The sequence below is a fragment of the Kitasatospora sp. NPDC127035 genome (assembly GCF_042726075.1).
Classification (GTDB): Bacteria; Actinomycetota; Actinomycetes; order Streptomycetales; family Streptomycetaceae; genus Kitasatospora.
This window is the reverse complement of sequence record NZ_JBHXDN010000043.1, coordinates 1-49,433: the sequence shown is the minus strand read 5'-3', so window position 1 is coordinate 49,433 and position 49,433 is coordinate 1. Positions and strand designations below refer to the sequence as shown.

36 protein-coding genes are annotated in these 49,433 nt (G+C 73.7%); 21 read left to right on the top strand and 15 right to left on the bottom strand.

The features are described 5' to 3' along the window. Positions 1–1,129 (bottom strand): DUF2510 domain-containing protein (locus ACFWIC_RS26605; RefSeq protein ID WP_380520174.1); only part of this gene is annotated, 1,129 nt, incomplete at its 3' end. 229 nt (positions 1,130–1,358) lie between these two features. After that, complete coding sequence (locus tag ACFWIC_RS26600; RefSeq protein WP_380520173.1) at positions 1,359–1,859, bottom strand: GNAT family N-acetyltransferase; 501 nt, start codon at positions 1,857–1,859, stop codon at positions 1,359–1,361. 198 nt (positions 1,860–2,057) lie between these two features. Between ACFWIC_RS26600 and ACFWIC_RS26595 the strand changes: the two genes are divergently transcribed. The 3 genes from ACFWIC_RS26595 to ACFWIC_RS26585 all read left to right on the top strand — a co-directional run bounded on the left by ACFWIC_RS26595 (position 2,058) and on the right by ACFWIC_RS26585 (position 6,254). Continuing rightward, positions 2,058–2,963, top strand: a complete 906-nt coding sequence (locus tag ACFWIC_RS26595; protein ID WP_380353463.1) for a TIGR01777 family oxidoreductase — start codon at positions 2,058–2,060, stop codon at positions 2,961–2,963. 610 nt (positions 2,964–3,573) lie between these two features. Then, on the top strand, positions 3,574–4,905 hold the full coding sequence (locus ACFWIC_RS26590) for an NAD(P)/FAD-dependent oxidoreductase (protein WP_380353466.1): 1,332 nt from the start codon (positions 3,574–3,576) through the stop codon (positions 4,903–4,905). Positions 4,906–5,021: 116 nt separating this feature from the next. Further along, the gene (locus tag ACFWIC_RS26585) at positions 5,022–6,254 is read left to right on the top strand and encodes a cation:proton antiporter (protein ID WP_329949902.1); all 1,233 of its coding nucleotides are present in this window, start codon (positions 5,022–5,024) and stop codon (positions 6,252–6,254) included. Positions 6,255–6,305: 51 nt separating this feature from the next. Here ACFWIC_RS26585 and ACFWIC_RS26580 read toward each other — a convergent pair whose 3' ends face one another. Continuing rightward, positions 6,306–8,258 carry a regulator gene (locus ACFWIC_RS26580; protein WP_380353469.1) on the bottom strand — a complete coding sequence of 651 codons (1,953 nt, stop codon included), beginning with the start codon at positions 8,256–8,258 and terminating at the stop codon, positions 6,306–6,308. Between the two features lie 309 nt (positions 8,259–8,567). Between ACFWIC_RS26580 and ACFWIC_RS26575 the strand changes: the two genes are divergently transcribed. The 7 genes from ACFWIC_RS26575 (at position 8,568) to ACFWIC_RS26545 (ending at position 16,564) form a co-directional block, all read left to right on the top strand. Continuing rightward, positions 8,568–9,329 (top strand): 3-hydroxybutyrate dehydrogenase, encoded by a 762-nt coding sequence (locus ACFWIC_RS26575; protein WP_380353471.1) that lies wholly within the window; start codon positions 8,568–8,570, stop codon positions 9,327–9,329. 323 nt (positions 9,330–9,652) lie between these two features. Next, complete coding sequence (locus ACFWIC_RS26570; protein WP_380353473.1) at positions 9,653–11,053, top strand: MFS transporter; 1,401 nt, start codon at positions 9,653–9,655, stop codon at positions 11,051–11,053. A 190-nt stretch (positions 11,054–11,243) separates the two neighbouring features. Beyond that, entirely contained in the window at positions 11,244–13,223 is a 1,980-nt protein-coding gene (locus tag ACFWIC_RS26565; RefSeq protein ID WP_380520179.1) for a helix-turn-helix domain-containing protein, read from the top strand. A gap of 178 nt (positions 13,224–13,401) precedes the next feature. After that, on the top strand, positions 13,402–14,172 hold the full coding sequence (gene lipB / locus ACFWIC_RS26560) for a lipoyl(octanoyl) transferase LipB (RefSeq protein WP_380353498.1): 771 nt from the start codon (positions 13,402–13,404) through the stop codon (positions 14,170–14,172). Between the two features lie 196 nt (positions 14,173–14,368). Next, positions 14,369–15,331, top strand: coding sequence for a lipoyl synthase (locus ACFWIC_RS26555; RefSeq protein ID WP_329881708.1), 963 nt, complete (start codon positions 14,369–14,371; stop codon positions 15,329–15,331). 239 nt (positions 15,332–15,570) lie between these two features. Further along, the gene (locus tag ACFWIC_RS26550) at positions 15,571–15,756 is read left to right on the top strand and encodes a hypothetical protein (RefSeq protein ID WP_329949907.1); all 186 of its coding nucleotides are present in this window, start codon (positions 15,571–15,573) and stop codon (positions 15,754–15,756) included. A gap of 118 nt (positions 15,757–15,874) precedes the next feature. Beyond that, positions 15,875–16,564: a DUF4191 domain-containing protein gene (locus ACFWIC_RS26545; protein ID WP_329881711.1), complete on the top strand. Its 690-nt coding sequence runs from the start codon at positions 15,875–15,877 to the stop codon at positions 16,562–16,564. Between the two features lie 100 nt (positions 16,565–16,664). Here the strand turns inward: ACFWIC_RS26545 and ACFWIC_RS26540 are convergent, their stop codons facing one another. Further along, positions 16,665–17,132 (bottom strand): RDD family protein, encoded by a 468-nt coding sequence (locus tag ACFWIC_RS26540; RefSeq protein ID WP_329881713.1) that lies wholly within the window; start codon positions 17,130–17,132, stop codon positions 16,665–16,667. A gap of 321 nt (positions 17,133–17,453) precedes the next feature. On the opposite strand from ACFWIC_RS26540, the gene glnA reads away from it, so the two are divergent. Both glnA and ACFWIC_RS26530 read left to right on the top strand, forming a co-directional pair. After that, positions 17,454–18,866: a type I glutamate--ammonia ligase gene (gene glnA / locus ACFWIC_RS26535; RefSeq protein ID WP_329881714.1), complete on the top strand. Its 1,413-nt coding sequence runs from the start codon at positions 17,454–17,456 to the stop codon at positions 18,864–18,866. A 167-nt stretch (positions 18,867–19,033) separates the two neighbouring features. Further along, entirely contained in the window at positions 19,034–19,288 is a 255-nt protein-coding gene (locus ACFWIC_RS26530) for a DUF1049 domain-containing protein (protein WP_329949908.1), read from the top strand. Between the two features lie 780 nt (positions 19,289–20,068). Here ACFWIC_RS26530 and ACFWIC_RS26525 read toward each other — a convergent pair. Next, a complete protein-coding gene (locus ACFWIC_RS26525) occupies positions 20,069–21,286 on the bottom strand; it encodes a cytochrome P450 (RefSeq protein WP_380520172.1) in 1,218 nt (405 codons plus the stop codon). Positions 21,287–21,534: 248 nt separating this feature from the next. On the opposite strand from ACFWIC_RS26525, the gene ACFWIC_RS26520 reads away from it, so the two are divergent. Beyond that, positions 21,535–21,891 carry an arsenate reductase family protein gene (locus tag ACFWIC_RS26520; protein ID WP_329949910.1) on the top strand — a complete coding sequence of 119 codons (357 nt, stop codon included), beginning with the start codon at positions 21,535–21,537 and terminating at the stop codon, positions 21,889–21,891. Positions 21,892–21,963: 72 nt separating this feature from the next. On the opposite strand, the gene ACFWIC_RS26515 is transcribed toward ACFWIC_RS26520, so the two are convergent. Then, positions 21,964–22,434 (bottom strand): pyridoxamine 5'-phosphate oxidase family protein, encoded by a 471-nt coding sequence (locus ACFWIC_RS26515; protein WP_329881720.1) that lies wholly within the window; start codon positions 22,432–22,434, stop codon positions 21,964–21,966. 138 nt (positions 22,435–22,572) lie between these two features. Here ACFWIC_RS26515 and ACFWIC_RS26510 point away from each other — a divergent pair, with 138 nt between their 5' ends. The 3 genes from ACFWIC_RS26510 to ACFWIC_RS26500 all read left to right on the top strand — a co-directional run bounded on the left by ACFWIC_RS26510 (position 22,573) and on the right by ACFWIC_RS26500 (position 24,644). Continuing rightward, complete coding sequence (locus ACFWIC_RS26510) at positions 22,573–23,133, top strand: DUF1697 domain-containing protein (RefSeq protein ID WP_329881721.1); 561 nt, start codon at positions 22,573–22,575, stop codon at positions 23,131–23,133. A gap of 224 nt (positions 23,134–23,357) precedes the next feature. Beyond that, complete coding sequence (locus tag ACFWIC_RS26505) at positions 23,358–23,903, top strand: DUF1707 and FHA domain-containing protein (RefSeq protein ID WP_329949911.1); 546 nt, start codon at positions 23,358–23,360, stop codon at positions 23,901–23,903. A 138-nt stretch (positions 23,904–24,041) separates the two neighbouring features. Further along, on the top strand, positions 24,042–24,644 hold the full coding sequence (locus tag ACFWIC_RS26500) for a DUF6891 domain-containing protein (protein WP_329881723.1): 603 nt from the start codon (positions 24,042–24,044) through the stop codon (positions 24,642–24,644). 91 nt (positions 24,645–24,735) lie between these two features. Here the strand turns inward: ACFWIC_RS26500 and ACFWIC_RS26495 are convergent, their stop codons facing one another. From ACFWIC_RS26495 to ACFWIC_RS26485, 3 genes are all read right to left on the bottom strand, one after another. Then, entirely contained in the window at positions 24,736–25,227 is a 492-nt protein-coding gene (locus tag ACFWIC_RS26495) for a hypothetical protein (protein WP_380520171.1), read from the bottom strand. A gap of 283 nt (positions 25,228–25,510) precedes the next feature. Then, positions 25,511–26,266: a hemerythrin domain-containing protein gene (locus ACFWIC_RS26490; RefSeq protein ID WP_329949913.1), complete on the bottom strand. Its 756-nt coding sequence runs from the start codon at positions 26,264–26,266 to the stop codon at positions 25,511–25,513. 492 nt (positions 26,267–26,758) lie between these two features. Beyond that, entirely contained in the window at positions 26,759–27,928 is a 1,170-nt protein-coding gene (locus tag ACFWIC_RS26485) for an alpha/beta hydrolase (RefSeq protein WP_380520170.1), read from the bottom strand. A 550-nt stretch (positions 27,929–28,478) separates the two neighbouring features. Here ACFWIC_RS26485 and ACFWIC_RS26480 point away from each other — a divergent pair. Next, on the top strand, positions 28,479–29,243 hold the full coding sequence (locus ACFWIC_RS26480) for an SDR family oxidoreductase (protein ID WP_329881727.1): 765 nt from the start codon (positions 28,479–28,481) through the stop codon (positions 29,241–29,243). Positions 29,244–29,425: 182 nt separating this feature from the next. Here ACFWIC_RS26480 and ACFWIC_RS26475 read toward each other — a convergent pair whose 3' ends face one another. Further along, on the bottom strand, positions 29,426–31,165 hold the full coding sequence (locus ACFWIC_RS26475) for a carbohydrate-binding module family 20 domain-containing protein (RefSeq protein ID WP_380520169.1): 1,740 nt from the start codon (positions 31,163–31,165) through the stop codon (positions 29,426–29,428). A gap of 328 nt (positions 31,166–31,493) precedes the next feature. Between ACFWIC_RS26475 and ACFWIC_RS26470 the strand changes: the two genes are divergently transcribed. Beyond that, positions 31,494–32,015 carry a SigE family RNA polymerase sigma factor gene (locus ACFWIC_RS26470; protein WP_329881729.1) on the top strand — a complete coding sequence of 174 codons (522 nt, stop codon included), beginning with the start codon at positions 31,494–31,496 and terminating at the stop codon, positions 32,013–32,015. Between the two features lie 98 nt (positions 32,016–32,113). After that, complete coding sequence (locus tag ACFWIC_RS26465) at positions 32,114–32,956, top strand: hypothetical protein (protein ID WP_380520168.1); 843 nt, start codon at positions 32,114–32,116, stop codon at positions 32,954–32,956. Positions 32,957–33,043: 87 nt separating this feature from the next. Here the strand turns inward: ACFWIC_RS26465 and ACFWIC_RS26460 are convergent, their stop codons facing one another. The 4 genes from ACFWIC_RS26460 to pulA form a co-directional block, all read right to left on the bottom strand. Then, positions 33,044–33,382, bottom strand: coding sequence for a P-II family nitrogen regulator (locus ACFWIC_RS26460; protein ID WP_327676485.1), 339 nt, complete (start codon positions 33,380–33,382; stop codon positions 33,044–33,046). Then, a complete protein-coding gene (locus ACFWIC_RS26455) occupies positions 33,379–34,818 on the bottom strand; it encodes an ammonium transporter (protein WP_329881731.1) in 1,440 nt (479 codons plus the stop codon). Before ACFWIC_RS26455 ends, ACFWIC_RS26460 begins: the two co-directional genes overlap by 4 nt. Before the next feature lie 291 nt (positions 34,819–35,109). Next, positions 35,110–37,446: a M4 family metallopeptidase gene (locus tag ACFWIC_RS26450; RefSeq protein WP_329878790.1), complete on the bottom strand. Its 2,337-nt coding sequence runs from the start codon at positions 37,444–37,446 to the stop codon at positions 35,110–35,112. 546 nt (positions 37,447–37,992) lie between these two features. Further along, entirely contained in the window at positions 37,993–43,497 is a 5,505-nt protein-coding gene (gene pulA, locus ACFWIC_RS26445) for a pullulanase-type alpha-1,6-glucosidase (protein WP_380520167.1), read from the bottom strand. Between the two features lie 319 nt (positions 43,498–43,816). Here pulA and ACFWIC_RS26440 point away from each other — a divergent pair, with 319 nt between their 5' ends. After that, positions 43,817–44,728, top strand: a complete 912-nt coding sequence (locus ACFWIC_RS26440) for a phosphatase PAP2 family protein (RefSeq protein ID WP_380363346.1) — start codon at positions 43,817–43,819, stop codon at positions 44,726–44,728. A gap of 103 nt (positions 44,729–44,831) precedes the next feature. Here the strand turns inward: ACFWIC_RS26440 and ACFWIC_RS26435 are convergent, their stop codons facing one another. Then, a complete protein-coding gene (locus ACFWIC_RS26435) occupies positions 44,832–47,861 on the bottom strand; it encodes a bifunctional [glutamine synthetase] adenylyltransferase/[glutamine synthetase]-adenylyl-L-tyrosine phosphorylase (protein ID WP_380363348.1) in 3,030 nt (1,009 codons plus the stop codon). Between the two features lie 429 nt (positions 47,862–48,290). Here ACFWIC_RS26435 and ACFWIC_RS26430 point away from each other — a divergent pair. Next, positions 48,291–49,433, top strand: a 1,143-nt coding sequence (locus ACFWIC_RS26430) for an acyltransferase family protein (RefSeq protein WP_380520166.1), incomplete at its 3' end; no start/stop codon positions are given.

Genomic DNA, 49,433 nt, shown 5'->3' with positions numbered 1-49,433 from the left:
CTCTACTTCCCCCCCCCCCAGTTATTGCCAAACGGGTCCCCCAAGTTTGGGTTGGGTTCCGGGTATTCCCCCCCGGGGGGGGGGGTCTGGTGTGGCCCCCCCCCCCCGCGCCGGTGTCCTGCTTGATGCCCTTGAGGATCTGGTCCAGCACGGTGGGGTCGGGCGCGCCCGCGGCGTCGTCGACCCCGCCCTCGAAGGCCACGTAGCCCCCTCCCTTGGCCGGCACCGCCACCATCAGGACGTAGCCCTTGCTGCCGTCCGCCGTGACGATGTGCCAGCGCACCGCGTAGCCGGAGATGCCCGCGACCGTCGTGCTGGACGAACCGGCGTCGGTGTGCGACGAGATGTTGCTGAAGATCGCCGCGGCGTAGGTGGGCATCGCGGCCTCGGCCGCCGCCCGGGCCGAGGCGCCCGAGACGGTGTCCTTCTCCACCGAGAACTGACCGCGGATGCAGGATCCCCCGCCGGGGCAGGTGTACCGGCCGCTGCCGAGGAAGACCGTCGAGTGCGCGCCGTCCGTCGTCGCGTCCCAGCCTTCGAAGACCGGCACCGTGATGGCGTGCTGAGGGTCGGCCACGGTGTCCTTGACCGCCGGCGCCGGGCGCGCGGTCGTCGTGGGCGTGGTTCCCCGGGTCGGGGTCGGGGTCGGGGTCGGGGTGCGGGTGGCCGTGGGGCTCGGGGTGTCCGTGACGGTCACGGTCGCCACCGGAGTGGTCGGACCGGCCGTCGGGGTGCCGCCGCCGCTGTTGAGCGCGATGGCGGCCACCACACCGACCACGGCCAGCACCCCGACCACGATGGCCACGGCCGTGCCGGTCTTCATCCGGTTCGACTGGGGCTGGGGAGTGTAGGCGGCCTGCGGATAGCCGTAGGAGGGCGGGTTCTGCGTCGGGTAGCCGTACCCGGGCTGCCCCTGCTGCGCCGCACCGTAACCGTAGGAGGGGGGCGCGGAGGCCTGCGCCGGGTTCTGCCAGGAGACCTGTGTCGGGGCGTCGGCAATCTGACCGCCGCCCGCCTGGACGGGCCGCACCTCGCTGGTCCAGGCGTTGCCGTCCCACCAGCGCTCATGACCGGCCGTGCCGTCCGCACCCGGTACCGGGTACCACCCCGGAGGCGTCGAGTTGCTCACGGCCGTACCGTACCCGTCCGGGTGACGGTCCAGACAGGCCGGGTCTGTCACGACTCTGCACCACCCGCGTCCGGATCTGACGACTCGCCGGTAACGCGCCTGGTGGGGCGGCGGAAGCGGGTTCGGGGGCGGGGCGGCCCTGGGCGGGCGGCCCCGCCGCCGGGCCGTTCCGCCCCGCGGAGGGCCGGGGTCGGGCCGAGAGGTCGGGGCCGGGCGCGGGGGCGCGGGGTCAGGCCGTGAGGGTGCGGGCCATGAGGATGTCGTCGACGTACCGGCCGTCGATCAGGAACTCCTCGGCCATCGTGCCCTCGACGACGAAGCCGCAGCGCTCGTAGAGGCTGCGCGCCGGAGCGTTGTGGCCGAGCACGCGCAGGGTGAGCCGGCGGGCGCCCTGCTCGCGGGCCGCGGCGCAGGCGGCCTCGACCAGCGCGACGCCGACGCCGCGGCCCCGGGCCCCGGCGTCGACCGCGAGGCCCTGGATCTGGCGCACGTGCGCGTTGCTGGCCAGCGGAGTGGGCGGGACGACCCGGACGTAGCCGACGAGGCGGTCACCGAGCACGGCGAGCAGGAACTGGTCCGGGCTGTGGCGCTCGTCGAACACGTCCGCACCCTCGTCGGGCCGTGGAGCGACGTCGGCCAGCCAGGTCCACGCCGCACGGTTGAGGGCGGAGAGCTCCTTCTCGTCCTCGGCCTGAGCGGGACGGATGATCAGATCGTCGGCTTCGCGCATGCGCGTCATGCTAATCAGCGGGTTCCCGGGCGTACACGGAATTTCCGGGTGGGGTGCCTCGACGTCCGGGCGCGACGTCCGGACGTGACGTCCGGGCGCGACGTCCGGGCGCGACGTCCGGACGGGCCGCGCCCCGGCCGGCGACGCTCCGGCCAGCAGCGCCCGGGTCTGCGAGGTCCCGGCTGCGAGGATGTCCGCATGAGAATCGCGGTCACAGGATCCACGGGACTGATCGGCTCGGCACTCGTCGACTCGCTGCTGACGGACGGCCACGAGGTGGTACGGCTGGTCAGGCACCGCTCGAAAACCGGCCCTCGACCGGACGGCACCACCGCCATCGGCTGGAACCCGCTGCTGGGTCAGGTCGACCGGGCCGGGCTCGCCGGGGTGGAGGCCGTCGTGCACCTGGCCGGCGCCGGGGTCGGCGACCGGCGCTGGACCGACGCCTACAAGCGGGAGATCCGGGAGAGCAGGGTGCTCGGCACCGAGACGCTGGCCGCCGCGGTGGCCGGGCTCGCCGAGCCGCCGCGGGTCCTCCTCAGCGCGTCGGCGGTCGGCTTCTACGGACAGACCGGGGACCGGGTGATCGACGAGGAGTCGCCCGCCGGGGACGACTTCCTGGCCGAGGTCTGTGTCGAGTGGGAGGCCGCCGCCGGAGCGGCCGAGCGGGCCGGGGTCCGGGTGGTGCACCCGCGGACCGGGCTGGTGCTCTCGGCGGACGGCGGCGCGGGCGGGCGGCTCTTCCCGCTGTTCCGGCTCGGCCTCGGCGGGCGGCTCGGCGACGGCCGGCAGTACTGGAGCTTCATCTCCCTGGCCGACGAGGTCGCGGCGCTGCGGTTCCTGATCGACCGGGAGGACCTGAGCGGGGCGTTCAACCTCACCGCTCCGGAGCCGGTGACCAATGCCGAGCTGACGGCGGCGCTCGGCCGGGAGCTGCACCGGCCGACGCCGTTCCCGGTGCCCAAGGCACTCCTGGACGCCGTGCTGGGCGAGCTGGCGGTCGAAGTGGTCGGCAGCCACCGGGTGGTGCCGCGGAGGCTGCTGGACGCGGGCTTCCGGTTCCGGCACCCCGACGTGGATTCGGCGGTGCGGGCGGCCCTCTGACCCGACGGCGCGGCGGGAACGGGGCGGTGGGAACGGGGCGGTGGGAACGGGGCGGGGCGTACGGCGCCGGGAGCGGGGGCTGCGGGCGACGGGCCGCCGGGCAGGGCCGCCGGGGGCGGGCGGCGGGCCGGGGGCGGCGGCCGGGGGGCAGGCGGGCGGCGGGCCGGGGGGCGGCGGGCCGGGGGGCGGCGGCCGGGCGCAGCGGGCCGACCGGGGTCGGCGGACGCGACGGGTTCGACGACCGCCGCGGCGCCGACGCGCGGTCCTCCCACCACCGCGTAGGCGCCGTACGACGTCCGCCCTGGCCATGGGCATATGCCCGACGCAGTCCGGGCGGGGCTCCGTGAGGGGGCGCACGGGAGCACGCTGCGGGCGCGTTGCGCGCCCCTGGTGACCGTGCGCGCCCGCCGGGCCGGAATCCCACCCGGATCGAATCACAGTCCGTGACCGAGCCCCCACCGGATGCTGTCACTCCTCTTCCCGGCTTCGGATCGGGCCCGATGCGCCTGTCTGACCCCCACACTGACTGGGCATCACATCGTCGGACCGTGTCCCAGCACCCCGCTACCTGCGCCGGCCCGAAACCCCGGGACCAGGGAGGGAGCCACCCGTGCCCACGTATGACTTCATTCGCCGCACCCGCCGGCAGTCCGATCCGGACGTCGTTGTGGTCGGAGCCGGACTCGCGGGCCTGGCCGCCGCCCGCGTCCTCACCGGCCACGGCCTGACCGTCCAGGTCCTCGAGGCCTCGGACCGGATCGGCGGCCGAGCAGCCACCCACGAGCTGGACGGATTCCGGCTCGACCACGGAAGCCACCTGCTGAACACCGCCTTCCCCGAGCCGCGTCGTGTGCTCGACCTCGACCGCCTCGAACTGCGCCCGCTCGCCCCCGGCGTCCTCGTGCACAGCGCCGGGCGCCGGTACCGGGTCGGGGACCCACAACTGACCACCGCCCGGCAGGCCGCCGCCCGGGCTCCACTGGGCAGTCCGCTGGACAAGGCGCGGCTCGGCAGCTGGCTCAACCGGCTGGCGGCGACCCCCGCCGCCCGCCTCAAGGCCCGACCCGAGACCACTGCCGCCCGGGCTCTCGCCGACCGCGGGCTCGCCCCGCGGACCGTCGACGGCCTCCTGCGACCGCTGCTCGGCGCCCTGCTCAGCGACCCGGCCCTCGGCACCAGCAGCCGGGTCGCCGACCTGGTGCTCCGCTGCTACGCGCGCGGCCGGCTCTGTCTGCCCGCCGGCGGGATCGCGGCCGTGCCGACCCAACTGGCCGCCGTCCTCCCCGCCGGCACCGTACGCACCGGCGTACGGGTCACCTCGATAGCGGCCGACGGCGTGGAGACCGTCGGGCACGGGCGGATCAACGCCCAGGCCGTGGTCGTCGCCACCGACCCCCGGTCCGCCACCGGCCTGCTGCCGGGCCTGCGGCTGCCCGGCTTCCACCCCGTCACCACCTTCTACCACGCGGCCGACCGGAGCCCGCTCGGCGAGGCGGTCCTCCTCCTGGACGGGGACCGCCCGAACGGTCAGCAGTCGCTGGTCTCGCACTCGCTGGTGCTCAGCGAGCTGCACCCGTCGTACGCGCCGGCCGGGCAGGCGCTGATCGCCACGACCGTGCTCGGCCGCCGCAGCTTCGACGCCGGCGGGCCGGCCGCGCTGGAACCCGCGGTCCGCGGACGGTTGGCGGAGCTGTACGGGACACCGGTGGCGGGCTGGCAGTTCCTGAGCGTGCGGCACCTCCCGGACGCCGTACCGGCCATGCCCCCGCCGCACAACACCCGGCGGCCGGTCCGGCTGCTGGCCGGGCTGTACGTCTGCGGCGACCACCGCGACACCAGCAGCGTGCAGGGCGCGCTGGTGTCCGGGCGCCGGGCCGCCGAGGCCGTGGTCCGTGACCTCGGGCTGCCGCTGGCCGTGCGGGAGGCGGAGGCGGCGGCCTGACGGGCCCGTTGCCGTCACCGGCACGCGGCCGGGCTGCCGGAGAGGGGCCCGGCCGCGTGCCAGTATGCCGATATGACCGCTGATCGGATGGTTCCTCCCCCTCCACCGGACGCCCGGTGAGCGCCGGGCCTGAGGTCCAACCGCTCGCGCTGATCCTGGTCCCGGCCGCCGCGGTGGCCGCGCCGCTGCTCGCCGACCGGCTGCTGCGGTGGATCGCCGTCCCCACCGTGGTGTTCGAGATCGTGCTCGGCGTCCTGATCGGCCCGGACGTCCTGGGCTGGGTGCGCACCGACGACTTCGTCGACGCGCTCTCCCAGCTCGGTCTGGCCATGCTGATGTTCCTGGCCGGGTACGAGATCGACTTCGCCAAGCTGCGCGGCGGCCCGCTCCGGCAGGCGGGCACCGCGTGGCTGGTCACCCTGGTGGCCGCGCTCGGCGTCGGGGCGCTCGTCAACCCCGACCCACTGGACGGCGCCTTCACCGGGCTGGCTCTGACCACCACGGCACTGGGCACCATCCTGCCGATCCTGCGCGACTCCGGGGAGCTGCCCACCCCGTTCGGCTCGCTGGTGATGGCCACCGGCGCGGTCGGCGAGTTCGGGCCGATCATCGCCATCGCCGTCCTGCTCAGCGGCAACACCCCGGCCAGGACCGCCGTCATCCTGGCCGCCTTCGCGGTGATCACCGCCGTCGCGATCGGCTACGCCCGGCGCGCCCGGCCGGTCCGGATGACCCGGCTGATCCGGCGCACGCTGCGCACCTCCGGCCAGTTCGCCGTCCGTACCGTGATCCTCGCGCTCGCGACCATGGTCGCGGCCGCGCTCTGGCTGGACCTCGACATGCTGCTCGGCGCGTTCACCGCCGGCATCGTCTCCCGGCTGCTGCTGTCCGACGTCCCGGAGGCCGAGGGCGAGGTGATCGAGGCCAAGCTGGAGGGCATCGGCTTCGGCTTCCTCGTCCCGGTGTTCTTCGTCGTGAGCGGGATGAACTTCGACCTCTCGGCGCTGCTGGACGATCCGGGCACGCTGCTGCTCGTCCCGCTCTTCCTGGCCCTGCTGCTGGCCGTGCGCGGGCTGCCCGCGGCGCTGATCGCCCCGGTCGGGCTCGGACGGCGCGACCGGGTGGCGCTCGGGCTGTACGGCGCGACGGCGCTGCCACTGGTCGTGGTCATCACCACCATTGAGGTCGACTCTGGGCACCTGCCGTCCTCCACGGCCGCCGCACTGGTCGGCGCGGGGATGCTCTCGGTGCTGTGCTTCCCGCTCACCGCCCAGCGACTTCGCGGGGACGTCCGCCCGCCGGCCGCCGGCGAGGGCGACCGGCCACGGGTGAACGCCGAGAGCTGGTGAACACCGAGAACCGGTAGGCGCTCCGCCGCCCGGGGCTCGGGCGTATGCCGATCAGATCACCCCCGCCTGGCGCACGGTCTCCTCGAACGCCCGGGCCACCGGGCTGCCCCGGTACGGGGTGAGCCGGCGGTGGAAGTCCCGCACGTACTCCAGCGAGCGGGCCGAGCGCATCTCCCCCGCCGCCCGCAGCGCGTCGGTGGCCATGCCGCAGGCCTCGTCGAGGTCGCCCATCCCGAGCCGGGCGGTGGCCAGCACCAGCCGGCAGAAGATCCGGCTCCGGGCGTAGGCGGGCGAACGCAGCCGCAGCGACTTCTCGGCGTGCTGGGCGGCCGTCCGCCACTGCTGGAGGTCCCGGTAGCAGTGGGCGAACTCGTCGGAGAGCTGGGCCTCGTCGAAGAACCGGGCCCAGGAGGGCAGTTCGTCGCCCGCCCGGGCCGCGGCCAGCGACCGCTCGGCGCGGACCAGCGCGGTGGTGCAGGAGCGGACGTCGCCGAGCAGGCCGTGCCCACGCGCCTCGGCGGCGTGCAGCAGCGCCTGCACCGTGGGCGGCACGGCTCCGCCGACGCCCTGCTGGGCGACCCTGGCCAGCTGGACGGCCTCCCGGCCGTGGCCGAGGTGCACGGCCTGCTGGCTCATCGTCACCAGGACGTACCCGCCGAGCGCGCGGTCGCCGGCGGCCTGGGAGAGCCGCAGGGCCTGGACGAAGTAGCGCTGGGCGAGGCCGTGCGCGGCGATGTCGAAGGACGTCCACCCGGCCAGTCGGGTGAGGTCCGCGACGGCACCGAACAGCGCGCGGCCGATCTGCTCGCCGTAGCGGCCCCGCAGCATCGGCTCGGCCTCGCTCTCCAGGTAGCGCACCAGCGCCTGGCGGGCGTGGCCGCCGCCGTAGGCGTGGTCCAGCGCGCGGAAGAGGTCGCCGACGGCGCGGATGGCCGCGATGTCCCCCCGGCCGACCCGCAGCGCCGGGCGGGGCTCGCGGGCCGGGTCGTGGTACGGCGGCTCGACGGCGATGGGCGGACGCCGGCTCTGGGTCGGCACCCGGCCGAGCGCGGTCGTGCCGGCGGCCGCCCCGGAGGCGGGCCCCGCAGTCGCCCCGGCGGGCGTGCCCGCGGCGGCCGGAGCCGCTCCGGTGGCCGATCCGGCCGGGGTCGCAGCCCGGCCGAGGCCCGTTCCGGGCGTGCCGGAGGTGCCCGGGGCGGAGCCGCGGGCCGGAGGCGCGGCGGAGCCGCCGGGCGCACCCGGGCCGGGTGGTCCGGCGGACGGCGCGCCACTGCCAGGATCGGGCCTGGCCAGGGTGGAGCCGTCCCGCGCGACCCGCTCGTCGGTCCGGCCGATCAGCCAGTCCCGGCTCGGCACGACCAGCCCGGCCGGGGTGAAGGCGATCCGGCGCAGCTCCGACTGCGGGCCGTTGTCCTTGCGCCACATGCTCGCCACGATGTCCACCGCCTCCTGCGGCGTCTCGGCGAACTCCAGGCCCGCGTAGACCGGGGCGCAGGCGTCCAGGCCGAGGTCCTGGGCGGTGAGGCGGCGGCCGAGCCGGCGGGTGAACACCTCGGCGATCAGTGCCGGGGTGGCGCCGCGCGGCTGCTGGCCGCGGAGCCAGCGGGTGACCGAGGTCTTGTCGTACCGCAGGTCCAGGCCGTGCTCCAGGCCGAGCTGGTCGACCCGGCGGGCCAGCCCGGCGTGCGAGAAGCCCGCCTCCTCGATCAGGGCGGCCAGTTGGAGGTTCTGCGTGGCCGACCCGGAGTGGCCGCCCGACTGACCTCCCGTCCGGCCCGCCGGACGGCCGCCCGCGGGGTCGACCTGGGCCGGCCGGGGCGGCTCGTCGGCGGTGGCGAGCGCGGTCGGGTGCCGGTCGGGCGTGGCCTGGACGGGAAGCCGCAGCTCGTCGGCGGTCGGGGTGTCGGGGGCGTCCGGAAGGGCCCGGCCGACCGGACCTCGGTGCTGGTCGAGCGGGTCGAGCGGTCCGTACGCCGGGCTGTCGGTTACAGGCCTTTGGGGCATAGTCAGTCAACACCTCTCGGACGCCGCACCGGCTCCACCAGCGGTTCGGCTGCCTGTGGCGACGCCCCCTGTCGGGAATCGGCGTGAATGTAGCGAGCATTCGGGCGCTATGGGTGGTTCTGACCGAGCAATCCTCCGAACGGGTGAAGCATCCGCGCCCATTGTGGGGAAGACGCCCAGCGATCGGTTTGGCTTTCACGACTCCTCCCGCCGATGGACCGTCATGACGGTGATCACCACAGTTCACCCTGATGCTGTAGGGGTTCGCCACATAGGAGGGAAGCCGCCGGATTCCTACCGTTCTGGGCCATGGACACCACTTCAGACCGCCCGCTCGACGGCCGCACCGCCCTGGTCACCGGGGCCGCCTCGGGCATCGGCCGCGCCTGCGCCGAAGCCCTCGCCGCGGCCGGCGCCCGGGTCTACGTCGTCGACGTCGCCGCCGAGCCCGCCCGCCGGCTCGCCGAGCGGATCGGCGGCGTCGCCCACGTCGCCGACCTCTCCGACCCGGAGGCGGTGGAGGCGCTGCCGGCCGACGCCGACATCGTGGTCAACAACGCGGGCCTCCAACACGTCGCACCCTTGCACGAGTTCCCGGTCGACCGGTTCCTGCTGATCCAGCGGGTGATGGTCGAGGCGCCGTTCCGGATCCTGCGCCGGACCCTCCCGCACATGTACGCGCGGGAGTGGGGGCGGGTGGTCAACGTCTCCTCCGTCCACGGCCTGCGGGCCAGCGCCTTCAAGTCCGCCTACGTGACCGCCAAGCACGCGCTGGAGGGGCTGAGCAAGACGGTGGCGCTGGAGGGCGCGCCGTACGGCGTCACCAGCAACTGCGTCAACCCGGGCTACGTCCGGACCCCCCTGGTGGAGCGTCAGATCGCCGACCAGGCACTCGCCCACGGCATCCCCGAGGACGAGGTGGTGGAACGGATCATGCTCGACCGCACCGCCGTCAAGCGCCTGATCGAACCCGACGAGGTCGCCCGGCTGGTCCTCTGGCTCTGCTCCCCGCACGCCTCCTACGTCACCGGCGCCAGCCTCCCGATCGACGGCGGCTGGACCGCCCGTTGACCGCGCGGCGAAGACCGGAGAGCAGAAGCGGGCCGGGGCCGAGGACCGTCGGCTGCTCGGCGTCCGCAGCGGCAAGTGCCCGGAGATCCCCGGTCGGAGCACCGCGCAGGTGCCGTGGTCGCAACCACTCGCCGGCGGCCCCGCCGGCTCGTCGGGGCATCGCGACTACCGCGTCAACCGCGCGGTCGGGCGTCCCACCCTCCGGGGCCTATGGCCCCCTCGCCCATATCGCCGCCCATTGATGTATCGGCCTCCACCATAGGATCCGGGCAAGGGAGTTCCTACCTTGTGGCAACACCGTCCCCCAGCCGGAAGTGGTGACCATGAGCAGCGCCGACGCCCCGAAGGACACGAGAGGTTCACTGCCACGAGTCGTGGCCGCCAGCCTCATAGGAACGACGATCGAGTGGTACGACTACTTCCTGTACGGAACGGCGGCGGCGCTGGTGTTCGGGAAGCTGTTCTTCCCGAACAGCGATCCGCTGACCGGCACGCTGCTCTCCTTCCTCACCTACGCCATCGGGTTCGCGGCCCGGCCGCTCGGGGCCCTGGTGTTCGGGCACTTCGGGGACCGGGTGGGGCGGAAGAAGCTGCTCGTGGTGAGCCTGCTGCTGATGGGCGGGTCGACCACCCTGATCGGCTGTCTGCCGACGTACGACTCGATCGGGGCGACGGCGCCGGTCCTGCTCACCGTGCTGCGGCTGGTGCAGGGGTTCGCGCTCGGCGGCGAGTGGGGCGGCGCGGTGCTGCTGGTGTCGGAGCACGGCGACGCCCGGCGGCGCGGGTTCTGGGCGTCCTGGCCGCAGAGCGGCGCACCGGCCGGGAACCTACTGGCGGCCGGCGTCCTGTCGCTGCTGACCACCGTGCAGTCGGAGGAGGCCTTCCTCTCCTGGGGCTGGCGGGTGCCGTTCCTGCTGTCGGCGGTGCTGGTCGGCGTCGGGCTGTGGATCCGGCTGGCGGTGGACGAGTCGCCGCTGTTCAAGCAGGCCCTGGCCCGGGCCGAGGCGCGCGAGACGGCCCTGGGGAAGCCCGAACAGACGCCGCTGGTGGCGGTGTTGCGACACCACTGGCGGGAGGTGCTGGTGGCGATGGGCGCCCGGATGGCGGAGAACATCTCGTACTACGTCATGACCACGTTCGTCCTCGCCTACGCCGTCAACCACGTCCACCTGCCGAAGCAGACCGCGCTCAACGCCGTGCTGATCGCCTCGGCGATCCAGTTCGCCCTGATCCCGGTCTTCGGGGCGCTCTCCGACCGGGTCGGGCGCAAACCGGTGTACCTGGTCGGCGCGGTGGGCGTCGGCGCCTGGGCGTTCGTCTTCTTCGGACTGGTCGACACCAGATCCTTCAGCTCGCTCCTGCTGGCGGTGACCGTCGGACTGGTCTTCCACAGCGCGATGTACGCGCCCCAGGCCGCCTTCTTCTCCGAGCTGTTCGCCACCCGGATGCGCTACTCGGGCGCCTCGATCGGCGCCCAGTTCGCCTCGGTCGCGGCGGGCGCGCCCGCCCCGCTGATCGCCACCGCGCTGCTGAAGGACCACGGGAGCTCCACCCCGATCTCGGTGTACGTGGCGATCGCCGCCGTGATCACCGTGCTGGCCGTGCTCTGCGGACGGGAGACGCGGGGGCACGACCTGGCGGAGGCGGAGGAGGAGACGTCGGGGGACGCGGCGGCGGAGGCCGGACAGGGGACGGCGACGGCGGCGAAGCCGGCAACCGCCTGACACCACGGGCGGCCTGACGGTACGTACGGCGGCCTGCGCTCACGACGGGCGAGCGCAGGCCGCCCGCGGGCACCCGGGCTGACCAGCTACGATCGCGCTTCCCTCCCCAGGGCTTGAGACCCACTGCCGATTGGCGGCCGCACCCGTGAACGACCGCGCCATCAACGACCGCGCCATCAACGACCGCGCCATCAATGACCTCGCCACGAACGACCTCGCCGCGAACGACCTTCAGCCCGGCTCGGCGCCGGCGCTCCGGAAGCTCCTCGACCTGCTCGCCTCCGGCGCCGCCACCGAGGACTTCACCGACGTGCTCGCCGAAGCCCGCCGCCGGGGTGCGCCGGCCGCCGTCCTGGACGAGATCGACGAGGCCACCTGGCAGGCGCTGCGCGTGCACCGGACGCTGCATCAGCACCGTCGCCGCGAGGCCGAGCTGACCGCCCTCTTCGACACCGCCGGGGACCTCGCCGCCTCCCGGGACCTCGACACCGTGCTGCAGGCCATCGTCCGCCGGGCCCGCATGCTGCTCGGCACCGACACCGCCTACCTGACCCTCCCGGACGAGGCCGCCGGCGACACCTACATGCGGGTCACCGACGGCTCGGTGTCCGTCCTCTTCCAGACCCTGCGGCTCAGCCTCGGCGACGGACTCGGCGGGCTGGTCGCACAGACCGCCCGCCCGTACGCCTCCCCCGACTACCGCGCCGACGACCGGTTCCACCACACCGGCACCATCGACGCGGGCGTCCTGGACGAGGGCCTGGTGGCGATCATCGGAGTGCCGCTGCTGCTCGGCGGCCGGGTCATCGGCGTCCTGTTCGCCGCCGACCGCTCGCCGCGCACCTTCTCCCCCGACGAGGTCGCGCTGCTCTGCACCCTGGCCGCACACGCCGCGATCGCCCTGGACACCGCCAAGTCGCTGGCCGACACCCGGGCCGCGCTCGCCGAGCTGAACACCGCCAACGCGCTGATCCGCGCCCACTCCGACGCCGTCCAGCGCGCCGAGCAGGGCCACGACCGGCTGACCGACCTGGTCCTGCGCGGTGCCGAGGTGCCGGACGTGGCGGCCGCCGTGGCCGCCCTCCTCGGCGGCGGGATAACGGTCCTGGACGCCGAGGGCGAGCCGCTGGCCGGACGGTCCGGGCCCGGAGCCGGGCTCGCCGAAGCCGCCGCCGCGTCCCGCGCCGAGGGCCGCTCGGTCCCGCACGGCGACGCCTGGGTCTGCGCGGTACTGGCCGGCCAGGAGCAGCTCGGCACCCTGGTGCTGCGCGGTCGCCCGGACCTCGACGACGCCGACCGGCGGCTGTTCGAGCGGGCCGGTGTGGTGACCGCGCTGCTCCTGCTGCTGCGCCGTTCGGTCGCCGAGACGGAGAACCGGGTCCGCGGCGAACTGCTGACGGACCTGCTCACCGCCCCCGAGCGGGACCCGGCCGGGCTGACCGCGCGCGGCCGGCGGCTCGGCGTGGACCTCGGCCGACCGCACCTGGTCCTGGTCGCCGAACCGGCCGAACCGGCCGGTGGAACCACGGCGGCGGGCGCGGCCTCCACCGCCGCCGGCGACCGCTCCCGGCTGGCCGGCGCGGCCGGACGGTACCTGTTCGGCTCCAGGGGGATCAGCGCGGAGCACGGCGAGGCGGTGGTGCTGCTCGTCCCCGACGGCGCCGACGAGGGCGGGGACGCCGCCCTGCGGGCGGCCGAGCAGGCCGCCGAGCGGCTCGCCCGGCTGGCCGGGTTCCCGGTCACCGTGGGCGCCGGCCGCCCCGCCGCCGGACCGGTGGCGCTCGCCGCCGCCCACGCCGAGGGCCTGCGCTGCGTGCGGGCACTGCGGGTCCTGGGCCGGGCCGGGGACGGCGCCTCGGCCCGGGCGCTCGGCTTCCTCGGCGTCCTGCTCGGCGACGGCCACGACGTGGACGGCTTCGTCCGGGCGACGCTCGGCCCGCTGCTGGACTACGACGGCCGGCGCGGCACCGAGCTGGTCCGCACCCTGCGCGCCTACTTCGACTGCGGCGGCAGCCTCACCCGGGCCAAGGACGAGCTGCACGTCCACGTGAACACGGTGGTGCAGAGGCTGGACCGGGTCGAAGTGCTGCTCGGACGGGACTGGAACCACCCCGAGCGCTCGCTGGAGCTCCAGCTGGCCCTCCGGCTGCAGCTGCTCTCGGACACCTGAGCGGCCACGACGGCGGCGACCGGGTCGCGGGCCGGGCGCGGGACGGGGGCGAGCACGGGGGGCGAGCACGGCCGCAGGCACCTGGACGGCCCCTCGGCGGGCGGGCGTACAGTGGCCAGGTTGGTCTCGAACGCCTGGCAAGGAGCAGTTGGTGAGCGAGAACGTACGTTTCGTGCGGATGGGCATAGGCGAGGGCTCCGTGCCCTACCAGGAGGCCTGGGAGGAGCAGCAGCGGCTGCACGCCCTGCGGGTCGCGGACGAGATCCCGGACACGGTGCTGCTGCTGGAGCACCCGCCGGTGTACACCATGGGCAAGCGCACCAACCCCGCCGACCTGCCGCTGGACGGCACCCCGGTGGTCGAGGTCAACCGGGGCGGCGAGATCACCTGGCACGGCCCGGGCCAGCTGGTCGGCTACCCGATCGTGAAGCTGCCCGATCCGATCGACGTGATCGCGTACGTGCGCCGGCTGGAGGAGGCCCTGATCCGCGCCTGCGGCGCGTTCGGCGTGGAGACCACCCGGATCGAGGGCCGCAGCGGCGTCTGGGTGCTGGGCGACAGCATCCCGGACGCGGTGGTGGACCCGTCGCAGGTGGTGGACATCGGCAAACTCACGCTGCGGATGGGCCTGCCGCTGGGCATCGACCCGCGCCTCGCCGGCCCCGAGTACGCGCCCTCCAACGCCGGGCAGCGCGGCGACGACCGCAAGCTCGCCGCGATCGGCGTCCGGGTCGCGCGCGGGGTGACCATGCACGGCTTCGCGCTCAACTGCGACCCGGACATGACCTGGTTCGACAAGATCGTGCCGTGCGGCATCCGGGACGCCGGCGTCGCCTCGCTGGCCGGTGAGCTGGGACGGGACCTCCCGGTCGCCGAAGCGTTGCCGCTGGTCGAGAAGCACCTGGCCGAGGTGCTCGCGGAACTCCCGGAGCCGGCACTCCGCCACTGAGCTCCGGCCGCCGCCCGCCGGGCCCGGCCCCGAACGACCGCGCCCGGAGCCGCCACCCCGAAGTCCCGGGCGGCTTCCGGGGAATCTACCCGCCGGTACCGCTGTTGCCCTGCGATTGCAGGGCCGCTGCCCCGACGAAGGCCGTACAAGCACAGGCGTACCCTGGGGGTACCCCGTCTAGTTCTAGGAGTCGCACGTGTCCGCTGTCGCACCCGACGGCAGGAAGCTTCTCCGCCTGGAGGTCCGCAACAGCGAGACCCCCATCGAGCGGAAGCCCGAGTGGATCAAGACCCGCGCGAAGATGGGCCCGGAGTACAACGCCCTCCAGTCGCTGGTGAAGAAGGAGGGGCTGCACACCGTCTGCCAGGAGGCCGGCTGCCCCAACATCTTCGAGTGCTGGGAGGACCGCGAGGCGACCTTCCTCATCGGCGGTGACCAGTGCACCCGCCGCTGCGACTTCTGTCAGATCGACACCGGCAAGCCCGCCGACTTCGACCGCGACGAGCCGCGCCGTGTCGCCGAGTCCATCGTCACCATGGACCTCAACTACGCCACCATCACCGGCGTGGCCCGCGACGACCTGCCGGACGGCGGCTCCTGGCTGTACGCCGAGACCGTCCGCCAGGTGCACGCGATGACGGCGGGCCGCGAGAGCGGCCGCACCGGCGTCGAGCTGCTGATCCCCGACTTCAACGCGGTGCCCGAGCAGCTCGCCGAGGTCTTCTCGTCCCGCCCCGAGGTGCTGGCGCACAACGTCGAGACGGTGCCGCGGATCTTCAAGCGGATCCGCCCGGCGTTCCGCTACGAGCGCTCCCTGGACGTCATCACGCAGGCCCGGGCCGCCGGCCTGGTCACCAAGTCCAACCTGATCCTGGGCATGGGCGAGACCCGCGAGGAGGTCAGCCAGGCGCTGGCCGACCTGGTCGGGGCCGGTTGCGAGCTGATCACCATCACCCAGTACCTGCGCCCCTCGCTGCGCCACCACCCGGTGGAGCGCTGGGTCAAGCCGCACGAGTTCGTCGAGCTGCAGCAGGAGGCCGAGGAGCTCGGCTTCGCCGGGGTCATGTCCGGCCCGCTGGTGCGCTCGTCGTACCGCGCCGGGCGGCTGTACCGGCAGGCGCTGGAGCACCGCGCGCAGCACGAGCAGGCGGCGGTCTGAGCCGCGCTCCGGTGCGGGCCGACGGTTTTACGCCATCGGAGGGGCGGAGCTTCGGCTCCGCCCCTTTCGCTTCACCGGGCTTTGACTGCCTGGTCACGGACTGGTAACACGGGGTGGGGACGATGGGTCCGCCGCGGTCGTTCGATTTTTCTCGGCCACGAGACGTGGTGGCCGCGCGGACGCGGGGACGAACGGGTCCTCGCAGGAAAACTTCCGAGCCACGAGAGGAGCTGTTCGGCATGCGGGTCGGTATCCGGTCGGTGGGCACCGCGCTGCGGCTGGCCGAGAGCGTGCTGCTGGCGGGCGGCCAGCGCCAGGCCCGGCGGAATGCCTGGTCAGCGGTCTGCGAGAACCGCCAGTACGCGGCGGACAGGGAGCGGGACTCGCTCGTCGCGACCGCCCGGGCGAAAGCCGCGGGCCGCTGACGGAGCCCCTGCGGGACGCCGTCGAAGGCGCCGGTACGAGCACGCACGGGTCACGGTTCGGGGCGAACGGGTACCCGGGCTTGGATATCCCGTACCCACGCCACGTACCATGAGCGTTATGGCGAGGGAAACATCCGAGAACCCCGGGCGACTGAAGCAGATCCGCCTGGCGTACACCATGACCAAGAAGGTCGACACCAAGATCGGCCTGATCATCGCCGGCGTCGGCCTGCTGACCTTCGGCGTGTTCCTCGCCATCGGCTTCGCGATCGACCACCCTGTCTACCTGGGCATCCTGGGCTTCATCGTGGCGTTCCTCGCCATGGCGATCGTCTTCGGACGCCGGGCCGAGCGCGCAGCGTTCGGACAGATGGAGGGGCAGCCGGGAGCGGTCGCGGCGGTACTGAACAACATCCGACGGGGCTGGAGCGCGAACTCCACCCCGGTCGCGGTCACCCGCAACCAGGACGCGGTCTACCGCGCCGTGGGCCGGGCCGGTATCGCGCTGATCGGCGAGGGCAACCCGAACCGGGTCCGCCAGCTGCTGGCGTCGGAGAAGAAGAAGATGGCGCGGATCGTCGGTGACGTTCCGGTGCACGACATCGTGGTGGGCACCGGCGAGGGCGAGATTCCGCTCAAGAAGCTGCAGATCCACCTGATGCGCCTGCCCCGTGCCATCACCGCCGCCCAGGTCACCGAGACCAACGACCGCCTGCGGGCGCTGGGCGACCTGCTCTCCAAGGCGCCGATCCCCAAGGGCCCGATGCCCAAGGGCGCCCGGATGCCCAAGGGTGGCCAGGCCCGCTGACCCCCTCCCCTTTCGACACGGAACGGCCCCGCCGCGGAGTTACCGCGGCGGGGCCGTTCCGTGTTTCCGGTCGGTGATCAGGGGGTCGCGGTCCGGGCGGTCAGATCCGGACCTCGACCGTGCCGACCGCCTTGTCGTGCAGACCCCGGGTGTCGCGGTCCCACACCAGGGCCGGCACCACCAGGCAGAGCAGCAGCGTGCGCAGCAGCACCTGCGGGATGGTGGCGCGGCTGCCGTCCAGGCGGACCACCCGCAGGCCGAACAGCCGCTTGCCGACGGTCGTCCCCGTCGTGGCGATCAGCAGGACGGTGACGGTGAAGAACAGCGGGGTGGTCCACAGGTTCGCCGAGGCCGGGGATCCCTTGGAGACCAGCCCGAAGGCGACCAGCGCGACCAGCCAGCCGTCGACGAACAGCGCGCCCATCCGGCGGCCGGGGCCGCCGACCGAGCCGGGGCCCTCCTGGGGCAGCCCGAGGCGCTCACCGCGGTAGCCGAAGTCGGCGCCCATCTTCTCGGCGGCCGCTTTCGGGCCGTCGATCCACGATCCCAACGCTTCTCTGGTGTCCACCGATCCACACTAACCGGGCATACACCCGGCACCGCCACCGGCTCCCCCGAGGAGTCCCGGAGAACTCCCGGGGTAGTCCCGAGGTAGCCCCGGGGTAGCCCACCGAAGAGTGAACCGCGCCACTCGGGCTTTCCGTCACCCTCTCCAAGTGGTCCAGACCACTTGGAGGGCCCCACCTGGGAGGGCGAGGCGTTTTGTCCAGACCCGTACGTCTTTGCCGCCCGCCCGACAACGGCGGTTAACATTCAGGAAACGACTGGGTCACCGGTCGGAAACGGGCCATTCCTAGGGTGAGCCCCATTCGCACGCCGAGGAGGACGAATGTTCAACAACGCCACCGAAGTGAAGCAGTTCATTCAGGACAACGACGTCAAGTTCGTCGATGTCCGGTTCTGCGACCTGCCGGGCGTCATGCAGCACTTCTCCGTACCTGCGGCGACCTTCGACCCGTCCGAGATCCTGATGTTCGACGGCTCGTCGATCCGTGGCTTCCAGGCCATCCACGAGTCGGACATGGCCCTGGTCCCCGACCTCGCCACGGCCAGGCTCGACCCGTTCCGCCAGGTGAAGCACCTCAACATCAACTTCTTCATCCAGGACCCGGTGACCGGCGAGGCCTACAGCCGCGACCCGCGCAACGTCGCCAAGAAGGCCGAGGCCTACCTCGCCTCCTCCGGCATCGCCGACACCGCCTTCTTCGGGCCCGAGGCCGAGTTCTACGTCTTCGACTCGGTGCGGTTCGACACCAGCGCCAACGCCTCCTACTACCACATCGACTCGGAGGCGGGCGCCTGGAACACCGGCTCCGCCGAGGGCGACGCGCGCGGCTACAAGGTCAAGTACAAGGGCGGCTACTTCCCCGTCCCGCCCGTCGACCACTTCGCCGACCTGCGCGCCGAGATGTCCCTGGAGCTGGCCAAGGCCGGCCTGGAGGTCGAGCGCCAGCACCACGAGGTCGGCACGGCCGGCCAGGCGGAGATCAACTACAAGTACAACACCCTGCTGCACGCCGCCGACGACCTGATGCTGTTCAAGTACATCATCAAGAACGTCGCCTGGCGCAACGGCAAGACGGCCACCTTCATGCCGAAGCCGATCTTCGGCGACAACGGCTCGGGCATGCACGTCCACCAGTCGCTGTGGACCGAGGGCTCCCCGCTCTTCTACGACGAGCAGGGCTACGCCGGGCTCTCCGACACCGCCCGCTACTACATCGGCGGTCTGCTCAAGCACGCCCCGTCGCTGCTGGCCTTCACCAACCCCTCGGTGAACTCCTACCACCGCCTGGTGCCCGGCTTCGAGGCCCCGGTCAACCTGGTCTACTCGCAGCGCAACCGCTCGGCCGCGATCCGCATCCCGATCACCGGCTCCAACGCCAAGGCCAAGCGCATCGAGTTCCGCGCGCCCGACCCGGCCTCCAATCCGTACCTGGCCTTCGCCGCCATGCTGATGGCCGGCCTGGACGGCATCAAGAACAAGATCGAGCCGCTGGAGCCGGTCGACAAGGACCTCTACGAGCTGGCCCCCGAGGAGCACGCCAACGTCCCCCAGGTGCCGGCCTCCCTCCCGGCCGTCCTGGAGGCCCTGGAGGCCGACCACGAGTACCTGCTCGCGGGCAACGTCTTCACGCCCGACCTGATCGAGACCTGGATCGACTTCAAGCGCACCCAGGAGATCGCCCCCATCGCCCTCCGGCCCCACCCGCACGAGTTCGAGCTCTACTACGACCTGTAGACCGCGGACACCGCGACGCGTGTCCCGGCTGCGGCCGGGGGCGCGGGCGGGTCGGACACGCAGGCGCCCCCGGGCCCCGTCGCTCTCACCGGAGTGCGACGGGGCCCGGCGCCGTGCTGCGGGCGACTGGGCGGGTGGGGCGGCGGGAGCCGCGCGATACTGGGGGCATGGCGAAGAACACTCCGCCGCCGCACGCTCCGCCGACCGTCACGGTCAAGGGCCGGGCCCTGCGGCTGCGTACGATCGGGATCGCCGTCCTCGCGGTCCTCGCTGTCTGGTTCATCGCGGCCAACACGGAGTCGGTCTCGATCACCATGTGGATCGTCGACGTCACGATGCCCCTGTGGGTGGTCCTGACGGTGACCCTGGTGGTCGGCCTGATCATCGGCTTCTTCCTCGCCCGGCGCCGCCCGAAGGGCTAGCGGCCTACCGCCGCGGTGTGCGGGAGGGGGCCGCCGGGCGCATCCGGGCCCTCGGACGCCGGCCGCGGCGGAGGTGCAGGAGACGGCCAGGTCGAGCGAACCGTTGCGGGCGGGCACCGGGCCGAGGATGAGGTTCTGGGCGACGTCGGCGACGGCCTGCGCGTCGGCCAGGTCGCGTTCGGCCAGGCGGCGCTGCTCCCCGGCGTCCCTCCGGTGCGCCTCGGCCAGGCGGTGGGCGCCGGAGGCGCAGGCGCCCGCGGCCGTCGCGGCGACCACCGCGCCGTAGGCCACGAAGGCGCGCTCCGAGGTCGGGATGCCGTTGACGGCCGCTGCCCCCAGGCAGGCGAGGAGCGCGGTGGTTCCGACGAGGAGGACCCGCCGGGGCGCGGAGCCCACGGCGGCGAGGGCCGGTGGCGCCGCCAGCAGGGCGAGCAGGATCGTGGCGCCGACCAGGACGTCGAGCGCCGTCACGACGGCGATCAGCGCGTACGGCAGGAGGGCGTCCGTGGGTACGCGGGGGCGCACGGGGCGGGCGCCCATCGGGTGTTCCCTTCGGGCGGGTGCTCGGGGAGCCGAACCCCGCCCAGCCCGACGGGGTGGCTGACGGGCACCCCCCGGATCCCTCTCCTCAGGGACAAAAGATAGGTAAAGCGACAGACGAACGGGGGGAAACCGGAACAAATGTGATCGATCCGCCAAACAGTCCTCGTGGCCGAAGGCAGGACCAGGGCGGGGCGGGGGTGGGGGCGGGGACGAACGCCGAGGGGCTGCTCCTGTGCGTCAGCGGACCGTGACGGGGAGCGTGTCGAAGCCCCGCAGGACGAGGCGGTCACGGCGGGTCGGCACGCCGCCGGGGGCCAGCCTCGGGAAGCGGTCAAGGAGGGCGGGCACGGCGACGTCCGCCTCCAGGCGGGCGAGCTGACTGCCGAGGCAGAAGTGCGGCCCGCCGCCGAAGCTGAGCGGCTGGCTGTCCGTCCGGGTCGGGTCGAAGCGCTCGGGGCGCAGGTAGCGGGTCGGGTCGTGGTTGGCCGCGCCCAGCATGACGAACACCACCGTGCCGGGCGGCGCGGGCAGGTCGGCCACCGTCAGCCCGTCGGCGGCGGCGACCCGGGTGGTGAGCTGGACCGGCGAGTCGAAGCGCAGCACCTCGTCCGTGAAGAGCCCCGGGGGCAGCGCACCGGTGCGCAGCCCGTCCGCGGCCTCCGGGTGGTGGAAGAGCTGGGCGAGGCCGTTGCCGAGCAGGTTGGTGGTGGTCTCGAATCCGGCCACCAAGAGCAGGACGAGGTTGCTCAGCAGCTCCTGGCCGGAGATCCGGTCCGGGGAGTCGGCGGCGATCCGGGCCAGGTCGCTGACCAGGTCGCCGGTCGGGCGGGCCAGTCGTTCGGCGACCAACTCGGTGAAGTAGGAGGACAGTTCCTCGGCGGCGGTGTCGGCGGAGTCGAGTTCGGCGAGGTCCTCGACCAGCTCCAGGGCGATGGTGAGGTCCGACGCCAGGGTGCGGAAGCGGTATCGGTCCGCGGCCGGGACGCCGAGCAGTTCACAGATCACCTCGACCGGCAGTCGGAAGGCGAAGGCCTCCATGAAGTCGACCGGAGAGCCGTCGGCACCCCGCTCGGCCATCTCGCCGAGCAGCCGCCCCACCGCCGTCGCGATCGTCGGGCGGAGCGCCGCCACCCGGCGGGCGTTGAAGGCCGAGGCGATCAGCGAACGGACCCGGGCGTGGTCGGGGGCGTTCCGCTGCAGGATCGACCGGCTGAGCAGGGCGATCGACGCGTGCGAGAACAGCTCGGATTCGGCCCCCGCCAGGGTCGCGGCGTCCTCCAGGGCGAAGGCGGGGTTGCGCAGCACCTGGTTGGCGGCGGTATGGCCGAGCGCCATGATCCCGCCCGGGCCGGCCGTGGCCGCGGCGCCCAGTTCATGGGCCCGCGCGTACAGCGGGTAGGGGTCGATCCTCCCCTCCGTGGTCATGAGCTGCTCGATGATCGCTGCGCCGTCCATCCGGTGCTCCCCTCCAGAGACCCGACTCCCTCGGGGGACCAACCATCGACAGGGGGGCGGTAGTTCCCGGTCGGCGGGAGTGCGGGAGGCAGGGGGAGGGGAGCACGGGAGGGCGTGCGTCGGGAGGTCGCTCGACGCCCCCGGGGCGTGCCGGCGGGCCCGTCGGGCCGACGCACGGCACGGGCGCGGGGCGCGGGGGCACGGCACGGGCGGGCGTCCGGGGTGCGGATCGTCGGTAGGCTGACGGGATGGAGATCTGGATCAACCCGCGCTGCGGGAAGTGCCGTGCCGCGCTCGGCGTCCTGGAGGGCGCGGGCGTCAAGTACACCGTGCGGCGCTATCTGGAGGATCCGCCGAGCGCCGCCGAGCTGGAGCAGGTCCTGGAGCGGCTCACGTTGGAACCGTGGGACATCACCCGGATCGAGGAGCCGGTGGCCAAGGAGCTCGGCATGAAGCAGTGGAGCCGGGAGCCCGACGACCGGGCCCGGTGGATCGCGGCCATGGCGGAGCACCCGATCCTGATCCAGCGCCCGATCATCACCGCGGACGACGGGCACGCACTCGTCGCGCGGACTCCCGAGGCGGTCAGGTCCGTCCTGCCGTAGGCCCGTCACGGGTGCGCCGCCGGGGTGCCGGGAAGTCCCGCCCCCGGGGCGCCGGGCCGGTGGGCACGGCCCTCAGCGGCGCTCGACGGTCCTCACCGGCTCGCCCGGCCGCCAGGAGCTGATCCGTACCGCGTCGTCCTCGACGGTGGTGTGCACGACCTGTTCCAGCTCCAGCCGGAAGGCGTGGTACGGGCCGGAGGGCGGCTCGGGGAGGTCGGCCTCGTAAGCGGCGACCTCGGCGGCGTCGGTCAACTCGACGGCCCGGCCGGAGACCTTGGAGTCACCGCCCGCGAGCGTCTCGTCGCTCGGGTTGCTGTGCAGGGCGAAGCGGGCGTCGCGGCGGAGGTCCGCGGCCTTGACCGCTCCGCCCATCGACCCGAGCATCAGGTCCGCGCCGATGAAGTCCACCTCGGTGCCGCTGACCCGGGGGGAACCGTCCTTGCGGAGCGTCGCCAGGACGTGGTGCTTGTTGGCCTCGAACCGGGCCCGCACGGCGGGGGCGAGGTCCGGCGCCTCGTGCTCGAAGTCCTGCCAGGTAGCCATGGCGCCAGTCTGGCACCCGGTACCGACGGCCGCCCGGGCGGGCGGCGCGTACGCACGCGCCGCCCGCAGGAGGCCCGGGGCATGCGCCGGAGGACCGCGCGCGGGCCGGGTGTCGGTGGCCGGTGCCAGACTGGCCGGGTGACCACCACGACCACGTACATCGCCTTTCTGCGGGCCGTCAACGTCGGCGGCCGGACGGTGCGGATGGAACGGCTGCGCGCCCTCTTCGCCGAACTCGGCCTGGAGCGCGTCGGCTCGTACATCCAGAGCGGCAACGTCTTCTTCGCCGCCGACGCCCTCGGCCCGGCGGACCGCGCCGCCCTCACCGACCGGATCGAACAGCACCTGGCCGACTCGCTCGGCTATCCCGTGCCGGTGCTGCTGCGGACCGTCGACGAGGTCGAGGCCGTGCTCGCCGCCGAGCCCTTCGCCGGCGTCGAGGTGACCCCTGACGTCCGGCTGACGGTGAACTTCCTCTCCGAGCCGCTGCCCACGGACTTCCCGGTCCCGTACACCTCGCCGAAGGGCGACTACGAGGTGATCGGGGCCGACGCCGGCACCGCCTACGTGGTGGTGCACCTGAAGGACGGCAAGTGGGTGACCAGCGGTTCCCTCTTCGGCAAGTCCTACCGGGGCGCGGCGACTTCGCGCTTCCTGCACACCACCGTCAAGATCCTGGCAGCCGCCAGGAAGACCTGATCCGGCCACCGGCGGCCTCCGCGCCCCACCGCGCGCCCGCCTCCCCGCCGCACTGCCCGGCCACCCGCTCGTACGGATCGCCGGGCCGGGCCCGACGGACGGAGCCACGCCGGATCGAGCGGCGTACCGGACGGCGTACCGGGCGGGGGCGCCGCGCACGGTCGACCGGTCGGCTGCGCACGGGAGCCTGGACAGGCGGGCGGAGACGAGCCGACAATCAGGCCATGACGTCTCCAGAGATCCGGACACACGTGGTCCGGCCGTCCGAGGCCGAGCGGGAGCAGGCTCTCGACGTGCTGAGGGACGGCGCCGGCAGCGGCCGGCTGTCGCACGACACCTTCCTCGGACGGCTGGACCTCGTCCTCCACGCGAGCAGCCGGTCCGAGCTGAACGCCGCGATGGCGGACCTGCCGGCCGGGAACCCGGTCGGACGGTTCGTGCTGCGGGCGGTCGGCCGGGTGTCGGCGTTCGGGGTGCGGCTGCGCGGGGCCTGGCGCGTCGAACGACTGCCGGGCCTGAGCCTCCCGCACGCCGGCGCACGGAAGTTGACGATAGGCCGGATCCCCGGGTCGGGGCTGCGGCTGAACGACGCCTCGGTCTCCCGGCACCACGCCGAGCTGCGGCGCGAGGGCGAGGACTGGGTGCTGTACGACCTCGGGTCGACCAACGGCACGCACGTGAACGGGTACCGGATCGCCGGCGGGGTGCGGGTCCGACCGGGCGACCAGGTACGGTTCGGCAACCTGGAGTTCCGGCTCGCGGCGGGCTGAGCGGACGCGTCGTCAGGGGGCGGACCGGGGAGGCGGCAGCACCGGTCCGCCGGCTTGTCGGCGGACCGGTCCGTGGCCCTGCTCCGCGGGCCCCGGACGGCCGGACGGATTGTCAGCGGTAGGTGCTTGGATACGGGCATGGACCAGGACACCGCGCACACCACTCTTGCCGCCGACGCGCTGCGGGACGCCGAGGAACGGGCCCGCGAGCTGATCCGGTGCGGCTTCCAGGAGCCGGACGAGATAGTCGAGTCCCTGGTCGAGGACCTCGACGACCAGGGACTGACGGCGGAGGAGGCGGAGCGGATCGTCGCTCCGCTGTGGCGGGCACGTCTGGAGGAACAGGCGTCCTGGCCGGAGACGACCGACGTCGACCGGCTGGAGGCCGCCTTCGACACCCTGGAGGAGCAGGGCATCGTCGCCGCGATGGACTTCACCTGCTGTGCGAGCTGCGGATACGCGGAGATCGGCGGCGAGGCCGACGAGGACTCGCGCGGCTTCGTCTTCTTCCACCAGCAGGACACCGAACGGGTCGCCACCGGCGGTTCGTTGATGCTGCGGTACGGCGGTTTCCAGGTGGACGGCGAGTCGACGGAGGCGGCCGTCCGGCGGACGGTCCGGGTCGGGCGCGAGGTGGTCTCGGCGCTCAAGGAGGTGGGGCTGCCGGTGAAGTGGGACGGCTCGCCGGAGGTGGCGATCACGGTCACGCCGATGGTCTGGCTCAACCGCCTGCCGGAGTAACCGCGTTCGGGGACCACGGCAACAGTGCCCGCAGCGGCTACCCCCTTGGCTCTCCCCGGCGGTCGCGAGGCGGCGGCGGAGGCGCCGACGGTCAGCGGACGACGTGGAGTTCGGCTGTGTGCCCACGTGCGTCGGCATGGCGGAGGGTGATCTTCGCCGTACCGACGGCGGTCTCGGTGTCCTCGGTGAGGGTCCTGGTCTCCTCGCCGAGCCTGACCTCGGCCGTGGTGTCGGTGATCCGGCCGACGGTCAGCCGGACGGTCCGGTCGCCGCCGAACACCTCGACGGTGTGGGTGGAGTCGGCGTTGTCGGTGCGGACGACGACGTCGCAACTGTCGTCGCTGAGGCAGAGCGAGGCGCCGCCCTTGCAGGCGGTGAGCCCGGCGCCGAGCAGCAGCACGGCGCCTGCGGCGAGGGCGGCCGAGCGGGCGACCGGGCCAAGGCGGCGGGCCGCCCCGGGAGCGGGCCGGTGCCCTGCGCGGCGGTCGGGGCGGTCGGGGTGGTCGTGACGGTCGGATCGGTCGAAGTCACGGTCGTCGTGGCGGTGGCGGTCGCGGTGCGAAGCGGTCGGCGCACTGGTCATGGCATCGACGGTAGGGGCGTCTCCCGCGCCGGCCATCGCCCCTCGGCGGTACCCGCTCCCTGGTCGGCCCCGGACCGCGCGGGCGGTCGCACCCCGGAGACGGATGGGTCGAAACCCCTAGGGGTCGAACGGAGTTGGAGGTCCGAAGAGGATCTCCACCGAGGCCCTCCCCCCGGCCCGTTCTGCACCGAACCGTGCCCCGACGCGATCGGCATGTGCCACTGACATGTGTCGGCGTCCCGTGCCACGCGCGTAGAACGAGGCCACGAAAAAGGCCCGCGGGTCAGTCCCCGGCGACGTCCCAGGACTCGGGCGTCCCCCACAGCGGCGCCGTGCAGCGCTGGTAGGTCGCCTGCCAGTGCGGCCAGTGCCGGGCCACCGCGTCGTCGCAGTCCGCCACCAACCGCTCGACCGTCGCCGGTTCGACGCCGTCCAGCAGCCAGGCGAGCGCGTCGGCGGTGCCCGGCCCGCCCGCGACGTGCAGCACGTCCAGCAGCTCGGACAGGCTGCCGACCCGGGAGTTCTCCGTGAAGACCCGCTCCATCCGGGGCAGCAGCTGCCGCTCCTCGATCCTCAGATGGGTCTCCAGCCGCGCCGCCAGGTCCTCGATCGCGTAGGCCACCGGCCAGACCGAGCCGGCGTCCCGGCTGGCGATCCGGACCAGGGTGGTGACCCGGGTGAAGGAGTGGTCGAGGTTGTGGTGGTCGGCCTCCAGCCAGTTGAGCAGCAGCCGCAGCTCGGGCGCGAACCGGCTGACGATCGGCCAGATCCGGGTGTCCTGCTGCTCGTGGTGGCAGGTCAGCATGGTGGTGACGAAGTTCCAGTGCCGCAACAGTGCGGCACCCTTCTCGTCCTCGCCGGGCTGGATCAGCCGGAGCGCGTTGGGCAGCCGGGCGAGGTCCCGGCGGAGCGCGGCGTGCACCAGCTTCAGCCCGGCGAAGCGGACGGCCTGCGGTTCCTCGTCGGCGGTGCGCTCACGCGACGAGCCCCCCTGGGCAGGGACGGACGGAGACGCTACGGGCAACAGGTGGCTGGGCATGGCACTCTCTTCACGGCTTGGCTGGGCTGGGCTCGACCTGGGCACAGCTGGCGGGCCGGCTGTCCCACCACAGTGGGCAGAGCACATCAGGACGGAATCAATGTCCGATTGACGTGCAGGTCAGGGGCCCGGCGCAGGGTTCCCCCCGGACTCTCGGGAGGCGCGAGATCCCTCCGGCCCCACTCCGTGCAGGGGGTGAGGTTCGTCCGGCGCACCGGGGAGCGGAGGAGGGACGGCGAGGACGGATGCCACCGGAAGGCGCACAGCCACGCCCGGACGACGCCCGCCGGCCCGGCGGGCGGGCGGGCGGAAGGCGGGCGGGCGGAAGGGGGGCGGGCGGAAGGGGGGCGACGCACGGCGGTAGGCCGGCGGGCCGGCGGGAGCTGACGAGGAGCGCGGGTTCGTCCGGGCGGTCGACGAGGGCCGGCGGGGCTCCGCGTACCGCTGAGCCCCGCGCCGGGTGCCCGGCACGGGGCTCGGCACGAGCACGGCTCAGTCGGCCTGCGGTCCTGCGAGGTTCTTGCTGAGCCACTGCAGGGTGTCCGGGATCATCTTCTTGAAGTCGCTGGTCAGGTGCTTGCCGCCGGGCTGCTCGTAGTACTCGACGGTGAGCGGCGGCGCGGCCTTGGCGGCCCACGCCTTGACCAGCTTCATCTCGTACGCGTTGGCGCCGCCGGCGGTGGCGAGGATCCGCACGTCGGCCTTGCCCTGGGTGACCAGCAGTTCGGGGCTGTTGGCCTGCCGCTCGGCGTCGTGTCCCTTCCAGAGCGGCGAGTCCGGGACGAAGTAGCCGTCGATCGGGACGGCGGCCTTGAACTTGTCCGGGTGCTGGAGGGCGAGCTTCGCACTGCAGAACGCGCCGGTGGAGGCGCCCATCAGGCCCCAGCCGTCGCGGCCCTTCACGGTGCGGAAGTTGGCCCGGACGAAGTCGGGGATGTCCTCGGCCATCCAGGTGCCCATCTTCGGCTGGCCCGGGATGTCCGCGCACTCCAGGGCCTTGGCCTCGTTGGAGTCGAGGTTCTGCACCGGCATCACCATGATGAAGGGGTGCGCCTTGCCCTGCTTGGAGAGGTCCGCGCCGTACTCCTGGATCGGCAGCTGGTTGTCGGTCCAGGTGTTGTAGCCGGCGCTCTGGCCGCCCGCGTAGAGGGTGAGCACCGGGAAGCCGGTCCGGGCGTACTTCGGGTCGTTGTACTCCGGCGGCAGCCAGACCCAGACCTTGCCGGAGACACCGGACTTGGGGCCGTTCAGCGTGGTCATGACGATCTGGCCGGCGGCGGTGTCCCGGGCCTTGGTGAAGGCGGCGGCCGGACCCGTGGGCATCAACACCTTGCCGGTGGCGCTCTGGGGCGGCGCAACCGGCGCGGCGGAGGTCGAGGTGGAACCGGCCGTCGGGGAGCCGGGGGCGGAGGACGACGCGGTGCCCGACGGCGAGGTACCCGAGGACGCGGTGCCCGAGGGCGAGGTACCCGAGGAGGAGGTGCCCGAGGAGGAGGGCGTCGAGGGCGAGGCGCCGCCGGCGCCCGTCGCGGCGCCGCCGCCCTTCACCGCGTCGCCCTTGGCGCTGCCGTCCGTACTGCCACAGGCCGCCAGGACGGCGGCCAGGGTGAAGGCGGTGGCGCCGGTCAGCACGGCGCGGAAACGGGTGGACTGCGGCTGCACGGTGAGAACTCTCCGACCGGTGTCGCGCCCGCTCCGGGGGAGCAAGGGCGGTGGCCCCGGGTGGGGCCGGACAGGCCCGGGGCGCGGCTACCTGCGAGACCCCCGGGAGGCGGCGCGCCGCCCTGCGGGGTGGCGTGCCGTCCTGCGATCTTATGACGTGGACCGGGGTGGGCCGGTTGCGCGCGGACCAGCGCAGACCCAATGTTTGTTCCCGATCGGGTAAAGGCTGCCAAGCCTCCCTGCCGACCGGCGGGGGCGGATCCCCGCCGGTCGGCGGGGTCGGTGAGGAGGCGGCCCTGACGGCGTCGCGGGTGCGGAGCCGCCCGCCCGGCCGAGCGCACGGCCGGGCGCGCGCTCGGCCGGCGGGGCGCGCTCGGACGGCGGGGCGCACAACCCGCCGCCCGGCAGGACGGGGCGAGCCTTGGATCCTCGTACCAGTGACGCGGCCCCCGGGATCGGGAACGATCGAGCCACCCGGCCGCCGGCCGAGACCCGTCACCCGCACCCCGTGTCCACCCCCACCCGCCCCGCCCCGCCAGAGGAGCCCGCCGTGTCCCAGCCGATCGACCACCGCACCGCCGTCGTCACCGGAGCCGGCAGCGGCGTGGGCCGCGCCGTAGCGGCGGAGCTCGCGGCCGGTGGCTGGCGGCTCGTCCTCGCCGGGCGCCGGGGCGATCCGCTCCACGAGACGGCCCGGCTGTGCGGCACCGGCGCGGCCGGCACGGCCGTGGTGCCGACCGACGTCACCGACCCGGCGGCCGTGGACGCGCTCTTCGCCGCGGCCGTCGCCCGCTTCGGCCGGGTCGACCTGCTGTTCAACAACGCGGGCACGTTCGGCCCCCCTGCCCCGGTGGACGAGCTGGACGTCGCCGAGTGGCGGGCCGTGGTCGACCTCAACCTGACCGGGGCCTTCCTCTGCGCGCGCGCCGCGTTCCGGCAGATGCGCGCCCAGGACCCGCAGGGCGGCCGGATCATCAACAACGGCTCGATCTCCGCACACGTGCCGCGGCCGAACTCGGTCGCGTACACCGCGACCAAGCACGCCGTGACGGGTCTGACCAAGTCACTGTCGCTGGACGGCCGCCCGTACCGGATCGCCTGCGGGCAGATCGACATCGGCAACGCCGCCACGGAGATGACCGCGGCGATGACCCGGGGGGTGCGGCAGGCGGACGGGCGGATCGCGGTGGAACCGACCATGGACGTCACCGATGTCGCCCGCACCGTGCGGCACATGGCGGAGCTGCCGCTGGAGGCCAATGTGCAGTTCGCGACGGTGATGGCGACCGCCATGCCGTACATCGGCCGGGGCTAGCTCCCAGGGCGCCGGAGCCACGAGGACCGCCACCGCACCGAAGGCACCGGAACCACCGGAGCCACCGGAGCCACCGGAGCCACCGAGAGGGCTTCCGCCGAAGGGGCTTCGTGCAGAGGACGGCCGGCGCCCGCAGTGAAGCGGGGGCCGGCCGTCCGTCGGGGCACGGGCGGGGCTGTGGTTCAGCCTCGCCAGGTGTCGTTCAGGCTCACCCGGCCCGAGGCCGGCACGGTGGCGGTCCGGTTGGCGCCGGACTCCCAGGTGACGTTCCCGGCGGCGTCCTTGCGGACGTACTTGTAGGCGAAGGCCGTTCCGGCGGCCATCGCGACGTCCGCCTTCCACACCGGGTAGGCGGCCGAGGAGAGCGGCAGCGCGCGGCCGGCGTCCCAGCCGCCGAGGGCCGCGTTGTCGCCGACCACGAAGACGTTCTGGCCCCACGCGGTGGTCGCGTTGACCGCGAAGGAGGCCCCGCCGGTCACCACCGTGCCGCTCCCGGGCGCACCGACGTGGAGCGCGACCGCGTCCCCCGCCCCGACGGTGGCGGTGAACCGCCCGTCCGGGCCGACCGTGTAGGACGGACCGGTGCAGCCGCCGGCCGCCGCGTCGCCGTGCTGGACGTCGCAGTAGCTGCCGGCCGGCAGGGAGGTCTGGAAGGTCCGGGTGATCGCCCCGCCCTCCCGGTTGACCGCCACGAATCCCTTGCCGCCGCGCCCGAAGGCGATCGCGTTGTTGCCGTTGGACCACCAGTCGGTCAGCCCGGTGCCGGCCACCGCGTTGCGGAAGCCGACCATGTTGGCCACCTGGCGCCAGGCGTGCGTGCAGTTCCAGCCGTCCTGGTAGCAGGCGTTGACGGTGCCGCCGTTGGGCGGGCCGTCGTCGTGACCGGTGAAGGCGTAGCCGGAGTAGACGTTGGGCGCGCCGTACGGGTGGGCCAGCAGGAAGACGTTGGCCAGGGTGTACGCCGAGCCGTCCTTGTAGGTGAGCGTGGAGCCGTTCCGCTCGGTGTCCCAGTTGTCGACGAAGGTCCGGGCCCTGTCGGTCGGGAGCAGGCCGGAACCCCAGCCGGACAGGTCGGCGAGCCGTCCTCCCTGGAACGCGCTCTTCAGCCAGGTGCCGGAGCGGAACTCGTCGACGTCGCCGGTACCGGTGTACTCGGAGGGCTGGACCGGTTCGCCCGCGCCGTAGATGACCTCCTGCACCCAGTACGCCTGCCGGTTCGCCGTTCTGGCCTTGATCGCTGCGAGGTCTGCGGCGGCGATGTGCTTGGCCGCGTCGATCCGGTAGCCGTCGACGCCCAGCGAGGCCAGGTCGTCGAGGTAGCGCGCGACGGTCTGCTGGACGTGGGCGCTGCCGGTGTCGAGGTCGGAGAGGTTGACCAGCTCACAGTTCTGCACGTTGGAGCGGTCGTTGTAGTTGCTGATCGCGGTGCGGCAGGAGTGGAAGTCCTGGTCCTGGTAGAAGCCGGGGTAGGCGTACTTGCCGTACGCGGTGCCGCCGGTGCCGGTCCCGGCGCCGGCCGACATGTGGTTGATCACCGCGTCGGCGATCACCTTGACGCCGGCGGCGTGGCAGGTGTCGATCATGTTCTTGAAGGCGGTCCGGTCGCCGAGTCGCCCGGCTATCCGGTAGCTGACCGGCTGGTAGGAGGTCCACCACTGGCCGCCCTGGATGTGTTCCTGGGGCGGCGAGACCTCGACGAAGCCGTAGCCCTTCGGGCCGAGGGTGTCGGTGCAGGCCTTGGCGACCGAGTCGAAGCGCCATTCGAAGAGCGTCGCGGTGACGTCCCTGCCGTTGCCGGGCGGGGCCGCCTGCGCGGCGGGGGCGGCGGCGAGGGCCGCGGTGAGCGAGAGCGCGAGGGCCGCCGAGGCGGCGAGTGCGCCGGCCGTCCGGGCGGGCCGGCGGGCGGGGGCGGTGGTGACCACGTTGTCTCCTGGGGTGGCTGGGGTGGGGGCAGCCCGGGTACTGCGTGCGAAAGCTTGCTGAAACTTTCAGGAAACTTGCAGCGCTGAACCTAGAGTCGACACCGAGGCCCGTCAAGGGCCTGGAAGGAACGTTTCGGCAGCCCGAAAAAACTCGTGTGCGACTTTCCCGGTCCCCGCAGCGTGGATAAGAACGGTGGCCGAGAACGATCGGTCCCGGAGGCACCGGCGCGAGCGCGCGTCCGGGCAGCACACGGCACGAGCAGCACACGCACGGGCAGCACCGGCCCGGGCAACACACGGCACGAGCAGCACACGCACGGGGGACGGCATGGACAGGGCGGGCGACTTCGAGGAGTTCGCGGCCAATCGGGCCGGACGGCTCTTCCAGGTCGCCTACCTGATGTGCGGCGACTGGCACCAGGCCCAGGACCTCGTCCAGACCACCCTCGCCAAGCTCTACTCGGTCTGGGGCCGGCTCCGCCGGGGCGACGACGAACCGTCGATCGACGCCTACGCCCGCAAGGTGCTGCTCCGCTGTTACCTCTCCCACCGACGGCTGCGCCGCTCCGGCGAGATCGCCGTCGCCGAGCTCCCCGACACCCCGGTCCGCCCCGACGACCACCCCGCCAACGGCTCCGAGCTGCGGCTCACCCTGGTCGCGGCCCTGCGCACGCTGCCGCCCCGCAACCGCGCCGTGGTCGTCCTGCGCTACCTGGAGGACCACCCCATCGAGGCCGTCGCCGAGATGCTCGGCACCACCCCGGCCGCCGTCAAGGGGCTCTCCACCCGCTCGCTCGCCCGGCTGCGCGAGATCCTTGCGGACGACCGCGAACTACTGTTCCGGCCCTGACGGCCACCCCGACCCGGCCGGCCCCGCCTCGCCGGCCCCGCCCCGGACGCCCCGCCCCGGACGCCCCGCCCCGACCCACCGCCACCAGGAGCCCCGCCATGGCCCCCGACCCGGACCTCGAACACGACCTGGGCAGGCTGCTCGCCGACAGCGTCCAGGACCTGCACCCGCCGGTCGCCGTGATGATCGCCGAGGCCACCCGGCACGGCCGCGTGCTGCGCCGTCGCCGACGGCTGGGCACGGCCGCCTCGGCCGGCGCCGCGCTCGCGCTGGCCGTCACCGTCGCCTTGACGGGTCTGCCCGGGCCGGCCGGCGTCGGCACCGGCCCGGCCGCCCCGACCTCCGCCCCGAACGGCACGGCCGCGACGGCTTCGGCGACCGCGCCAACCGCCGACGCCGGCCCGGAGCTCCTGCGGGCGCGTCAGCGCACCGCGCTGCAGTCCGCGCTGGCCGGCCTGCTCGGCCCAGGCACCCGGCTGGACCCTGAGCCCGGCGCCGACCAGCTCACCCTCGACCCGGCGGCCGACGCCGTGCTCTGGACCAGGTACGACGACGGTCGGGGCGCGGCCACCGTCTCCGTCGAGGTGCACGGCCCGGCCTCGCAGGCCGCCGCCCCCACCTGCGAGCTCCGCACCGACGGGGAGCGGGAGGCCGGTTACCGCTGCTCGACGGTCCCCGGGCCCGGCCGGGACCCGCAGGTCGTCGAGGTCCTGGAGACGGCCGCCACCGGCTGGGTCACGTACCGGATCTGGACGCCCCTGCCGGACGGCACCCGGGTCGCGGTCGCCGTCCACAACGGCACCCTGCACGACCCCGACGACCCGATCCTCCACGCCCGGCGGACCAGGGACGCCCCGCCGCACGACCTGACGTGGTGGCAGGAGGCCGCCGCCGACGGCGCCTGGCGGCAGATCCCGGGGCTCGACGGACGGAGCCGGTGACGCGGGCACACCGGCACGCGCCGGAGCACGCGCGCCGAGGCGGGACCCTCCGGTCGGGGCCCTGGCCCCGACCGGACGGGCGCGGGCCTACACCGCGTCCGGTCCGCGCTCCCCCGTGCGGACCCGGACGATGGTCTCCACCGGCACCGCCCAGACCTTGCCGTCGCCGATCTTGCCGGTCCGGGCGGCCCGGACGATCTCCTCGATCACCAGGTCGGCGTCCTCGTCCTCGACGACGACCTCGATCCGGACCTTCGGCACCAGGTCGATCCGGTACTCCGCGCCCCGGTACACCTCGGTGTGACCGTGCTGACGCCCGTACCCGCTGGCCTCGCTGACGGTCAGTCCGTGCACGCCGACGGCCTGCAGCGCGCTCTTGACGTCGTCCAGCTTGAACGGCTTGACGATCGCGGTGATCAGCTTCATGCGGAGGGCGCCTTGTCGGACGGGTGCGCGAGCACGGTGGCGGCGGTGCGGTCGGGGCCGTGGGCGGCCGAGAACACGGCGGCCCCCTGCCCCAGCACGCCGTGGCCCAGGACGCCGTGATCGTACGCGGTCTCGGCGTGCACGGCGAGGTCCAGGCCGGTGAGTTCCTGCTCCTCGTCGGCGCGGAAGCCCATCACCCGGCCGATCACCCGGCCGATCCCGTAGGTGGCGGCGAAGGAGTAGGCGGCGACGGCCAGGATCGCCACCGCCTGCTTGCCCAGCTGCCCGAAGCCGCCGCCGTGCAGGAGCCCGGCCGGGCCGCCGGTCATCGTGGCCGTGGCGAACAGGCCGATCAGCGCGGTGCCGATCACCCCGGCCACGAAGTGCACGCCCACCACGTCCAGCGAGTCGTCGAAACCGAAGCGGAACTTCCAGCTCACCGCGTACGAGCAGACCGTTCCCGCCGCCAGCCCGATCAGGAGGGCGCCGGGCAGGTCGACGCTGCCGCAGGACGGCGTGATGGCGACCAGGCCGGCCACCGCGCCGGAGGCCGCGCCCAGGGTGGTGGCGTGGCCGTCCCGCCGCTTCTCCACCATCAGCCAGCCGAGGAGCCCGGTGCAGCCGGCCGCCTGGGTGTTGAGCAGGGCGGAGGCCGCCAGCCCGTTGGCGCCCAGCGCCGAGCCCGCGTTGAAACCGAACCAGCCGAACCAGAGCAGGCCGGCGCCGAGCAGGACCAGCGGCAGGTTGTGCGGGCGCATCGCCTCCTTCCGGAAGCCGATCCGCGGGCCGAGCAGCAGCGCCAGGGCCAGGCCGCTCGCCCCGCAGTTGACCTCGACGACAGTGCCGCCGGCGAAGTCCAGCGCGCCGAGCTTCGACAGGATCCAGCCACCGGGCGCGAACACCCAGTGGGCGACGGGGACGTAGACCAGCAGCGTCCAGACGGCGGTGAAGGCCACCCACGAGCCGAACTTGGCACGGTCCGCGATGGCACCGCTGATCAGCGCGGCGGTGATGATCGCGAAGGTCAGCTGGAAGGTGGCGAACAGCACGGTGGGGACGCGGCCGGTGACCGAGGACGGGGTGATCCCGGCCATCCCCAGGTGGTCCAGGCCGCCGATCAGGCCCCAGCCGCCGGCGTCCGGGCCGAAGGCGAGCGAGTAGCCGGCCAGCAGCCAGACCACGGTGACGACGGCGATCGAGACGAAGCTCATCATGATCATGTTGAGCACGCTCTTGGTGCGGACCATACCGCCGTAGAACAGCGCCAGGCCGGGCGTCATCAGCAGGACGAGGGCGGTGCTGGCGAGCAGCCAGGCGGTGTCGCCGGTGTCGATGACGGGCGGCGCTCCGGCGGCCGGCGCGTCGGCCAGACGAGCGGCCAGGTGGCCGACCGGATGATCGGCCGGGTGGTCGGCCGGGAAGGCGGCCAGGGGCATGGGGTACCTCCGGGGGTCCTGCGACGTGGTCCTGCGGCGGGGTCCTGTGACAGCATCTTCCGCCGCCGTCCTGCGGCGGAGCGCGTGCCGGAAGTGTGGCGAGGCCGGATTTCCGGTCGCGGACGGCCGCGTTTCACGCGTGTTTCGTGTTGCCCGCCGGTTGCTCCGGCGTGACCGGCGGGTTTCCGGGAACTCACGGCGCCGCCCGGGTACGCCACAGGGCCCGGCGGCCGAAAGCCGCCGGGCCCTGCCCCTGTCTTACCTGGCCTTGCCGGGTCTACCGGCGCCGGGTCAGCTCGTGGCGATCGCGGTGTCGTCGATCACGAAGCTGGTCTGCAGCGAGGCGTCCTCGGTGCCGGTGAACTTGATCGTCACCGACTGGCCCGCGTAGGCCGAGAGGTCGAAGGTGCGCAGCTGGTAGCCGGAGGCCGCGTCCACGTTGGAGTAGGTCTTCAGCGCGGTGCCGTTGACGGTCACGGCCAGCTTGTCGTAGACGGTCGAGCCGGACTCACCGGTGTCGACGTGCAGGTAGAAGCTCAGCGTGGCCCTGCAGCCGGCCGGGATGGACACCGTCTGGGAGAGGGTGTCGGTGTGGGTGGAGCCGTAGCCGTTCAGCCACGCCTTCCAGGTGCCGCCGTGCGGGGCCTGCGAGGCCGACTTGTCGACGACACCGCTGGAGGCGGTCCACGGCGCGGCGGTGCCGGTCTCGAAGCCCGCGTTGCCGAGCAGCTGCGCCGGGGTGCAGGTGGTGCTGGTGTCGGTGACCGTCCAGGTGAAGGTGGCGGTGCCGGTCTTGTTCGCGGCGTCCTTCGCGGTCACGGTGACGTTGGAGGTGCCGACGGCGGTCGGGGTGCCGGTGATCACGCCGGTGGAGCCGTTGATCGACAGACCGGCCGGCAGACCGGTGGCGGTGTAGGTGAGCGGGGCGGTGCCGCCGGTGGCCTTGACGGCCAGGTTGACGGCGGTGCCGACCTTGGTGCTCTGGTTGCCGGGGCTGGTGACGGTGACGCCGCCCGGGTTCGGGGGCACGGTGCCCACGTTGACGCCGGCCCAGGCGGTGCCGACGGCGATCCACTCGGGGCTGTTCTCGCCGTACAGGTCCTTGGCGGCCTTGAGGGTCGCGTCACGGGCGGCGGAGTAGTTGGTGGTGGAGGTCATGTACGAGGTCAGCGCCTTGTACCAGACCTGCAGCGCCTTGTCCCGGCCTATGCCGGTGACGGTGACGTTGTTGGCGGTCGGGCTGTTGTAGCTGACGCCGTTGATGACCTTGGCGCCGCTGCCCTCGGCCAGCAGGTAGAAGAAGTGGTTGGCGACACCGGACGAGTAGTGGACGTCCAGGTTGCCGACGCCCGAGTACCAGGAGTCGGCCGAGCGGCCGTCCTTGGAGGGCTTGTCCATGTAGCGCAGCGGCGTGCCGTTGCCGTTGATGTCGATCAGCTCGCCGACCAGGTAGTCCGGGTTGTCGGCGGGCAGGTTGGCGTAGAACTCGACGGCGTTGCCGAAGATGTCGGAGGTGGCCTCGTTGAGGCCGCCGGACTCGCCGGAGTAGTTGAGGTTGGCGGTGGCGGAGGTGACGCCGTGGCTCATCTCGTGGCCGGCGACGTCGAGTTCGGTCAGCGGGTGGGTGTTGTTGTCACCGTCGCCGTAGGTCATGCAGAAGCAGTCGTCGTCCCAGAAGGCGTTGACGTAGCCGCTGTCGTAGTGGACCCGGCTGAAGGCGCCGACGCCGTCGTTGCGGATGCCGCTGCGACCGAAGGTGTTCTTGTAGAAGTCCCACGTCGCGGCGGCGCCGTACTGGGCGTCGACGGCGGCGGACTCCTTGTTGCTGGCCTGCCCGTTGCCCCAGGTGTCGCTCGACTTGGTGAACAGCGTGCCGTTGCCGGTCGTGCCGTTGTTCATGTTGGTCGTGTACTGGCCGCCGCGGGTGCCGTCCTTGAGCTGGTACGTGGACCCGCTCTGGGTGGTGGTCAGCGGCACGTTGCCGACGAAGACGCCCTGGCCGGTGCCGGTCTTGATGGCCTCGTTCTTGCCGAGCACGGCGCCGGTGGTGGCGTCGGTGACGACGCGCAGGCGACTCGGGGTGCCGTCCGACTCCTTGCCGGTGACGACGGTCTCCCAGGCGAGCTTGGCGGCGCCGTCGGCGGCCCAGACCACCAGGCGCGGGGCGGCGTCGAGGGAGGAGCCCGCCTCGGCGGCGAGCGCGGCCTCCTGGGCCTTCGGGGCGGCGAGCTTCGGCGAGGTGTTCACGCCGGAGAGCACGGCGTCGCTGGCCTTGGTCACGCCCTGGGTGGCGCCGGTGGCGTCCTGGTGGACGATCAGGTCGCCGCCGAGCACCGGGAGACCGGCGTAGGTGCGCTCGTAGCGCAGGTGGCGGGCGCCGTTGGCGTCCTGGACGACGTCCTTGGTGACCAGCTTCTCCTCGCCGGTGAGGCCGAGGGTCTGGGCGAGGCCGGCGGTCTGCTGGTTCGCGGAGGCGATCAGCTGGGCCCGGCTCGCCTGCTGCGCGGCGACGATCGCCGGTGCGTCAGGGGTGACCGCCTGCGCGATGACCGGGATGCCGGTCACCAGCAGCGCGGTGGAGGCGGCCATGACAACCGCTGCCTTCCGGGCGTGGGCGTAACGGGACATGCGGACTCCTTTTCCGACCGCCGCGGGGTTCGCGGACGGTGGAGAGAACCTGGTCGCGGGGTCGCGACTCAGTGGGGGCCCCCGCCGCCGGGTGCGCGGCGCGGGTGCGGTTGCGGAGCTGACGTACTGGCAGGGGGGATGCGCTGTACCTGACCTGGGACAGCTGCACCGGGGGGTGGGGCCCCCTCGTCTGCAGCCGGAGGAATCGTGGCAGCAAACGAGCCGTGAATGACAGATGCATGCCATGGATTGGCCGATTAGCTACCGACCCGTACATCTGTCGGACCGCCACCCGTGTTACGGCCGCGGGAACTACCGGAGATCGTTTTCATCACCGCCGGAAAGGTTCGATCACCCCCCGCGGGCACTGACCAGCGCATCCGGTCCGGAGCCGGGTCCGGATGCCGGACGACAGCGCCCGACAGGCACGGCACATCACCTTTCCGGCCGTGCCATGGTCGGTTTTCGGCCAACTCCATTCCCTGAATGGAACCGGGCCCCGCACCGCCGTTCAGCGGTGCGGGGCCCGGTCCCGTCGCCGGGTCGTCAGCCCTGCACGAACACCGCCACCGTCCGGCCCGGCACCGTGAACGTGCCGGTGGCGGAGGCGAATCCGGCCTGCTTCACCACCGGGTCGGAGCCGCCGGCCTGGACCGGGTGGAGCGCCTGGGCCGTGCCCGCCAGGGCGCCGACCGTCTGGCTCTGCGCCGTGGGCGTCGCGTTGAACACCACCGTGACGCCCTTCTCCGCGCCCGCCGCCCCGGCCCCGTCCAGGTGCAGGGTGATCACCCCGGGGGTCTCGCCGGGCGTGCCGGAGAGCGGGTACGAGAGCCGCTGCTGGACGGCGGCCAGGGTGGGCAGCGAGAACAGCGGCGAGGAGCGCTTGATCCGCAGGAACTCCTGGTACTGCGCGCTCGTCGCCCGGATGTCCGCGGCGCCCACGACCAGCCGAGGGTCGGCCAGCAGGGCCTTGGCGGCCGGCCACATCTCCCGGTTGTCCGCCGCCGGCGGCAGGCCCCGGCCCCAGCCGTTGCCCCGCTCCGGGTCCCACTGGACGGCGTTGAACCAGTCGCCGGAGTCGTAGGAGTTGGCGTCCAGCGACTTGGAGCGCAACAGGTCGCTGCCGGCCTGGGCGAAGCCGGAGCCCTGGGTGAGCGCGGTCAGCGAGAGCGCCAGCGCCTGCATCCGGGCCCGGTCGGCGGGCGCGGTGGCGGGCGGCAGCTTGTACGCCAGCGCGTCGAACAGGTCGGCGTTGTCGTGCGCGTCCACGTACCCGACCGCCTCGCCCGGCCTGGCCGCGTAGCCGGTCGGGGCGCCGTTGTAGTCGACCTCCCGGCCGGTGACGGCCCGTCCGGAGCTGTCGGTGAAGGCGTAGCCGGCCAGGTTGCCGGTCAGCCCGACCTTCAACTGGTCCATCTGCTTCAGCAGCCGGGCCCTCTGCTGCTCGGGCGTGCCGTTGGCGGGCGAGCCGTTCGGGTCGGTGAACAGGCCCGAGGCGAAGCCCTGCTGCGGGGCGGAGGAGAGCTGGAAGTTGCCGCCGCGGGCCGCGTCGCGGAGCCGGTCGTCGAAGGTGGCGATGCCGGTTCCCGCCATGGCGAGCTGGGTAGCCTGCTCGAAGCGGGCGTTGTCCGCGACGACGCCGAAGTTCCAGCCCTCGCCGTAGAGGAGGACGTTCCTGCCGTCGACACCGTCCGACTCCGGAGTCATCCGGCGCAGCGCGGCCTGCACGTCCAGCATGGTGGACTTCGGGTCGAGGCCCATCAGGTCGAAGCGGAAGCCGTCCACCTTGTACTCGCGGGCCCAGGTGGTCACCGAGTCGACCACCAGGCGGTTCATCATGGCGTGCTCGGGCGCGGTGTCGGCGCAGCAGCTGTCCGTGGTCACCTTCCCGTCGGCGTCCAGCCGTTGGTAGTAGCCGGGGACGACCTTGTCCAGCACCGAGTGCTCGGCCTGGCCGCCGGCCGCGGTGTGGTTGTAGACGACGTCGAGGACCACGCGGAGCCCGGCCGCGTGGATCGCCTGCACCATCCGCCGGAACTGCACGGTGCGCGCGGTCCCCTCGGGGTCGGTGGCGTACGAGCCCTCCGGCACCGTGTAGTGCAGCGGGTCGTAGCCCCAGTTGTAGGCGTCCTCGGCGGCGACGGCGGCCACGCACTCCTGCTGCCTGTCGCTGTCGGCCGCCAGGGCGGCGAGGTCGCAGGCGGGCAGCTTCTGCTCGGCCCGGTTCTCCCGGACGGTGGCGATGTCGAAGGTCGGCAGCAGGTGGACGGTGGTCACCCCGGCCAGGGCCAGCTCGCGCAGGTGCTTCATGCCCGCCGATTCGGACTCGGCGAAGGCCAGGTAGGTGCCGCGCTCGGCGGCCGGGACGGTGGCGTCCGCCACCGAGAAGTCCCGGACGTGCAGCTCCTGGATCTGCTGCCGGGCGAGCGGGACGGCCGCCGGGACGGCGTGGTCCTCCCAGCCCGGGGGCTTGAGCGCCGCGGCGGAGAGGTCCGCGACCAGACTCCGCCGCGAATCGGTGGAGAGCGCGACCGAGTACGGGTCGGTGACGGTGTTGACCACCATCTGCCGGGCGCCCGGCGCCCAGACCCTGACCTGGTAGAGGTAGTACCTGCCGTCCAACTCGGCCTTGTCGCGGACGATCTCCCAGACGCCGGTCTCGTCGTCCAGCTTCAGCGGGAGGGTCTTCGGAGTGCCACCGGCCGGGGAGTCGAAGACCTGGACGGACACCTCCTGTGCGGTCGGTGCCCAGAGGGACAGCGCGACCTTGCCGCGGTAGTAGGCCGGGCCGAGGTCGACCTTGCCGGTGCGCCGGGCGTACAGGTCGTCGAGGACGCCGGGGATCTGCACGCCGGTGGCGGCCAGCACGGCGCCGCTGGGCAGGTGTTCGGTGAAGAGCAGCTGGCCGCGCAGGGCGGCGGCCACCCGGGTGGCGTCGCGCGGGTCGACCGTGAACGCCCGGTAGCCGGCGAGGTGCGGGAACGCGGTCCGCTGCGCGGCGGTGAGCCCGCCCGAAACCGGTTCCAACCGGATCCACTGCCCCGCCGCGGTCAGCGCGCCCTTCTCGGTGCGGATGCCGCCGGCGGGGTCGTAGACCAGCTGGGCGCTGGTGCCGGCGGCGAGGGCGGCGTCGGTGGCGCCGTAGCCCGCCGGGACCACGACCGTCCTCGCGTCGATCCACTGGGCCTTGGCCGAGCCGAGGTCCAGCTGCGAGGAGGCGGCGGCGGTCTGCGGCAGCAGGTAGCCCTCGCGGCCTCCGAGGATCCAGACCTCGCGGCCGGTGCCGGTGAGGTCGAGGGACTGGTCGTTCGGCAGGTCCTTGTCGTTGCCCCGGTGGAGGATGTAGCTCAGGCTGGTCGCGCCGGGGGCGAGCGGCACCTCGAAGACGGCTCCGAAGGAGTCGCGGCGCACCGGCATCAGCGGGTTGCCCCAGTCGGTGGGGGTGGCGGCGCCCGTCCAGTCGTGCAGGCCCCAGCCGTCGTAGTCGCCGTCGGCCCGGTTGTAGTGGATCACCGCCGTGCCGGCCGGCGGGGTGCTCACCGGCCCGGGGTCGGCGGTCCGGACGGTCGGGTCGCCCTCCTTGAGCCAGATCTCGCCGGTCGCGCCGACGTCGATCCGGCGGTCGGCGTCGACGTCCTTGACGCCGTCCTTCTCCACGACGAAGCCGACGTCCGAGGCGCCCGGCTTGAGCTTCACGTACGCGAAGGCGCCGTAGGCGTCCCGGCCCGTGAAGCCGTGCCCGGCCGGCCACGGGGTGGCCTCGCCGTCGGCGAGGTCGCCCCAGGCGTAGAGGTTCCAGCCGTCGTAGTCGCCGTTCTTGCGCTGGTAGTGGACGACGGCGTACGGGCGGGCGGTGGCGCTGGGCACCGGCCGGGGGTCGGGGGTGCCGGTGGTGAAGCCGCCGGTGGCGGAGCGCAGCCGGCCGGCCGCGTCCTGGACGACGGCCTTGTACCGGACCGGTGTGCCGGGGGCGACGCCGGCGAGGTCCTGGGTCACGGCGTGGCGGCCCGTGTCGGAGGTGCCGAGCACCTGCCAGGGCCGGTCGCCGACCTGTGCGGCGAAGGTGACCCGGTCGAACCCGCCACCGGGGACGTCCGCTCCGACGGTGACGGTGCCGGTGGAGCCGGCGGCGGGCGCGCGCAGGGTGATCGAGGGCGCGGCGGCGGCCGGGGCGATCCGTCCGGCGGCCTTGAGGACGACGGAGGAGAGCGGCGGCACGGTGACGGTGAGCCTGCGGTCGGCGCCGCTGGTGAGCCGCTCGCCCGCTTCCGGGTAGATCCGGTCGAAGCCCTGGCCGGCCGAGAAGGTGTCCAGGGTGACGGTCTTCGGCCCGGCGGCGTTGTTGACGGCCACCAGGTACTCGACCTGCTGCCCGGCGTCGATCCGGGAGAAGGCGTAGACGCCCGGTCCGTCGGCGGCGTACCGCTCGATCTGGGCGCCGTCGGCGAGGGCCGGGTGGTCGCGGCGCAGCTTCGCCAGGCCGGCGATGCCCCGGTACAGCTCACCGTCCTGCCCGTACCGGTCGGCGGGGCCGGTGGCGCCGCCGAGCACGCGGTCGGTGTTGTAGGAGGCGGTCTGCGAGGTGAAGACGTCCTGCCGGGCGTCCTTGTCCCCGCCGGCGCCGGTGAAGCCCTGCTCGTCGCCGTAGTAGACGACGGGCTGGCCGCGGGTGAGGAACATCAGCTCGTTGCCGAGCCGGTCCCTGCGCAGCAGGGTGGCCTCGTCGGCGCCGGGGTCGTCGGCGAGCAGGAAGGAGCCGAACCGTCCCATGTCGTGGTTGCCGAGGAAGGTCGGCAGCTCGTAGGCGTCGGTGTCGGCGGTGGTGTAGCGGTAGTCCTGGCCGTAGACGTCGGCGAGGGTGCGGGCCGAGCCGCCCTGGGAGACGTAGCTGCGGGCGGCGTTCTGGAACGGGAAGTCGAGGGTGGCCTGGAGCCGGCCCCTGGTGACGTACGGCGCGGTGACCGCGGGGTCGCCGGAGTAGACCTCGCCGAACATGAAGAACTTGCGGTTGCCCTGCTTGGCGGCGAACTCCTTGAGCGAGGGGGCCCACTGCTGCCAGAACGCCATGTTGACGTGCTTGACGGTGTCGATCCGGAAGCCGTCCACGCCGGCTTCCCTGACCCACTGCTGGTAGACCTTCTCGAAGCCCTTGACCACCTTGGGGTTCTGGGTGTCCAGGTCGTCGAGGCCGGAGAAGTCGCCCTCGGTCGCGGACTCGCCGGCGAAGGTCGAGTCGCCCCGGTTGTGGTAGAGCGCGGGGTCGTTGAGCCAGGCCGGGGTCTTGGCGGTGGCGTCGGCCGGCCGGCGGAAGACCGGGCTGTAGGGGAACGAGTCCTTGCCCAGTTTCGGCCAGGCGGCGTTCGCGTCGGCGAGCGCGGTCTCGTCGACCGGCCTGCCGTCGGCGTCCAGGACCGGGAACGCCCCGGTGGTGCGGTAGCCGTACTGCTGCTGCCGGTAGTCGATGACGTCGGCGGTGTGGTTCGTGATGACGTCGAAGAAGACCTTCATGCCGCGCCGGTGGGCCTCGGCTATCAGCTCCTTGAGCTGCTCGTTGGTGCCGAAGTGCGGGTCGACCTGGGTGAAGTCGGTGATCCAGTAGCCGTGGTACCCGGCGCTCGCGCTGTCGCCCGTGCCCTGGACCGGCTTGTTCCGGAAGAGCGGCGCCATCCAGATCGCAGTGGTGCCGAGGTTCTGGACGTAGTCGAGCCGCTGGAGCAGGCCGGCCAGGTCGCCGCCGTGGTAGAAGCCCTTGTCGGCCGGGTCGAGGCCGTGGTCCAGCCGGGTGCCGGTGACGCCCCCGGTGTCGTTGCCGCGGTCGCCGTTGGCGAACCGGTCCGGCAGGACGAAGTAGAACTGCTCGCGGGTCAGGTCGTGGCGCCCGGCGGTGGCGGCGAGCGCGGCGTCCGAGGGCGGTCCGGGCGGGCCTGCGGCGAGTGCGGCCGGGCCGGCGGTACCGAGGGTGGCGGCGGTCAGCGAGGCGGCGAGCAGCACCGCCGTCCGGCCGGGTCTGCGGGTGGTGCGCCGCCGGCGGCGGGGCGGGACATCGGCCACGGAGGGCTCCCTTGCGGGGGAAGGGGTGAGCGAGTTGCCAGGACGCTAGCGGCCTGCAATATGTTTCAGCAAGATGCAGAAAGGGTTTCGGGCGGGGAAAATACGCCTGCCGCAGCGGCGCCCGACCCCCGATTGCGCCACCCGCGCCGCCCGGCGTGACAATGGGACGTATGCCCGTCCCGCCGGTTCGCACCAGATTCGCCCGTACACCCTGCCCCGGCGGGAGAAACCCCCTAGCCCTGAAGGGGGACAGCCGGTGAAGAATCCACTTCCGGAGGATGAGCAGACGGCTACGGGACGTCTGGCAGACTTCTCGTCCATGGGGGAACCGACCGAGATCCAGCAGAACGGCGGCCGCATGCCCGACGGAGCCACCCGCGCGGCCCAGACCCGTACGGCTGCGCTGCGCAGCCGCGTCCGCGAGCAGCGCCGCTCCCCGGCCCGGCCACGGATCTGGTTCGAGCTGGCGCTGATCGGCCTCAGCTACTGGATCTACTCCCTCGTGCGCAACGCCGTCCCCGAGCAGGAGTCGATCGCCCAGAAGCACGCGGGCTGGATCTGGGACTTCGAGCGCGCCCTCGGCGTCGCCGTCGAGCGCTCGGTGAACCACGCGGTGGACGGCGTCGGCTGGCTCATCACGGGGATGAACTACTACTACGCGACACTGCACTTCGTCGTGACCATCGGCGTGCTGGTGTGGCTCTACCGCCGGCAGCCGGGCCGCTACGGCGCGGCGCGCACGGTGCTGTTCATCACCACCGGCATCGCGCTGGTCGGCTTCTACTTCTTCCCGCTGGCGCCGCCCCGGCTGATGACCGACGGCGGCTTCATCGACACCGTGAAGACGCACGGCACCTGGGGCTCGATGGCCTCCGGGCCCGCCACCCACGTCTCCAACCAGTACGCGGCGATGCCCTCGATGCACATCGGCTGGTCGCTCTGGTGCGGGCTGACCATCTTCTTCCTCGCCCGTGCGACCTGGGTCCGGGTGCTCGGCCTGCTCTACCCGGTGGCCACCCTGGTGGTGATCGTCGCCACCGCCAACCACTTCTGGATGGACGCGGTGGGCGGCGTCGTCTGCCTCGCGGTCGGCTTCGCCGCCGCCCGGCTGATCTACCACGCCTGGCCCTACCGGCTGCCCAGGGTGCCCGCCCGGGAGACGGCCGAGGAGAAACCGGTCACGGTCCCCGAGCAGTGGAGCGAGTCCTCGGTGACCGCCGGACGGCGCTGACCCCCCGATCTTCCGAAGGGCCCCGCGATCTTTCGCGGGGCCCTTCGCCGTCCGTCCGGGGCGCCCCCCGGGGGTCGCCCGGGGTGCCGGATCGGCCCGGGTCTCACCCGTAGAACAGCCGCTCCACCACCGCCCGGGCCCGCCGCGTGGTCCGCCGGTAGTCGTCCACCAGCTCCCCGCTGTGCCCGGCGCCGTACCCCAGGTAGCGGGCGACCCCCGCGAGTTCCCGGGCGTCCGCGGGGAACGAGTCCCCCGGCCGGCCGCGGACCAGCATCACCGCCGACCGCACCCGGGAGGCCAGCACCCAGGCCGCGTCCAGCACCTCCGCGTCCGCCTCCTCGACCAGCCCCGCCTCCACCGCCGCCGCCAGCGCCGCCCTGGTCCGGGTGGTGCGCAGCGCCGGAAGCCCGTGCCCGTGCCGGAGCTGGAGCAGCTGGACGGTCCACTCCACGTCGGCCAGCCCGCCCCGGCCGATCTTGGTGTGGGTGGTCGGGTCGGCGCCGCGCGGCAGCCGCTCGGCCTCGATCCGGGCCTTGATCCGGCGGATCTCCACCAGGTCCCGCTCCGCCACCCCCGCGCCCGGGTAGCGCATCGGGTCGATCAGCTGCCGGAACCGCTCCCCCAGCGCCTCGTCCCCGGCCACCGGCTCGGCCCGCAGCAGCGCCTGGCTCTCCCAGACGTGCGACCAGCGCCGGTAGTACGCCGTGTACGAGGCGAGGGTGCGCACCAGCGGACCCTGGCGCCCCTCCGGACGCAGGTCGGCGTCGACCTCCAGCGGCGGCTCGGTGGACGGCGCGGCCAGCAGCGAGCGCAGCTCGTTGCAGACCGCCTGGGCGGCCCGGGCCGCGTCCTCCTCCAGTGATCCGAGCAGCGGCTCGTGGACGAAGAGCACGTCGGCGTCGGAGCCGTAACCGAGCTCGCGTCCGCCGAAGCGGCCCATCGCGATCACCGCGATCCTGGTCGGCAGCGCCCCGTTCCGGGCCTCCCAGCCGGCGACGCAGGCCCGCAGCGCGCCCTGCAGGGTGGCGGCGTTGAGCGCGGTGAGCGCCTCCCCTGCGGCGTCCAGCGCCTCGGCCGGATCGTCACCGAGCCGCCCGAGGACGTCGGCGGCGGCGGTCCGGAACAGCTCCCGGCGGCGCACCGCGCGGACGGCGGCCACCGCCGCGGCGGTCGAGTCGGCCCGGCCCACGGCGGCCAGCACCTCCTGCTCCAGCGCGGCCCGCCCGCGCGGCACCAGCCCCTGCGGGTCGCCGAGCATGGCCACCGCCTCGGGGGCCCGTAGCAGCAGGTCGGGGGCGAGCCGGCCGGCCGACAGGACCCGGGCCAGCTGCTCGGCGGCGGCGCTCTCGTCCCGCAGCAGCCGCAGGTACCACGGCGTCCGGCCGAGCGCGTCGGAGACCTGCCGGAAGTTGAGCAATCCGGCGTCCGGGTCCGCGGAGTCGGCGAACCAGCCGAGCAGCACCGGCAGCAGGGTCCGCTGGATGGCGGCCTTGCGGCTCACCCCGGAGGCGAGCGCCGAGAGGTGCCGCAGGGCGGCGGCCGGGTCGGCGTAACCGAGTGCCTCCAGCCGGGCCCGGGCCGCGTCCGGGGTGAGGCCGGCCGCGCCGACCGGCAGTTCGGCGACGGCGTCCAGCAGCGGCCGGTAGAACAGCTTCTCGTGCAGCCGCCGCACCTCGACGGCGTGCCGCTTCCAGTCCCGCTGGAGGGCCGCGACCGGATCGGCCCGGGTGTCGCCGTTGATCAGCGGCGCGAGCGAGCGGGCCAGCCGGCGCAGGTCCTCCTCACCGGTGGGCATCAGGTGGGTGCGGCGCAGCCGGTGCAGCTGGATCCGGTGCTCCAGCGAGCGCAGGAACCGGTAGGCGGCGTCCAGCGAGGCGGCGTCGGCCCGGCCCACGTACCCGCCCCGGGAGAGCGCGGCCAGCGCCTCCAGGGTGTTGCCGCTGCGCAGGGCCGGGTCGGTGCGGCCGTGCACCAGCTGGAGCAGCTGGACGGAGAACTCGACGTCGCGCAGGCCGCCCGGGCCGAGCTTGAGCTGGCGGTCCAGCTCGGGTGCGGGGATGGACTCGATCACCCGGCGGCGCATCTGCTGCACGTCGGTGACGAAGTTCTCCCGGGCGGCGGCCTGCCAGACCAGCGGGGCCAGCGCCGCCACGTACGCCTCGCCGAGTTCGGTGTCCCCGGCCACCGGGCGGGCCTTCAGCAGTGCCTGGAACTCCCAGGTCTTGGCCCAGCGCTGGTAGTACGCGAGGTGGCTGGCCAGGGTGCGGACCAGCGGTCCGTTGCGGCCCTCGGGGCGGAGGTTGGCGTCGACCGGCCAGATCGTGCCCTCACCGGTGGTGTCGGCGCAGAGCCGGGTCAGCGCGGCGGCGAGTCGGGTGGCGGCCTTGAGCGCCTCGTGCTCGTCGGCGCCCTCGCACGGCTCTGCGACGTAGATGACGTCCACGTCGGAGACGTAGTTGAGTTCGCGCCCGCCGCACTTGCCCATGCCGATGACGGCCAGGCGGCAGACCGCGGCGGCGTCCGGGTCCTGTTCGGCGGCGATGTCGAGGGCCGTCTGCAGGGTGGCGCCGGCCAGGTCGGCGAGCTCGGCGGCGGTCTGGGCGAGGTCGGTGGTGCCGGTGAGGTCGCGGGCGGCGATGGCCAGCAGGCAGCGGCGGTAGGCGATCCGCAGCGCGTCGGCCCGGCTGCGGGCGCCCGCGTCGTTCTCCCAGACGCCCTGGTGGAGCGCGCGGCGGAAGTCCTCCGGCCCGGGGTGCATGTCGCGGAGCTCGAAGGTGACCAGGATGTGCCAGTCGTGCGGGTGCCGGGCCAGGTGGTCGGCGAGCGCGGTGGACTCGCCGAGCACGCCGAGCAGCCGGTCCCGCAGCGGCTTCGAGGTGGTCAGGGTGTCGCGCAGGGTGTGGCGGTCGGTCGCGTCGGCGGCCTCCAGCAGTCGGGCCAGGCCGAGCAGGGCGAGGTCCGGGTCGGCGGTGGCGCCGAGCGCGTCCAGCAGCACCGGGTCCCCGGCGAGCCCGTCCAGCGCGGGTTCGGCGAGCAGCCGCAGCGCCCGCTCGGGGTCGGTGAACCCGCGCCGCACCAGCCTGACCTCCGGCCGGCTGACCCGGCTCCCGGCCCGCTGTTCCTCCACCGCCATCGCCCCTCCGGCTTTCCGGCCCTCCCGGCCACAGGGCGGGCCCGCCCCAGCAGCGTACGCGGCCGGGCCCGCGGGGGCGCGCCCCGGCGCCACCGGTTCCGGCCGCCGGCGCCGCTTTCCGGCTGCTGCTCGGCGTCTCGCCGGGCGTGTGCGGGCCCGGGCCGGGGGGCTCCGGGTCGCCTGCGTCCGACGGACGCTCGGCGGGGTGGAAGCCGCCTCCGCGAACGGCACGGTCCGGTTCGACCGGAGCACCGGTCTGCTGCGCCGAGCCCGGGGCGAGTTCGGGGCGCGTGTCCCGGACCCGCCCCGGATCGTTGGAACCGGAGTCGAGCCGTTCCCGCACCCGGCCCACACCCGGCCCGTCCTCGTTCCCGTCCGTTCCTCCCCGCTTCCTCTTCCCCTCCTCCTCCCCGCCCCTCCGGAGCCCCGATGCCCGCCCGCCTGCCCTCGCTCACCGGGCTCCGGTTCTGGGCCGCGCTGCTGGTCGTCGTCTACCACCTGGCCCGCAAGGTCGGCGAGGTGCCCGTCCTCGGCCCGCTCGGCTGGTACGGCCGGAGCGGGGTGACCTTCTTCTTCGTCCTCTCCGGCTTCGTCCTCGCCTGGACGTACGACGGCATGCCGACCGCCCCGGGCCGCTTCGCCCGCCGCCGGTTCGCCCGGATCTGGCCGCTGCACGCGCTCACCACCGCGCTCTCGCTCGGTGCCGGCGCCGCCCTCGGCGCCGTCCTGCCGCTCGCGGCGGTCCTCTGGTCGCTGCCGCTCCTGCACACCTGGGCCCCCGGGACGGTGTTCGGCGGCAACCCGGCCGCCTGGTCGCTGGGCGCCGAGGCCTGGTTCTACCTGCTCTTCCCCTTCCTCCTGCGGGCCCTGGCCGGGCGCCGCCGGCTCTGGACGCCGCTCGCCGCGCTCTGCGCGGCGGCCGGCCCGGCGCTGTGGCTGGCCGGTCCGCTGCTGCCGGCCGACCCGGCCGTCCGCGGCTGGCTGCTCGACTACCTGCCGCTGACCCGCACCCCGCAGTTCGTACTCGGCGTGGTCGCCGGGCTGGCCGTCCGGCACGGGCTGCTCCCCCGCGTCCCGCTCGCCCCGGCCGCGGCGGCGGTGGCCGGCTGGCACCTGCTGCTGGTGCCGTGGCACACGGCCGCGCCGGACTCCGTCTGGTGGGGCCCGTACAGCGCCGCACAGCTCTTCCCGGCCCCGCTGTTCGCCGTCCTGCTGACGGCCGCCGCGCAGCGGGACCTCGGGCCGGCCGGCGGGCCGCGGCTGCTGGCCGGGCGGACGGCGGTCCGGCTCGGCGAGTGGTCGTACGCCTGGTACCTGGTGCACGAGATCGGCATCCGCTGCTGGCTGCACGCGGCCGGCCGGCCCGCGCCCGGGGCCGTGGCGGCGACGGCGGCCGTCTGGCTGCTGCTGGCCGGTGTCTCGCTCCTGGCCGCCGGTGCGCTGTACCACGGGGTCGAGCGCCCCTGCGAGCGCCTGCTGCGCGGCACCCCCCGGCACGGCGGAGGGGGGGGGGGGGGGGCCGGCCCGGCGGGGCGCGGGGGGGGGGGCCGGCGCGCGGCGGCGGGGGGGCGC

What these genes read in the sequence shown, in the direction of transcription:
- ACFWIC_RS26435 (WP_380363348.1), bottom strand. Translation starts at nt 47,861, where the DNA reads ATGGCGGTGGAGGAACAGCGGGCCGGGAGCCGGGTCAGCCGGCCGGAG.
- ACFWIC_RS26490 (WP_329949913.1), bottom strand. Translation starts at nt 26,266, where the DNA reads ATGCCCAGCCACCTGTTGCCCGTAGCGTCTCCGTCCGTCCCTGCCCAG.
- ACFWIC_RS26550 (WP_329949907.1), top strand. Translation starts at nt 15,571, where the DNA reads ATGCGGGTCGGTATCCGGTCGGTGGGCACCGCGCTGCGGCTGGCCGAG.
- ACFWIC_RS26455 (WP_329881731.1), bottom strand. Translation starts at nt 34,818, where the DNA reads ATGCCCCTGGCCGCCTTCCCGGCCGACCACCCGGCCGATCATCCGGTC.
- ACFWIC_RS26500 (WP_329881723.1), top strand. Translation starts at nt 24,042, where the DNA reads ATGGACCAGGACACCGCGCACACCACTCTTGCCGCCGACGCGCTGCGG.
- lipB (WP_380353498.1), top strand. Translation starts at nt 13,402, where the DNA reads ATGGGCATAGGCGAGGGCTCCGTGCCCTACCAGGAGGCCTGGGAGGAG.
- ACFWIC_RS26450 (WP_329878790.1), bottom strand. Translation starts at nt 37,446, where the DNA reads ATGTCCCGTTACGCCCACGCCCGGAAGGCAGCGGTTGTCATGGCCGCC.
- ACFWIC_RS26505 (WP_329949911.1), top strand. Translation starts at nt 23,358, where the DNA reads ATGACGTCTCCAGAGATCCGGACACACGTGGTCCGGCCGTCCGAGGCC.
- glnA (WP_329881714.1), top strand. Translation starts at nt 17,454, where the DNA reads ATGTTCAACAACGCCACCGAAGTGAAGCAGTTCATTCAGGACAACGAC.
- ACFWIC_RS26525 (WP_380520172.1), bottom strand. Translation starts at nt 21,286, where the DNA reads ATGGACGGCGCAGCGATCATCGAGCAGCTCATGACCACGGAGGGGAGG.
- ACFWIC_RS26465 (WP_380520168.1), top strand. Translation starts at nt 32,114, where the DNA reads ATGGCCCCCGACCCGGACCTCGAACACGACCTGGGCAGGCTGCTCGCC.
- ACFWIC_RS26515 (WP_329881720.1), bottom strand. Translation starts at nt 22,434, where the DNA reads ATGGCTACCTGGCAGGACTTCGAGCACGAGGCGCCGGACCTCGCCCCC.
- ACFWIC_RS26530 (WP_329949908.1), top strand. Translation starts at nt 19,034, where the DNA reads ATGGCGAAGAACACTCCGCCGCCGCACGCTCCGCCGACCGTCACGGTC.
- ACFWIC_RS26575 (WP_380353471.1), top strand. Translation starts at nt 8,568, where the DNA reads ATGGACACCACTTCAGACCGCCCGCTCGACGGCCGCACCGCCCTGGTC.
- ACFWIC_RS26460 (WP_327676485.1), bottom strand. Translation starts at nt 33,382, where the DNA reads ATGAAGCTGATCACCGCGATCGTCAAGCCGTTCAAGCTGGACGACGTC.
- ACFWIC_RS26440 (WP_380363346.1), top strand. Translation starts at nt 43,817, where the DNA reads ATGGGGGAACCGACCGAGATCCAGCAGAACGGCGGCCGCATGCCCGAC.
- ACFWIC_RS26595 (WP_380353463.1), top strand. Translation starts at nt 2,058, where the DNA reads ATGAGAATCGCGGTCACAGGATCCACGGGACTGATCGGCTCGGCACTC.
- ACFWIC_RS26495 (WP_380520171.1), bottom strand. Translation starts at nt 25,227, where the DNA reads ATGACCAGTGCGCCGACCGCTTCGCACCGCGACCGCCACCGCCACGAC.
- ACFWIC_RS26520 (WP_329949910.1), top strand. Translation starts at nt 21,535, where the DNA reads ATGGAGATCTGGATCAACCCGCGCTGCGGGAAGTGCCGTGCCGCGCTC.
- ACFWIC_RS26545 (WP_329881711.1), top strand. Translation starts at nt 15,875, where the DNA reads ATGGCGAGGGAAACATCCGAGAACCCCGGGCGACTGAAGCAGATCCGC.
- ACFWIC_RS26470 (WP_329881729.1), top strand. Translation starts at nt 31,494, where the DNA reads ATGGACAGGGCGGGCGACTTCGAGGAGTTCGCGGCCAATCGGGCCGGA.
- ACFWIC_RS26570 (WP_380353473.1), top strand. Translation starts at nt 9,653, where the DNA reads ATGAGCAGCGCCGACGCCCCGAAGGACACGAGAGGTTCACTGCCACGA.
- ACFWIC_RS26580 (WP_380353469.1), bottom strand. Translation starts at nt 8,258, where the DNA reads ATGCCCCAAAGGCCTGTAACCGACAGCCCGGCGTACGGACCGCTCGAC.
- ACFWIC_RS26600 (WP_380520173.1), bottom strand. Translation starts at nt 1,859, where the DNA reads ATGCGCGAAGCCGACGATCTGATCATCCGTCCCGCTCAGGCCGAGGAC.